Origin of the sequence: Parabacteroides faecis (assembly GCF_014647375.1) — a bacterium.
Classification (GTDB): domain Bacteria; phylum Bacteroidota; class Bacteroidia; order Bacteroidales; family Tannerellaceae; genus Parabacteroides; species Parabacteroides faecis.
This window is the reverse complement of record NZ_BMPB01000003.1, coordinates 288,357-346,027: the sequence shown is the minus strand read 5'-3', so window position 1 is coordinate 346,027 and position 57,671 is coordinate 288,357. Positions and strand designations below refer to the sequence as shown.

The window sequence follows — 57,671 nt, the reverse complement described above, 5'->3', positions numbered from 1 at the left end:
ATTCTTCGTCAGGCACAGAGTAATTCACTGTTAGGTTTGAAGGCTCCGTATGTGAATGCCGGTGAAATGATAAATAAAGGTATCGAAGTATCCTTGGCTTATAACGGATATATTCAGAATGGTATATTTAAAGGTATGAGTTACAACGCCGGAGTATTCTTCGATCGTACGAGAAACGAACTGACGAAATACGGTGCTGATTATATAGATTCTTCTAAAGGTCTGATCTATAAGGAAGGTCTGCCTTATGAGTCATATTATGGCTATGAAGCAATTGGTATTTTCAGAGATGAAGCAGATGTAGCAAATTCACCTAAACAGTTTAATGACAAAACATTGCCGGGTGATATCAAATATGCGGATATCAGTGGCCCGAATGGAGTACCGGATGGTGTCGTTGATGAAAATGACCGTAAAGTATTAGGTGGCCGTTTACCGGATTTTGAATATTCTGTTAATCTGGGTGCCAGCTGGAAAGGATTCGACCTTTCTTTGATGGGACAGGGTGTACAGGGTGCCAAGCACTATGCCAGTGGTTGGGGATTACGTCCTTTCTACCAGGGTTCTCCTATCTCTCAGGATTATATAGACAATATGTGGACGGAAGATCATAGAGATGCCAAATATCCTCGCCTGTATTTTGCAGATTTAGGAGGTGCCAAGAACCAGCGTGAAAGTACTTATTGGTTGTATAATGCTTCTTATTTCCGTTTGAAGAATTTGACATTTGGCTACACATTGCCGAAAGCATTGACGAGTAAAGCGAAGATCGAACGTCTGCGTTTCTATTTCTCCGGTGATAACTTGCTGACAATCACTAAATTCCCGCAGGGAGGCGACCCCGAACGTAACTATAATTCCACAAAAGGTACACGTTTGGTATATTATCCGCAAAACCGTATCATTTCATTTGGTGTAAATCTTGAATTTTAATTTAATCGTAAAATAGTTATGAAAATGAATAAACTATCATATATATCACTATTGGCTGCCGGTATGATGACAATATCTTCCTGTTCTGATATTCTGGATACACCTCCGACAACCACTCCGTCAGAAACTATCTTCTGGCAATCCAAGTCTGATTTTGATTCTGCTTTGACTGGTTGTTATCAGGCCATGCAGGAAAATACATTGTCACATCGATCGATCGTTTTTGACTGTCTGACAGATAATGCTTACGGGAGTTCCGGTTCTTCTTATGTATATTTATCTTATATGATTCAGGCAGACAACATCGATCCGTCGATGACCGGTTTTATACCTGACCTTTACAAAGAAGCTTATTCTGCAATTGCCCGTATGAATATTTTTCTTTATCAGTTGAAAAATTACGAAGGAGCAGATATGAGTAGTATACGTAATCAGTATGAAGGTGAAGTTCTATTTCTTCGTTCTTACTGTTATTATCTGCTTTATTTGTGTTATGGGGAAGTTCCTTATCCAACTGAACCGTTAAATCTTACGACTCAAAACATGCCGAAAGAATCATTGGATACAGTTTATAAAAACCTGATCACTGATTTGCAGGCTGCTATTGACAAAATGGACGATAAAACATTTAAGGGAGCCGGAGGACATGCAACCAAAGGTGCTGCCCAGGGGTTAAAGGCACGTTTGCTGATGTTTCATGCGTATGGTGAAGACGGTAAAATAGCTAACCGTGACGAGGTACAGGAAGCATATAATTTGTTGAATGAAATCAAAGGATATTCATTGACAGAACGTTATGCCGATAATTTTACTTATGATACTCAGGAAGCCAGTACTGAAATTGTTTTCTCTATCAAATATCTGGCTCCCAATAATTATACGGATTTTGACCGTATATATGGCGATTATGCAGCAGTTCGCCCGGTGGCTAATCTAACAAATGATTATGAGGAAGGTGATAATCGTTTAGGACAGATTGTTGCTTTTGATGATAAATATCAATGGCCTGGAGGCGAATTACTGTCATTGCCCAAGAGTGATCTGAAGAAAGCGATGGTAAAATATTTGACACCGTTAATGAAAGAAGGTGATTCGTGGGGGGCAAGTTTCCGTAGTGAAACGGATTTCGTCTATCTGCGTTGGGGTGAACTTCTGCTATTGAAAGCTGAAGCTGCTAATGAATTAGGTCTCGGTGGTGTAGCCGAAATGGTCAATCAAGTACGCACACGTGCCGGTTTGGCCGATTTGCCGACAAATCTTACCCAAGATCAGCTACGTGAGAAAATACGTCATGAACGTCGCGTGGAAACTCCGTTTGAGGTAATTCGCTATTATGATATGAAACGTTGGAAAATCATGGATAAATTGAATGGACTGGAACTTGACCCGGCATTGACAGGACATGTAACAGCTTGGTCGAAGGCACACGAATATTTTCCGTTACCACAAGATCAGATCGACTTCTCCAACGGAGTGTTGATCCAGAATCCGAACTATTAATCGTTCGCTAATAATTTAAGTATGGGTGAGGAGCCTCGCTGTTATTGGCGGGGCTTCCTTCTCTGAATATAGGAGATAGATATCATGGAAAAGAGATTAATTATTTTATCAGCCTGCCTGGCTTTTTCACTTTCTGCCTTTTCCCAAAAGCAGAAAAAGCAAGGGAATGCGCCCGCTTCCTGGTCGGAAAGAATTGCTGTTGCCAAACAGAATGCCTATGAGCAAATGAAAAAGAGCTCTCTTCCGGTCGCATCCAAAGTAATAAAAGCAAAGAAAGCAGCTGAAAAGTTTACCGCCGATGTAACAGGACTGGATGAAATCGTGCTTTATACCTGGGGTACTGTCGACGGTACTGCCGACGACCAGGCTGTATGGGCCAATGCCCGGCTGATCGCAGCCGACGGCTCGTCTGTCTGGCTGAATGACCTGAAGGATACCTTCAAAGATACAGGAACAGGGCGCCTGGTCTTTAATGCCAACGCCAAAAATGTTCCGGTCGTTATGGCTGGAAAAACCTATGAACGGACGATCATGGCGAATGCCAATACACAGATCGTCGTACCTTTGGATAAGAAATATGTCCGCTTTGAAGCTGAGATCGGACTGGAAAACCGTTCCTCTGCGGGAACAGTTATTTTCCGCTTGCAAGGAATAACCGGAAAAGAGTTATCCGAAGATATTATTGCCGGTTTCCCGGCTGAATCGGCACAATTCCTTCCGTTTGCCGGAAGTGATATGAAAGCATTGGTTACGACCTATAATGCCGATATAGAAAAACATATCGCTCAGTCCGTTGTCGACCTGTTGACGGATAAGGCGTATTTTACAACCCGGATCGCTACTGTCGGTCAGGAAAAAGAGTTGGATAAACAGGTGATCGCTTATCTGAATATAGCACAGGATGCTATGCAGGTATACGAATTGCAGGAATCTTTGAGTTGGTTGAATGTACGGGCCGTCGAAGAGGCTTTTAATGATATGAAACGTAACAAATCGTTTGACCAGGATACCAATCAATCCAGGCTTTCCATACTGAAAGCATTGGTAAGTAAAGGTTTCTCCGGTATCTATTCGAACGATGCAACTTCTATAAAAGAGGCAAAGGATGCTTTGCTGTTGAAACATGATATCCTGCTGGCTAATCCGGAACTGGATATGGATAAACTGATTGTCGGCCGTTATCATATAGGGACGAATGCCCGGCAGATCAACCCCCGTTCACTGGGTACGCAAAATAATAACTGGTCGAACCAGACTTCTGCTGCCCGTGGCGGATTCGATGCGGAAATCGTCGAATTGTCAAACCTGCGGGGCGATATTCAGTCGCGTACTATCTTTAAACCGGATAACGGCTCGTCCGTTCCCGATCTGAAACTGCATTGGGATGCCGACCGTATCATGTTCTCTATGGTCGATACCGACAAACGCTGGCAGGTCTTTGAAGTCGGTGTCGATGGAAAAGGATTGAAGAAACTGGTTGAATCGCCGGAAAAAGATCTGGAGTTTTTTGATGCCACCTGGCTGCCTTCCGGTAAGATCATGGCCATATCTAATATCGGTTATAACGGCGTGCCTTGTGTCAACGGTAACGACGAAGTAGGTAATATGTGCCTGTACGATCCGAAGGACGGTTCGTTGCGCCGTCTGACATTCGACCAGGATGCTAACTGGTCGCCGGTGTTGATGAATAACGGCAAGGTGATGTACACCCGTTGGGAATATACCGACCTGACGCATTATTTCTCCCGCTTTGTCATGCACATGAATCCGGACGGAACGGAACAGAAAGCACTTTACGGTAGCGGTTCTTATTTCCCGAACAGTACGTTCGATGCCAAGCCGATCCCCGGACAGGCATCCGGTTTTATCGGAATTATTTCCGGTCATCATGGCGTTGCCCGTTCCGGCCGCCTGATCCTGTTCGATCCGTCCAAAGGACGTAAGGCTGAACTGGGAATGGTGCAGGAGTTGCCTTTCCGTGACCGAAAGATAGAACCGATCGTTAAAGACCGTTTGGTGGATGACGTCTGGCCTCAGTTCATTAAACCTTATCCATTGAATGATAAATATTTCCTGGTAGCTGCCAAATTGAATCCGAATGCTCTGTGGGGTATTTATCTGGTGGATGTATTCGACAATTTAACATTGATTGCAGAATTTGAAGGCGAAGGATTGATCCATCCGATACCGGTCAGAAAGACACCGGTTCCTCCGGTTATCCCTGATCGTACGAAACCCGGAACGAAAGAGGCGACAGTCTTCATTCAGGATATTTACGAAGGAGAAGGATTGAAAGGCGTACCACGCGGTACGGTGAAAGCCTTCCGTGTGCTTTCTTATGAATATGCTTATAACAGAACACCGTCCGATCATTGGGCGCAGGGTGTTCAGAGCGGATGGGATATTAAACGTTTGCTCGGAACTGTTCCGGTAGAAGAAGATGGTTCAGCCTTGTTCACCATACCGGCGAATACGCCTATCTCGCTTCAGCCGCTCGATTCGTGCGGACGTGCGGTACAATGGATGAGGAGCTGGCTGACCGGTATGCCGGGTGAAACCGTTTCCTGTATCGGTTGCCATGAGGATCAGAATCAGATACCTATCCCGAAACGGGTGGTAGCTTCGACAATCAAACCGCATGCCATCACCCTCCCGGAAGGAGGCCAGCGTCCGTTCACCTTTGAACTGGAAGTTCAGCCGATCCTCGACCGGGCTTGTATTGCTTGTCATGACGGTTCCAATAAATTAGCTGACTTTACCGGTGGACGTATCGACAAATTCTCCGGATTTGGTGAAAGTTACCTGAACCTGCATCCATACGTACATCGCCAAGGGCCGGAAGCGGAAATCGAAGTGTTGAACCCTTATGAATATCATGCCTCCACCAGCCAGTTGATCAAGATGCTGAGAACGGGACATCATGGTGTGGAATTAACAGATAAGGAATGGGGTACGCTATATAACTGGATTGACTTTAATGCTCCTTATCATAGTAAGTTTAAGGCAAATATATTTAAAGGCATAGAACAGATCAGCCGTCGTACGGAACTGACCGAAAAATATGCCGGCTCGGGTGTGGACTGGCAGACAGAAATCCGCAACTATGCCGACTATCTGGCTAAACAGCCGAAACCGTCTCCTGTAAAACCTGAACGTCAGGAATATAAAGATAAAGAGGTGAAGGTGAAAGGCTGGCCTTTTGATGCGGATGCAGCCAAAGATATGTTGGCAAAAGAACAGGAGACAAAGAAAAGTATCGAACTGGCTCCGGGCATTGTCATGAATTTTGTCCGTATCCCTGCCGGTCAGTTTGTCATGGGTACAAACCGGAAACATTCCGATTATTCGCCGGCAAACAAGCAGGAAGTGAAAAAAGCCTTCTGGATGGCGGAGATCGAAGTAAGTAACGAACAATTCCGTACGATCTTCCCGGATCATAACAGCCGTTTCGTCAACCAACTTTGGAAAGACCATGTACACGAGGGATATCCGGCTAACAATCCGGAGCAACCTGCTATCCGTGTCAGTTGGGAAGAAGCAATGGCTTTCTGCAAGAAGTTAAGTGAGAAAACAGGCTTGAAAGTGACATTGCCGACAGAGGTGCAATGGGAATGGGCTTGTCGTGCGGGTAGTGGAGACGATTTCTGGTACGGAGCGTTGAATACGGACTTCTCGCAATATGAAAATATGGGTGATAAGCAGTTGAACAAACTGGCGGTAAGAGGTGTGAATCCCCAGCCGATGAGTCCTTCTGATCCCTGGTATAAATATTATACTTTCCAACCGAAAGATAATAATGTAGACGATGGTAACATGCTGATGGTGAAAGGTGGAGGTTATCAGGCAAACCCGTGGGGATTGTATGACATGCAGGGCAATATAGCCGAATGGACACGTTCCGATTATCTGCCTTATCCGTACAGCGAGAAAATGCAGGGTAGCGGATCGGAAAAAGTTGTTCGCGGCGGTTCATGGACCGACCATCCGAAAACGGCAACAGCGTACTATCGCAAATCTTACCTGCCCTGGCAGAAAGTTCATAATGTAGGTTTCCGTGTGATTATAGAAGATTAAGTATAAAGTGAGCGCATTTAAATATGTAATAATTGGATTGGCAGTCGGGGTAACATTCGTTTGTAATGCGCAAACGAAGTTACCTCCGGCATGGCAATCTTCCCTCGTCAGAATCAGTGATGAAGGCACTTTGATGTATGTTCCGGACGAAGACGGAAATACGATCCCGGATTTCAGCCGGGTAGGTTATCATCACGGGGATAAAAGTATTCCTGTATATCCGGCCGTAAAAGAGGTCTTTCCTGCTGAGGAGGGAGATAGCGGTGCATTGATCCAGCAGGCTATCGATGAAGTTGCACGCAGAAGTCCGGATGAGAACGGGCATCGCGGGACTATATTGCTGAAACGGGGTGTGTATAAGATAGCCGGTACGATTGTCATCCATACGAGCGGCATTGTCCTGAAAGGAGAAGGAGACAATATCAATGAAACCCGTTTGATTGCTACCGGAAAAGAAAGACGTTCGTTGATACAGGTGAAAGGTCGTGGGGATATGCAGGAAGTACTGGGTACAAGAGTGAAGATCACAGATGATTTTGTACCGGTCGGCAGTCATTCCTTCTGCGTATCTTCAACCGGAGGATTCAAAGCGGGCGACCGTGTGATCGTTTACCGTCCCGGCACACAGGAGTGGATACATGCCATTAAGATGGACCAGATCGTGGAACGGAAAGGTACGCGCCAATGGACACCGCAGGAATATAACCTGGCGTTTGAACGGGAGATCGTCAAAGTAAAAGGAAACCGTATTTTTATCGACAATCCCGTCGTTATGCAAATGGATAAAAGATTCGGTGGTGGAGAGGTCTATACATATCGTTTTGACGGACGTATCAGCGAAGTCGGTGTATCTGATATCTGCTTTGAGTCTGAATTCGAAGATTACGAGGATCTGGAACATGCTTGGATCGCCGTCAAACTGGATAAAGCGGAGAATTGTTGGGTGAAAAATATTACCGCCCGTTATTTCGCTTACTCGGCTGTCAGTTGTGAACGTTCTGCCAAAAATGTTTCTGTAATAGATTGCCGTTGCCTGGAATCGAAATCTTTGATAACAGGGGGATATCGTTACTCTTTCAACAACTGGGGACAACAAAACCTCTTTATGAACTGCCAGGCTACGGAAGGCCGTCATGATTATGTGACCGGTGCCCAGGTTTGCGGACCGAACGTATTCTATAACTGCACGGCTTCCCAGACATTTGCGGATATAGGTCCGCATCATCGTTGGGCGATCGGTACCTTATATGATAATATCGTAACCGATGGAGAAATAAATGTACAGGATCGCGGACAGATGGGAAGCGGTCATGGCTGGGCAGGTGTGACGCAGGTCGTATGGAACTGCCGGGTAAAACGCGCAGCGGTACAGAGTCCGTGGACTTCCGGAAAGAATTATTGTATCGGCTTGAAAGGGGAGAAGTATCCCGGTCATTTTACAGATCGTCCGGATGGCATCTGGGAAGGACGGAATGAAATCAATATCTTCCCCCGTTCCTTGTATATGGCCCAATTGATGGCCCGGCAGAATAAATGACAACTATCAAAATGACACTACCCTACCGGGTAAATCGGATTAATATACCAGGTAAATGAAAATACCCTGGCGACTAATATTTTTTAACATATCTATGTGTTCGTAAAAGCACTTGGTAGGGAGTCATTTTGTCATTTGTCTTTCAGCAAATCCGGACGCAACCGGGCTGTCCGTTCCTGTGCTTGTTGCAAACGCCATTCGTCTATCTTCCGTTGGTGGCCGGAGAGAAGGACATCGGGTACTTTCCAACCTTTGTATTCGGCAGGACGTGAATAAACGGGCGGGGCGAGCAGGTTATCCTGGAAAGAGTCGGAGAGGGCGCTTTGTTCGTCACCGATGGCTCCGGGGATCAATCGTACGACCGCATCGGTGATAATGGCGGCAGCCAGTTCGCCACCCGTCAACACATAATCGCCTACAGATATCTCTTTGGTGATCAGATGCTCCCGGATGCGGTAGTCTATACCTTTATAATGACCGCACAAAATAATCATATTATCCAGCAACGACATGCTGTTCGCCATCGGCTGGTTGAATGTTTCCCCGTCCGGCGACGTATAGATCACCTCGTCATATTCCCGTTCGCTTTTCAGTGCAGTTATAGCCCGGTCGATCGGTTCGATCTGCATCACCATACCGGCCTCACCCCCGAAAGGATAATCGTCTACACGCCGCCACTTATTGGTCGTGTAGTCACGCAGGTTATGTAAATGAATTTCAGCCAGGCCCTTGTCCTGTGCCCGTTTTACAATGGAACAATTGATCATTCCATCGATCATTTCAGGAAGTACAGTAAGTATGTCGATGCGCATAATAAGAATCTCTCGTTGGATATTTTTATCTGATAAAACGATGCAAAAATACGACATTATTTTGGGATGAGGATGCAAATGCATATAAGATTCGCCGGGAGGACAGAGGATATGCGGAATGAGGACGAATCTTTTCCTGTTATAAATGACAGATATAGCTTGGCTCGTTGTTTCTTTTTACTAAATTTGCGTCACGGTCCGAAACTTTGGAAAATCAAAGGTTTTTGAAGAGTGTGGGTGAGATAATACGAACAAATTGATTCAAATGAATAATAAGCTGAATATAAGATATCTGTATCTGGTCTTGTTGGGGGTAGTCATATTGGGAATATTGGCTGTGTCTGTAGGATATGGGCTTGTCAGGGAGGATAATATTACTTTTATCGATGATGTAAATACCGGGAATCAGGAAATAAATGAAAATTCATCTGCGAACAAACTCGAATTACGTTATTCCAAAGAATACCGAAGCTGGAAAAACACTGCGGATACCAGTTTTGCCAGTCTCTTCAACGGGAACCAGGCCGTAGACCTCTTGGCGGAACGTCCGAACCTCGTTATTCTATGGGCCGGGTATGCTTTCTCTAAAAGTTACTGTACACCGAGAGGACATATGTACGCGATCGATGATATGTACACCAGTTTGAGGACGGGAGCACCCGAAGGAGAAAATGACGGTCCCCAACCGGCTGCCTGCTGGGCCTGCAAAAGTTCGGATGCGTCGCGTTTGATAGATAAGATCGGGCGGGAAGCTTTTTATAAAAGGAAATGGGCTGCCTGGGGAAGTGAGATCATTAATCCGGTAGCTTGTGCGGATTGCCATGATCCGGAGAGTATGGAGTTGCATATCCCCCGTTTGTTTCTGACCGAAGCTTACACGCGGAAAGGCATGAGCATAGATAATGTGTCGGAGCAGGAGATGCGTTCGTTGGTTTGTGCGCAGTGTCATAGTGAATATTATTTTTCAAAAGAAGATAAACGGGTGGTCCTTCCCTGGGACAATGGATATTCGGTGGAAGATATCGAGGCGTATTATGACCGGATCGGTTTTTCCGACTATGTCCATAAACTGAGCAGGACACCTTTGCTGAAAGCCCAGCATCCCGATTATGAAATGGCACAGATGGGGATTCATGCCCGCCGGGGTGTTTCCTGCGGAGAATGCCACATGCCTTATGTGGGTGAAAACCAGGAAGGTTATAACGACCACCATGTACAAAGCCCTCTGGCTATGATCGACCGGACCTGCCAGACTTGCCATCGTGAGACTGAAGAAACCTTGCGTCAGGATGTCTATGACCGTCAGACCAAAGTGGCGGAAATACGTGAGCAATTGGAAACGGAATTAGCGAAAGCGCATATCGAAGCAAAATTTGCCTGGGACCGGGGAGCTACGGAGAAACAAATGGAACAGGTACTGAAACTGATCAGGCAGGCACAATGGCGCTGGGATTTTTGTGTCGCATCGCACGGAGCTTCTTTTCATGCTCCGCAGGAGGTGTTGCGCGTCTTAGGAACCGGGATCGATAAGGTCATGCAGGCACAGATGGATATAATGAAGATTCTTTTTAAGCTCGGATATTCAGGTGATGTTCCCATGCCGGATATTTCTACGAAAGAAAAAGCACAGAAGTATATCGGTCTCGATATACAAACCGAAAATGAAGCCAAAGAAGCTTTTCTGAAGACAGTGATACCTCAATGGCGCGAAGAGGCTAAAGCCAATAAACTGTTAACTGAGTGATGCGGGTTCATAAGGTAGCGATACAGTGAACTTGCTGCCTTTTCCTTCTTCTGACTCCAGCTGTATCGTTCCTTTGAATGTCTTGATAATACTTTGACTGATAGCCAGTCCCAGACCGGTGCCTTTGGCAAACTCATCCAGTTTCTGGAAACGTTCGAATACCTGTTGTATCTTATCCGTAGGGATTCCTTTTCCCGTATCCCTGACAGACAGCAGGATAAACCGGTTGTCGGAACTGTATTCATACTTGATCTCGATATATCCCTGCGTCGTGAATTTAGTCGCATTGTTGATGAAGTTCGTAAGAACCTGTGTTAAGCGGATGCGGTCGGTGTTGATGATAGCGGGTGTTTCCGGTACTTTTTTCCGCAACTCTACCCCTTGAGGCATCAGTAATCGGTGCGTATTGTATACATCATCCATCAATTCATTCATATTGCACATTTCGTAAGCGAATGAAATATGCCCGGATTCTATGCGGGACAGATCCAGAATATCATTGATAAGTTTTAGTAGCTGATCGCTGTTTTTATTGATCAGACCTATAAATTCCAATCTCTCCTCTTCCTCCAGTTCCATGTCTTCGGAAGCTATCAACTGGGAGAAGCCGACGATCGCATTTAACGGCGTACGTATCTCATGGCTCATGTTTGCCAAAAAAACAGACTTCATTTGATCCGACTCTTCCGCTTTCCTGCGGGCATTGATCAGCTCATCCTCCGTGTCTTTTGTATGTTGTATATTCAGGCAAAGCCCGTTTACTTCGATCTCGGTTTCTCCGTTCGAGATATTTATGTTTTGTGCATAACGGAACTCCCACCAAAGATATCCCTTTTGGTTAAAGTTGTAGCGTCTTTTAGTGATTTGCCGGGAGGCGAAGCCATGATCCAGTTTGTAACGGTTTAGCAGAAAGTCCGCTTGTTCGCTGGGATGGATCGCTTTCTGGAAACGGTCTGCACTGATCGGCTCTTCCGGTATATTCAGATAATGGTAGAATTCCTTGTCGAACAGGAAGGTACCGTTCTTGTAACGGAAAGTAAAAATGTTACCGCTTTCCAGGGCAAATGATAGGAACTCTTTTTCCTGTCTCAGGTTTTCCTGTATCTCTTTTTTCCGGATGTTCTCTCTTTTGTAAAGTATACGCTGATAAGTGATAATAATGATGAGGGAGATCCCGACCAGAATAAGCAAGAATATGAAATATATCTTATACTGTATATAAAAAGGCATGTTCACGAACAAAGAACCTGCAGGTAATTTGCTTCTGCTGATGCCCCATTGTTCCAATACCTTGTAATCGAATACGTACGCTTTACTCGTTTCTGTAATTTGTGAGAAATTACTTGTCGGGACGCCTTTCAGTATATCCGCAATACGGTTGGCAGCCAGGATCGTTAATCCCTCGAGAGGGGTGACGAAGCCGCCGGCCACTCCGTTGTTACTTCCGATCATTTCATAAATAACGGAAAAGCCGGGAAATGAACTGAAACGGCCCAGGGAAAGAGTCAGATAATCTCTTTTGGTGGCGAGATAGGCTTTATTGTAGTAGTTTTCGCCCAGCCCTTTTATCAATGATCGGGTCGATTTACCGTTGATTGTACTTACATACATAATATCCGGCTCTATTTTCTTTTCCCCGTTCAGGGAAATACCGTTCTTTCCGGAGATGCGTATCCTGTCGGGCGAGTAAAGGTCATTCATCTTACAGATATCTTTGATCTGCTCGTTCATATCTTCCAGGATCATTTGGTCGATGTACTCCCCATCGGTAACCCTGACTACGATACATTTTCCGATCAGCTGTTCGATCAGTTTTATATTCGTTTTATAATCCGGCTTATCGTGGAATCCGGTGATATTAGGGTATTTCTGAAGAAAGGATGTATTGGGATAATTGACTCCGGTGAAAACGACCGGGATTGTTGTAATACACGGATGATCGCAGGTCAGTAGAATGTTCAATGCCTGATCGTCGAACGTCAGGATAATATCCGGTTCCCAGGAACACAGTTCGTTCAGTTTCTCGAAAAGATTTATTTTTTGCTTTTTCTCCAGGTTCTGTTCACAGTCCAGGTAATAGGAATAAATTTCTGCCTGAATATCTTTTTCTTGTAACTGCTTTGCCAGAATTTTTTTCATTTCCTTATAAGCGGGGAAATTGGATTCGTAAGATTGAATGATCAATATATGTTTTTTCTTTGCAGCATGAGAACAGGAGCTGAAAAGCAGGAGATATAACAGCGGAAGGAAGATCGATTGTACCAATGAAGATTTGCCAGACATATAGTTATTATGATGAATGCTAGTGTTTTAAATCATTTACTTAGGTTTTCCAATCGTCTTGTTAGTACCCTCGCTAATCTCATCGGTTGAAAATACGCATCTAAGTTAGATTGATTTTTTTATTAGGCAAAGAAATTTGGAATGAATTGTCAGGAATAACCGTTGATTTATAAGTTTTTTAAAACAATGCAAGAATAAAGTCTGTGCACGTTTTGAATAATAGTTCTATTATTTGTACTTTTGCCAGTCAAATTGGCGTTAGCGGAAAAACCGCAGATGCAAAGTAGCGTGATTGAATAAATTTTAGAACAATGAATATATCTTACAACTGGCTGAAAGAGTATCTTGATTTCGACTTGCAGCCCGAAGAAGTATCAGCAGCACTAACCTCTATCGGTTTGGAAACCGGGGGAGTAGAAGAAGTTCAAACTATCAAAGGTGGCCTGGAAGGACTGGTTATCGGTGAAGTCCTGACCTGTGTGGAACACCCGAATTCAGATCACCTGCATATTACTACAGTAAATGTAGGCGGTGAAGAACCTTTGCAGATCGTTTGTGGCGCACCTAATGTCGCAGCAGGCCAGAAAGTGGTTGTCGCTGTGAACGGTACGAAACTCTATGACGGTGACGAAGTCTTTACGATCAAACGGTCGAAGATCCGCGGCGTCGAGTCTAACGGAATGATCTGTGCGGAAGACGAGATCGGTATCGGGACAGACCATGCCGGTATTATCGTATTGCCAGCTGATGCAGTTGTAGGAACTCCGGCCAAGGAGTATTATAATGTAAAGAGCGACTACGTGCTGGAAGTGGATATCACTCCGAACCGTGTGGACGGAACTTCTCATTTCGGTGTAGCCCGCGACTTGGCCGCTTACCTGAAACAGAACGGTAAGCCGACAGAACTGAAACGCCCGTCGGTAGACGCTTTCAAGATCGACGATGAAACTCCGGCTATCGAAGTGATCGTTGAAAATACGGAAGCCTGTCCGCGTTACTCCGGTGTGACGATCAAAGGCGTAACGGTAAAAGAAAGTCCGGAATGGTTGAAAAACCGTTTGACTATAATCGGTCTGCGTCCTATTAATAATGTAGTGGACGTGACTAACTTTGTATTGCATGAAATGGGGCAGCCTCTGCACTCGTTCGATGCTGGTAAAGTAAAAGGAAACAAAGTAATCGTGAAAACACAGCCGGAAGGAACGAAGTTCGTTACCCTGGACGGTGTTGAACGTACGTTGACCGATCATGATCTGATGATCTGTAACACGGAAGACGCGATGTGTATCGGTGGTGTGTTCGGTGGCCTGGATTCAGGTGTGACGGAACAGACTACGGATGTGTTCCTGGAATCGGCTTGTTTCCATCCGACATGGATCCGTAAGACGGCTCGTCGTTTCGGTTTGAATACCGATGCTTCTTTCCGTTTCGAACGTGGTCTGGATGCAAACAATACCATTTATGTATTGAAGCGTGCCGCTCTGTTGATCCAGGAAGTAGCCGGCGGTAAGATTACCGGTGCTATCCAGGATGTTTATCCGAGTCCGATGCTGCCTTATACGGTAGAACTGACTTATAACAAGATCAATGCCCTGATCGGTAAGGATATTCCGGTGGAAACGGTTAAAAGTATTCTGGAAAGCCTGGAAATGGAAATCGTTTCAGAGACTGAAGAAGGTCTGACTATCCATGTTCCGGTTTACCGTATCGACGTACAGCGTGATGTCGATGTGATAGAAGATATCCTTCGTATCTACGGATATAATAATATAGAGTTCAGTGAGAATGTAAAATCGAACTTGAGCTACAAGACTGCTACTGACCGTGGTTACCAGTTGCAGAACCTGATATCAGAACAGCTCTGCGGTTCGGGTTTCAATGAAATCATGAATAATTCGCTGACTCGTTCCGCTTATTACGATGAACTGACTACTTATCCGGTTTCTCATTGCGTCATGCTGATGAACCCGTTAAGTGCAGACCTGAACGGTATGCGTCAGACGTTGTTGTTCGGTGGTCTGGAAAGCATCGAGCACAATGCGAAACGTAAGAACGGCAATATCCGTTTCTTCGAATTCGGAAACTGCTACGATTATAATGTTGAAAAGAAACGCGAAGACGCAACTTTAGCTGAATTCTCGGAAGACTATCGCCTGGGATTATGGGTTTGCGGTAACCGTGTAGAGAACAGTTGGGCACATGCCGACGAGAAATCCAGCGTATACGAACTGAAGGCTTACGTTGAAAATATCCTGGCACGCCTGGGTGTCGACAGAAAGAAAGTGATCTTCGGAAACCTGAGCAACGATATCTATTCGTCAGGTATCAGCATCACGACCGGTTCAGGACGTGAGTTGGGTACTTTCGGTATCGTCAGCCGTAAGATATGCAAGTCTATGGATATCGACTTTGACGTATATTTTGCCGAATTATCCTGGACACTGCTGATGAAAGAAACGAAGAAGAGCAAGGTTACTTTCTCTGAGATATCTAAGTTCCCGGCAGTAAAACGTGACCTGGCGTTGTTGCTTGACAAATCGGTACAATTTGCCGAAATCGAGAAGATTGCCCGCGACAGCGAACGCAAGCTTCTGAAGGATATCTCCCTGTTCGACGTTTACGAAGGCAAGAACCTGCCGGCAGGAAAGAAATCGTATGCCGTAAGTTTCTACTTGCAGGATGAGACAAAGACATTGAACGACAAACAAATCGATGCGATCATGCAGAAGATCCGGAAGAATCTGGAAGACAAACTGGGCGCATCATTGAGATAATGATTCATTTATAACAATAAAAACATTCATATAATATGGGAAGAGCGTTTGAGTTCCGTAAAGCAAGAAAATTTAAACGTTGGGGTAATATGGCCCGCGTATTCACGAAACTGGGTAAGGAAATCACTATTGCGGCGAAAGCGGGCGGTCCTGATCCGGAAAACAATCCCCACTTGCGCGCTTTGATGCAAAACGCCAAGAAGGAGAACATGCCGAAGGACAATGTAGAACGTGCCATTAAGCGTGCTGTAGAAAAAGACTTCACTGGTTATAAGGAAATGAACTATGAAGGATACGGCCCGTATGGTATCGCTATCTTTGTGGAAACAGCGACAGACAATACAACCCGTACGGTTGCTAATGTGCGCAGCTACTTCAACAAACACGGTGGTTCGCTGGGTACAAGCGGTAGCCTTGAATTCCTGTTCGACCATAAGTGTGTATTCCATATTGCCAAGAAGGAAGGTATTTCGCTGGAAGACCTGGAACTCGAACTGATCGACTATGGTGTGGATGAAGTGGATGAGGACGAAGAAGAAGTAATTATCTACGGTGAATTTGCACAGAACTCGGCTATCCAGAAATATCTGGAAGAGAACGGTTTTGAGATCACAAGCAGCGAGTTTGTCCGTATCCCGAACGACTTGAAAGAAGTAACGCCTGAGCAGCGTGAAGCTTTGGACAAGCTGATCGAGAAGCTGGAAGAAGACGACGACGTACAGAACGTTTTCCACAATATCAAGGAAGACGATAGCGAAGACGAAGAATAATTCTACCCCCGAAAGGTGAGTCGCCATCGTCTGTATCCGGAGATGCAGAGGGCGCATAACATATGCAGAGTTTCGCAGTATTATTTAATTATTAATTGAATAGTCTGCGAAACTCTGCTTTTTTTATGTATTATACCTCCCCGGATCGTTTTTACACATACTTTTTTTCATATCATTTACTTTTTTTGTACTTTCGCGCCGAACTTATATATATTTTTTCATTAGACTCTGAACTAGTATTTTTATTAAACTCTATCAGTATGAAAAAGGTAATTTTTCTTTGGGCATTCGTATGCCTGAGCGTATTGTGTAACCAGGTTTCCGCTCAGAAGGAACTGGGAATTTTCAACTCTCTTTCAGTAGGTGTAAGTGCTGGTACGACAGGTATCGGTGTTGATGTGGCAACTCCTGTTACACCTCATTTTGCTATTCGCGGTGGTGTTTCTTTCATGCCGGGTATTCATATTAATACAGATGCGGATGTGAACCTGTCGGATCCGGAACTGGGTGAAAAAACATCTACCCTTGACCTGAGAGGTACTACGAAACGTGCTTCCGGCGAATTGCTGGTCAATTATTATCCGTTCCTGAGCTCTTCTTTCTTTGTGACTGCCGGTGCTTATTTCGGTGGTAAGGAGATGATAAAAATCGACGGGCACAGTGATGAACTGGCTGAATACATACAGAATGGCGGTGATGCAAATATCGTTATCGGCGACCAGACGATCGCAGTCGATAAGAACGGTAATGTGTCAGGCGGCCTTAAAGTATCGGGATTCCGTCCTTATATCGGTCTGGGATTCGGACGTGCAGTGCCTAAGAAACGTATCGGCGTGCAGTTTGAATTGGGTGTACAGTTCCATGGCTCACCTAAACTTTACACAAGTTCCGGTGATCTGGGCAGCGCATTGACCGATAGCGACGACAGCTTCTCGAAGATCATGGATAAGCTGACTGTTTATCCGGTCATGAAAGTTCGCTTCTGCGGCAGATTGTTCTAATTAAAAAGTTGTTATTCTTTTATGCTTTCATCCGGACAATGAACAGAACGGGGTTATCCTCTTCTGTACGGTCCGGAAAAGCATTTTTCACTTCCTCCCCCGAACGGCAGTAACAGAAAGAACTGTTGTAAACATCCAATGCCTGCAAGTCGGGAACTCTTCCCGTATGATAGAAATTATCTTCAAAACCTCCTGTTACATTATAAGCATATTCTTCGCGGCGGTCATAACAGAACGTGTAATTCTGTTCCTCGTCGGCAGCATTCGAATAGGTGGAAACCAGGTAACGTCCGGCTATACACAGAGGCAGGATCGAGGAATATTCGTCATGGATATTCAGTTGGTTCCGGCTGATCAGGTAAAGCGTGTCGGCGAGTAGTTCGTCCGGCTGCGTGGAGGGCGAATAGGCATACACATTTCCGTCGGCAACGGACAACTCCGTGGAGAAACAGGCACCGAGATAGAAACGTCCCAGGTCGGCAGCCGTCAGTTTACGGGCATCCTGCAGGTTGAGTGTCGTGTCGAATTTATAGAGCCATTGGTCCATGCACTGTTTATTGGCATCTTCTTTGGAAGGCGACAATGCCTGTGCTGTTATCCAGATATGGCGGTCGTAATACATCAGGCGGGTAGGGGCTTTCAGCGGGTTGATACCGGCAAGGCTTTTCCTTTCCAGTAACGCCCCGTCGTAATCATAATAATAGACGTTTTCCTTGTTATCCATAACAATCAGTTGTTTTTCGAGCGGGTCGATGACATAGTCGGCAACAGGAAAATGCTGGTTGCTGGTGATGCGGTTGATGAATTTGCCGGAGCAGTCGAAATGGTAAAGCTGGCCGTCGCTTACCAGGAACAGTTCATTCCTGTCGCGTTTGATCTGTGTGGCATATTTCAACCGGCAGTCCGATTTCGTTTCTAGGGGAACAGCTATCACCTCCTCGGCAATATCCGACAGGGAACCTTTGTCGGTACTCTTCACCAACATACCTTCGCTAATAATCCGGTAACCTTCATTTATATAGATTATACTAACGAGCAAAAGCAACAGTAAACAGGTCTTTTTCATTTCATAATTCATTTAAAAGAGGAACGTAAATATAACGTTTTTATCTTTCGATTATTGAGTGGAAGGTCGATTTCTTTTGTACTGAAGATAATAATATATAATCCCCTTTAGCTTTGCAGGAAAACCCAGTTGTCTCCATCTGACAAACTTTCATTGTAGGTAAAACCTTCCCAGGAGAAATCTTTGAGAGCTTCGGGGTCGGTGATCCGGTTTTTCAGAATGTACCGGGTCATTTGTCCGCGTGCCATTTTCGTATAGATCACGATGGTCTGTATTTTTCCGTTTTTCCATACCTTGAACTCCGGCGTGATGATGCGGACGGCTTTCTCCACCTCTTTCCAGTTGTATGCTCCCTGGATTTCCTGGCTGGCAAGGTTCATCAGGATATTGCCGTTCTTTTTCACTTCATCGATTAGTAACTCGGTCTGACGTGGACGCCAGTAATTATACATATTCCCTTCACCCAGTTCCGGTAGTTTCACTTCATATTCCATCCGGTAAGGTTTGATCAGGTCGAGCGGGCGCAGCAGTCCGTAGCAGATAGATGCGATCCGCAGATGCTCGTTGGCATACAGGAAATCATCTTCCGAAAAGTCCTTCGGGTTGATATTTTTGAAGACAACTCCGGTATATGCCAGCAATGCTTGCAGGGGATGTACTTCTTCCGTATGGAACTCCTGAAACCGGTTGTAATTTTCCAGTGCCAGCTTAGGATTTAATTTCAATATCTTTTTCAGCTCATCCGACGAGAACTGTGCCATATTCAAGGCTATTTCTTTTGCTTCCTGTGCAAAACGGGGCATTGTCCCTGCGGGGGCCTTTATTTTAGAGGTGCCGGTCATTGTTTTTGCCGACGTGAGGATGATTAGCATATTTCTTTATCTGAATTTATTTTTTACTTAGTTTCTCATTTAATAGGTCACTTAGGGGCTGGTAGATCTCAAAACCTTTATCGTGATATTCCTTATATAGTTCCAGCAGGCGAGGGGATGCCTTTGGTGAGCATGAAAATAACAATGTGAGGCTTAGCATAATGAAGCCCTCTAGTTTCATCTTATGAATATTCTTCATCTCGTATTTTATTATAGCTTTAACAAAGATAATGGTTTTACAGGAAGCACAAACTCCTTAGACTTGAATATTTAGTTTTAGATATTTGATAAACGACTATTGATCTCTGATGTTTTTTGTCTTTTAGCATACACGAAATTAATTTTATGCTTGCGAAAAAGAAAACTTATCACTATATTTCGCATTAAATAACAAGGGCTTAAAACTTAAATCTATTGCTTATGTGTGTTAAATATGCATTCAATAAGAACCCTCTGAACCGTGAGATAGGGGAAACAGGTTCACTGCATGTAAAGACTCCGAAAGACATCACCAACTCTAAACAAATCCGTGCCGAATCGATCCGTTTCAATAATGTTGTCTATTGTGCTTCACCCGAGTTGAAACATAAGCTGAAGGTTATACTGCTTGTTCGCGCCGTACTTCCCAAGCGAAAAGAGATGACGGAGAAGGAACCGTTGGAAAATATCTTTTCCAAATTGAAAGAAGAACGCTTGGTTTCTTCCATCTATTGTATGTTGTTTTAACCATTGCAGCTATTACCAGGTATTGAAGGATTTGAAAAGCTGAACGAGCAGGGGAAAATAATCTGGCTGAGGAGGAGAAAAAAGAAGTGTTATATGCTAAGGGATAATTGGTTGACGGGAATAAGGAATGAAGAAAAGATAAAAGAATAGAGTTTCTGCGTACCGTTTTTGTTAAAGTCGCATTACAACTCAGAAGAAAAATAAACAGCTCACAGGGCGTTTCTGTGTTAAACATTTTATATATTTGTTCCGGCAAAGGATTTATTTCCTGGGCTGACATAAATTTTATAGAAGCGTTTAGCTTATTCCGACGTAAAGAAATCTGGACAATTTCTAATCAAGTAGGAATAGATTGAAACGTTCATCCTTGTTGTATATGTATTTCATATATGATAAAGGTGTGAGCTGTTTTTTTATCTACTTGGCGGGCAGTCCAGAGCCTCTTTACGGGATAAACTAACAGGCTCACACTTCTTTTCTATACTGACACTCCGAGCCTCGGTGTTACGAATACTAGTATTATGAAACACATGTTACACAAGTGGATTATTCCTATCGTTTTGTTTATCGGGTTTATTGTGGCATTTCCTTTGACGGCGTTATCTCAGAAGACGTTGAGGCTGGATTTGAAAAAGGGGATAGAAGATATTCCGTTGAATGCATTAGTTACTAGGGCTGGAGGAAAACTAGTGAGAACTATTGAATGTTATAATTCAGAAGGAGTTAAAAAGATGACGATGAATTTAGAGTATGATGAAAAAGGAAGAATTATAAAAACACAAAATCAAGGAGATTTTAGGATGTTACAGGAAAATAGAGTCTCCTATTATAATTTAAATGATCAAACATTAACGATGACCTCCAAAGATATAAATACTGGAGAGTTAATGGATGAAGTTATTTGTGAATTGAATGACCAAGGGTATATTGTAAAGGAAGAAGTGTTATTAGAGGATGGCGATGCATATGATGAGGTGGATCTGACCTATTATGAATATGATGGAAATAATCAAACGCTTTCATTAAAGGGCATACTAGGTAATTATGAATTTGTCCAAACCTATGATTGGGAAAATGGGAATGTAATGAATGGTTATCCAAATGGTCCAAATAGTAATCAAGAACATTATATATATACAGACATAGAAAATAAAATGAATATTGAGCTAGTTCATTTATTTGCTCAAGTCTATAATGAGGATATTTTTCAATTTGCTGTCTTAGGGTATATAGGTAAAAAGAATAGCAATTTGATAGAAGAGATGGGGGACTATGCTTATGAGTATACATTTGATAGTGATGGTTATGTTTCTGTAATGACTGAATGTTATAAAGGGAAAGAATTAGCAACAGTGGTTGTTTCTTATGATGGAATAATTGATCCCTCTCCCGATCCAACCCCAGACAACAACCCAACCACCGAGGACGAACTTGGAGGTGCTATTGATAACGCTCCGGAAGGTACCGAAGATAGTCCTACTGAAATATTTATCCCCAGCGGCGGTATAACTTTACATAAACCTTTGAACGTTTATAAACATATCCGTTTGAAAGGTGGCTCATTAATAAGAGGGAACGATAACCCGTATGCCATGCTCCGTATCCATTCCGGCTATTCTTTGGAATTGGATGATATAACGATCGATGGTAACGGAGTTTCCTTAAAAGATGGTTCGCTGATTGTGTATGGTAAACTGAAACTAAAAGACGGTGTTACAATAAAGAATTGTAAAAGAATTGAAGCCGATACCCCTTCCGGTGCTGTTTGTATTGCTAAAGGTGGTGAACTGACAATGGATGGAGGAACAATTACCGGTAATATCGGTGCTTATGGAAGTGCTGTTTATAATGAAGGTATATTTACCATGACCGATGGTGAAATTTCATCCAATACCGGTCAGATTGGAGCTGTGGCGAATAATGGCGGTGGTCAGTTCATTATGACTGGCGGCAAAATATCTTCAAACAAAGTGACGGATGGCTGTGGGGGAGTCTTTGTCAGTGAGCATTGCTTTTTCCGTATGACTGGTGGTGAGATTTCTGGAAATGAAGATTGTGCCCTTTACACCTGGGCGAATTTACAAATCGGAGGACAGGCAAAAGTGGATGGATTGGCTTTAATGAATGACGGAAATCGTCTGTTGGTCAATCCTTCTTTACGAAACAACTGGCAGATTAGTTATGTGGAAACACCTCCTGTCGGAACAATTGTTGCTGTCGGTTATAATGGCTATCAGTTGGCTGATAGTGATTTACAAAAAGTGATATATTATAATAATGTGTCTCAGTTAAAACTTGCCGGTAATAGTATAGTTACTTATCAAACAGAAACAGGTGTGGAGGGAATAAATACCGATAAATTCCGTCTCTCAGTTTCTGGTAATCAAGTGAAAGTGGAAGGGCTTCCTGTTTATACCCGTTTTATGATCTATGAAATTGGAGGAAGAGTAGTCATTTCACATATTACTGATGGAAATGGTCGGTATTGCTTCTTGCTGGAGAATGGAATTTATCTGCTGACCTGTAAAGATCAGAAAAGAAAGTTTCTTGTTAAGTAGATCATCTTTAGGGAATATTGATAATAAATTGTAAACTTGTTGTGTACTTGCCTCAAACAGTAGGCAAGTACACAACAAGTTTTTTCTTAAATCTATGTTGAAAACAGATAAACTCTCTTCCCAACTGTAAATCAAGTAGCAAACTTTATTACCTTTGTGTAACCCCTTCTAATTTGATGTAAAATGAAAAATATAGAAATGATTTTACCCGAAGAAAATAGTTTGTATACGGATGTTTGTAAGATAATTGACAACAGGCGTATCCGGGTGGCGACTTATCTGAATACGGAAATATGTTTGATAAACTGGCATGTTGGTAAACGGATTAAAGAGGATGTGCTTTATAATCAACGTGCAGATTATGGAAAACAAATTGTGAAGCAATTAGCTAAACGTCTGACAGAAAAATATGGTAACGGTTGGGGGGATCGTAAACTTTTACATTGTATACGCGCTGCGTATATTTTTTCAGAAGAAGAGATTGTATACGCAACGCGTATACAATTGACATGGACTCATTTGCGTTCATTAATGTTTATTGAAGATAAACTTGCCCGATCTTTTTATATGGAAATGTGTCATATTGAACATTGGGATACTCGAACATTGGATCAAAAGATAGATGGACAGTTGTATGAGCGAACTGCCATCAGCAGAAAACCTGAAAATGTGATAAAGAAAGAATTAGCATATGTAAAAGATACAAACCAACTTCTTCCAGATTTGGTGTTTCGTAGTAGTTATTTTCTTGATATGCTCGGTTTGTCTGATTGCTTTTCTGAGAAAGATTTGGAATCGGCTATTATTACACAAATGCAGCAGTTTATTAATGAGTTAGGTTCTGATTTCGCTTTTTTAAGTCGTCAAAAACGTATCACAGTGGATGCTGTAGATTATTATATCGATCTACTTTTTTTTCATCGTGGGCTTCGTAGATTAGTAGCCATTGACTTGAAACTTGGAAAATTTAAACCAGAGTATGAAGGACAAATGCTGCTCTATCTTCGTTATCTAAACAAAAATGAACGAAAAGAATATGAAGAATCTCCTATAGGTCTTATTCTATGTTCTGAAGGAAATACAGAGCATATTGAGTATTTGATGCTAGATGAAGAAAGTCCAATTAAAGTTGCACAATATTATACTCAACTGCCCGATAAGAATTTGTTGTCTGAAAAATTGCAACGTGCTATTGCTATAGCTAAAGCACATTATACCGAAAGAGAACTTGACAGAAAAGATAAATAATAAAGATATATTCTATGCTCCAATACATCAAAAACGAACAACATTACTCTTTCCTGATTGAAGCTATCCGGCAGGCGAAGCGGACGGTTTGGATCGGGACGGCTGATATAAAAGATCTTTACATCAAAGAAGGAAAAGATGCTGTCCCTTTACTGAAACTGTTGGAGCAAAAGGTCAGGGAAGGTGTTGAAGTACGTTTGATCCATGCAAAGGAACCGGGACAGAACTTCCGTGATGACTTCGATAAATATCCTTTGCTTTGGAGCCGTATGGAACGCGTACTTTGTCCTCGTGTTCATTTTAAGCTATTGATATTCGATTTGAAGCAGGTCTATATCGGATCGGCAAACTTAACGGGAGCCGCCTTAGGAATGAAAGGAAAAGATAACCGTAACTTCGAGGCAGGAGTTTTTACCTCGGTGGAAGAGCTGGTGACGGAAGCCGTCGAACAGTTCGATGAGCTTTGGATGGGGATTCCCTGTAAGACCTGTAAACGGAAGAAATATTGTTCGGACAGGATTATGACATGATTGAAGATACCCATTGCCTATAAACCTATTCAGTCTGTAGGCAATGGCTTTTCTTTATTTTTTTGAATATGTTCTGGTATAACTGTCTCTGGTGAGAATCAGTGAGTTTTCGGTTATCTTGTCGATCTTTAATGTGTCGGCGAATGAGAGCGTTTGTCCGTTACCGATACTTTTCCCCTGAAGGACCAGGGCATCTGCGTTATCCACTTTAATGGTTTCCCACTTCTCATAAACCAGTGTCGCCATATTGATGGAAGAAGCAAGTCCGTCGTCTTTCAGTTCGAAACCTTCCATCTGTTCGGGCATTCCGTTGATCGGGGCTACCCAGGAACCTTTTAATTGGTTTGTAAGATTACTGTTTCCGCTGCAAGCAATAAATACCAGTGTGGTAATAGGCAATAAGAGACCACATAAAATAGTCTTTTTCATATTAAATGCTGTTTTGAATTTGAATAAGTGCACAAATATATCCGAAGGCTTTAAAATTTCGATGATTTGTATAGTTTTTTTAGTATAAGCGAGTCATGTTTGAATATATTTATTATTTTTATGCAACAGAAGAATATTAATTAACATACGATGATAGGTGCAATAGCAGGAGACATTATCGGCTCCGTTTATGAATTCGATAATATAAAGACAATGGATTTTCCGTTGTTTACAGATGAAAGTAATTATACGGACGATACGATCATGACGGTCGCTATAGCTGATTGGTTACTGAATAGGGGAAACCTTGTTGGAATCATGCAGGAGTACGGACGTAAATATCCGTGTCCGATGGGTGGTTATGGTGCTCGTTTCAGCCATTGGCTACAGGAGGAAAAACCGCAACCTTATGACAGTTGGGGGAATGGTTCGGCGATGCGGGTGAGTGCTGTCGGATGGGGATGCATTTCGTTGGTAGAGGCGTTGGTCGTTGCTAAAGGAACTGCTATGGTCTCTCATGACCATCCCGAAGGGATTAAAGGAGCGCAGGCCACTGCTACTGCTGTTTATATGGCACGGGATGGGAATAGTAAGCAGGAGATCAAGCGATCTATTGAATCTCTTTTTTCTTATAATCTGGACCGTACTTGTGACGAGATACGTCCGGACTATCGTTTTGATGTCAGTTGCCAGGGAACGGTTCCCGAAGCAATTATTGCCTTTCTGGAAAGTACGGACTTTGAGAACGCCATCCGCCTGGCCGTCTCATTAGGTGGCGACAGCGATACGCTGGCTTGCATTACCGGAGGAATTGCCGGGGCTTATTATGGTGTACCGGATGATATTCAGCAGGAAGTCATGAAACGAATACCACCAGAGTTTCAGGAAATAGTGAAACGATTAAATGCTAGATCATTAAGTTGTCGGAACAGTTGAAGAATTTTTCTTTAAAGTTATATATCCATTAGCATAATTTCCGATGGTTTTATAATTGCTGTCGAGTATATAACCATTAGAATAATAGCCTAGTGTCTTTTTGTTTTTGTCTAAAATGTAACCATTAGAGCAATAGGCTATTGTTTCTCCTGACTTATTGAGAATGAAACCATTGGCTCCACACACTATTCTCTGCATCTTCAATTGAAAATACATCTTTTTCTTCGTCGTAAGATAAAGTGAATTTATAATATGTATCGGGGGTTGTATAACGGTATGTATCTGGGAACAGATCATTACTCAGATTGGAGCGGTTTATTTTTGGAAGTAATTTAACAATATGGATCTTATCATCCATGGTAATGTAAAGCTCGGCATCTCTTTCTCCACAATATGAAAATACGATCGCTTTATAATGTTGTGGATTCGTTTTATATCTGAATGGTTGGATAGGTACCCGGCTTTTCACCATAACAGTTGTAGACTCGGGAACATTCTTCAATTCAAAATCCAGTAAACAATTGTTATGTACCAAAATATCAGAAAGATGTGTTGATACTTTTCCTGAATATAGGCAAGACAAACAATCGGCAGCTAATAATTTATCTTCGGTTGTTTGGTCAAAAATCTTTGTAGATGTAGTATCTGTGTAAGATATAAAATTAGCATAATAGTTTTGAGAAGCAAAGAGAATAATCGGGCCTAACCCCGGACTGATCCAATCTATGCCATCCTCATTTTCGATTATGTTGGGACCCCAAATATAGCAGGGAGTATCTTTAGGAATGGCTTTGAGCGTATTTTTGTCTATCGCATAATCATATATCGACTCATAATTTACTATCAGTACCCAATTCTTTCGGGCAGACAGGTCGATATTTGAAATAGCTTCGAATACTTCAATGGGAATATCTTCCTTTTCTATCTCCTTATCTTTTTCGCTCAATAGATATTTATTGCACGAGATACATCCTGATATACAAAGAATAGTAAATAATAAGCCGAATATGTTGTTTCTTGTCATGCTGTTAATATGGTATATTAGACCCGATTTTACAAAGTGAAAACCTTGATGCACAAAGATATTCTTTTATTTCAGAAACGAACAGGATTATACATCGCTAATTCGAACACACAAATGGATTTGAGTTTGCCTATTCCTCTTCCATCTTCCGAATCTCTTCCATCTCCTTATTCAACCGTTTGAACTGTGCCGGTAAGACATATTTCAGATTTATGAATATGGAGGCAGCCATGATAGCCATGATAAGTAGTAACATGATAGCCCCTTCGGTAGTAGTAAACAGAGGCGCATTGATCATCAGGAAAATACCGGCTATTCCCACCGGGCTGCAATAGTAATTCCTTTTCGTCACATTCAGTTTATATAACTCCAGTTCCCGTATAGTCTTTTTATTTTCAAGATATGAATCTGTTATATCCAGCTTTCTCAGATTCAGATAATATTTTATCAGTCCCCATGAAGCAAAGCAGGAAAAAGCCAGAAACAACACTATTCCAATATAGAAATTAACCATGTTATGGATATGAATGTGTGAAAATAATATGACAAGGATAACTACCGGGAAAGGGATTCTGAACAATAAGAGTAACAGATTCTTTCTTTTCATCCGGTTTGTTTCTGCCGAGATCTTTTTCATCAGGGCTGTTCTATTCAGATGTACATTCGCTGCAATTTGCTGGTTTTCCTGTTTCCAGCTGTTTTTTATATTATCGAGTTCCATAACGATTCATTTATAGGGGTTCATTTGTTTTCTTAATTGCTCTTTTATCCGGTTCAAACGTGTACTGACGTTCGTCCTGGACAGACCGAGGATTTGAGAGATCTCTTCGTATGATTTATCATCCAGATACAATAGGATAATAGCCTTGTTCTGTTCCGATAAACTTTCGATGCACTGATAGAGTTGGCCGATTTCAGAGGAGTTGTCGGTCGGGACTTCGAGGATATCACTGCCGTCCGCTACCTTCAACTCATCGAAAAACAATACTTTGTTATTGTCCCGCTTTCGTTTGACATTCAACGCCACGTTGAGCGAGACGCGATAGATCCAGGTCGATATTTTGGAGTCGCCTTTAAACTTCGGGTACGACTTCCACAATTCGAGGATGATGTCATTGATCAGGTCTTTCCTGTCGTGCGTGGTATAAGCATACACCCGGGCGATCTTGATCAGTATGCTTATGTTCGATTCCAGCGCAGAAAGAAAGTCTGCTTCACCTTTTATCATATTCATTTCTCTTTTAGTTTGTATTGGATTAGTACCCCGGCGCGTGAAAAAGTCACAGTGCACGATCTTTTTTATTGTATGGCGAATATAATACTATATCTTTGTATGTATGATTGATTTGAAAGAGTTTGTGTCCCGCCTGAATATTTCTGAAGAGCTATCCGGTGTATTTATGGAAATGGGGGAGATCGTGAACCTTAAACGCAAGGAGTACTTTGTCCGTCAGGGAGAACCATGCCGTTACCTGGGTGCCGTATTGGATGGGCAATTTCGTTTCAGTCATTGTGATGCAGAGGGTGAGGAACGGACGATCGGCTTCAATACTAACGGCTTTGTAACGGAATATTATGCCTTGCTGAACCATGTTCCGGCCAGATATTCCATACAGACGATTTCTGAAGCTGTCGTTTACAGGTTGACTTATCAGCAGGTTATCGACTTTTACGAATATAGTATGGAAGGTCAGCGTTTCGGACGGCATATAGCCGAGCAACTATTCTTTCGTCGTGACGAACTGATCTTTTCCTTTCGTTGTGACACGCCGGAAGAACGTTACAAGAAATTACTGAAAGTTGCGGATCATTCCATGAATAAATTAACCCTGAAAGATGTAGCTTCATTGATCGGTGTAACTCCCGAAACTGTGAGCCGTATCCGAAGAAAACTATCGGATGAGGATGAGTCTTGACAATTGTCAAGAACTTTCAAACGGAGACCATCTACCTTTGTCGCGGATTAATTAACGCGATAAACAAAGATGAACTATTTAAGACACCTTCTATTTGCAGGAGTTTTACTCCTGCTTTTACCCCTTGGCATTCAGGCACAACTTACTCAAACCGTCCGTGGACAAATCGTAGATATGGAAACCAAAGTACCGTTGATCGGGGCTACCGTTATGTTAGCAGGTAGCAGTACAGGCGTTACAACCGATGCAGCAGGTAATTTCTCTCTCGGCAGTGTACCTGTCGGTCGAATCAATCTTCAACTCTCTTATCTGGGATATGAACCATTACAACTTACCGAACTGCAACTGACCAGCGGAAAAGAACTGGTCCTTGCTATCGAAATGAAAGAAAGCCGGCAGGCACTGAACGAAGTGGTAGTCATTGCCCACCGGCGTAAAGACCTTCCCCAGAACGATATGGCTTCTGTCAGTGCACGTACCTTCTCGGTTGAAGAGGCAAGGCGTTATGCCGGAGCAGTGGATGATCCGGCGCGTATGGCAGCTAATTTTGCCGGAGTCACGACCGGGTCGGCGGAAACAAATGTTATTATTATCCGTGGAAACGCTCCTTCCGGGGTTTTGTGGAGGATGGAAGGGGTGGATATTCCTGTCCCGAGTCATTTCAATGGTGGTGATGACGTGCCGGGCGGAGGTCTGTTTACGATGTTCAGTAGTTCCATGCTTGCTAATTCGGATTTCTATACCGGAGCATTTCCTGCAGAATATGGGAATGCCGTTGCTGGTGTGTTCGATATGAAGTTCCGCAATGGGAATGACAGGAAGCACGAATTTACGGCACAGTTGGGGATACAAGGTGCGGAGTTTGCGGCCGAAGGTCCTTTCAAGAAAGACTATGACGGGTCTTATCTATTTAATGTACGTGTATCCACGTTGGGTATTATCAAGTCTTTCATCTCGGAAATGTCCAGCAAGCAATCGATCCATTATGAAGATGTAGCTTTCAAGATCATCTTGCCCACACGACGCATGGGGACATTTTCCCTATGGGGCATCGGAGGAAACTCGCAGTCGGAAAGAGAAGCGGAGGACGATCCGGCTGAATGGACGGACGTCTCCCTAAGTTCGGATATGAAGATAGCCTACCGGGCCGGTGCAGCCGGTATTTCCCATAAGCAGTCGTTCAACTCTTCCCTGTATCTGTCCACCACGCTTGCGGCTACTTTGTCGGATGCGGATTTCGAATTCGGTAGGCGCAGGGTAGAGCAACCGACTACTTCCATTCCCGATATCGATAATTTGAACCGGAGTTATAAACTATCGTTGTCCTCCCGGCTCAATCATCGTCATTCCTCCCGTTGGCACAGTCGTTACGGCATCCGTTGGGATCAATTATTCGATAAGATCGATTACCGGAAATCGGATGATGAAAGGAGTATGCAAACTGTTGCAAATAAACACAGTAATACCCAGTTGTTGCAAGCCTATGCACAGACCAAATATGCTTTCAACCGCTCTTTCTCGCTGACCGGCGGTCTCAATACAACCTTATTTGCACTGAACGGAGATTTTGCTATTGAACCGCGTCTTTCCGTTGAATGGACTCTCAACAGCCATCATTCTCTTATGCTGGGTACGGGACTTCATTCGCAGATAGCACCTCTCTATTTCTATTTTATGGAAGTCCCTGCGGCAAACGGAGGTATTACTACGCCCAATACAGACCTGAAGATGACACGTTCCTTACATAATGTATTGAGTTATAACTGGGCTATCTCTCCGCTTCTAAGGCTCAAAGTCGAACCTTATTTTCAATATTTGTATAATGTTCCGGTATTGCAGGGCGGAACATTTTCTACCATTAACCTCACCGTGCAGCCTCCTTTGTTCTACCAACCTTTCGTGAACACGGGTAAAGGCATGAATGTCGGTATCGATTTTACCCTGGAGCGCTTCCTGCAATCGGGATACTATTACATGGTGACCTTCTCGCTTTTCGACTCCCGTTATAAAGATGATAAGGGCGACTGGCATAATACGCTGTTCAATACGCGGTATGTAGCAAATATCCTGGGAGGAAAAGAATTTACTTTCCGCCGGAAGAATGGCTTAAATAGAGTCTTGGGACTGAATGCCCGTATCGCCCTTTCGGGTCACCGTCCGACTTCTCCGGTCGATCTGAAAGCGACATTGGAGCAGCAAGATATTGTGTATGACGAGTCTACGCCGTTTATCCATCGTCGCAAAGGTATCAGCCCCGTATCGGATATCTCCCTGACTTACCGGGTGAATTATCGAAGATGTTCCGGAACCGTTGCTATCCAGGTGAAAAACCTGATAGGAAAACAATATATGGGGCAGTCATACAACCAGGCAACACAGCAGATAGAGGATTTTTATTTCAACAGTATGATTCCTTTTATCAGTTATAAGATGGAATTCTGAATGGGCTAATCCGGAGTAATCCTGCTTTTGCGCAAACCTTTTTTGCTTTCTTGTTGTTTTCTTACCGAAAGTGCAAAATGTGTAGTAATAATACTGACAAAATGACTTATTTTTGTTATGGTATTTATTTTGTAGAGTTATCAGTGAAAGTTAAAAATAAAGAAGATAACAAGAAAGTAATATAAGGTATGAATTTAAACAATTTTACAATTAAATCACAAGAGGCTGTTCAGCAGGCGGTGCAGTTGGTTCAGAAGAATAACCAACAGGTGATCGAACCTGTTCATTTGCTGAAGGCTGTCATTATGACGGGTGAAAGTATCACGAACTTCCTCTTCCAGAAACTGGGTGTGAATATCCAGAATCTGAACATGGTGCTGGATCGTCAGATAGAATCCTATCCGAAAGTATCCGGTGGCGAACCTTATCTGTCGAGCGAATCGAATGCCGTTTTGCAGAAAGCAATCGATTATTCCGGTAAGATGGGTGACCAGTATGTTTCTCTGGAACATATCATTCTCGCTTTGTTCACCGTAAAAAGTACGGCTTCGCAGATATTGAAAGATGCCGGTGTTACGGAAAAAGAACTGGAGAAAGCGATCGAGGAATTGCGTAAGGGAAATAAAGTAACGAGCCAGTCGGCAGAAGACACGTACGACTCTCTGAATAAATACGCCATCAACCTGAACGAACGTGCCCGTAGCGGCAAGCTCGACCCGGTGATCGGCCGTGATGACGAGATCCGTCGTGTACTTCAGATCCTGAGCCGTCGTACAAAGAACAACCCGATCCTGATCGGTGAACCGGGTGTCGGTAAAACAGCTATCGCTGAAGGCTTAGCACACCGTATCGTTCGTGGCGATGTTCCGGAGAATCTGAAATCAAAACAGATCTTCTCCCTGGATATGGGTGCATTGATTGCCGGTGCCAAATATAAAGGAGAATTTGAGGAACGGTTGAAATCCGTAGTCAACGAGGTGACCAAGTCGGAAGGCGAGATCATCCTTTTCATCGATGAGATCCATACATTGGTAGGAGCCGGTAAGAGTGATGGGGCTATGGATGCCGCCAATATCCTGAAACCTGCGTTGGCACGTGGTGAATTACGTTCTATCGGTGCAACGACACTGGATGAATATCAGAAATATTTTGAAAAAGATAAAGCGTTGGAACGTCGTTTCCAGGTTGTGATGGTCGAAGAACCGGATGAACTGGATACTATTTCTATCCTGCGTGGTCTGAAAGAGAAGTACGAAAACCATCATAAGGTACGTATTAAAGACGATGCCATTATCGCTGCCGTCCAGCTTTCGACACGGTATATTACCGACCGTTTTCTGCCGGATAAGGCGATCGACCTGATGGATGAGGCTGCTGCCCGTCTGCGTTTGCAGGTGGATTCGGTACCCGAATCATTGGACGAAGTTTCCCGCCGTATTAAACAGTTGGAGATCGAACGCGAAGCCATCAAACGTGAAAACGATAAGACGAAACTGGAACAGTTGAACAAGGAAATCGCCAACCTCAAAGAAGAAGAAAAGAAACAGAAAGCCCAGTGGGAAAGCGAAAAGGAACAGATCAACAAGATCCAGCAAAATAAGATCGACATCGAGAACCTGAAGTTTGAAGCTGATAAGGCAGAACGTGAAGGCGATTACGGCAAAGTAGCTGAGATCCGTTACGGTAAACTGCAGGCGAAAGAAGAAGAGATCAAGGAAATACAGGCCAAGCTGCACACCATGCAGGGGGCTGCCGCCATGATCAAAGAGGAAGTCGACAGCGAAGACATTGCCGATGTGGTATCCCGTTGGACCGGTATTCCCGTCAACAAGATGATGCAGAGCGAACGCGACAAACTACTCCGCCTGGAAGACGAATTGCATACCCGTGTGATCGGTCAGGAAGAGGCTATTACAGCCATTGCGGATGCGGTGCGTCGTAGCCGTGCCGGATTGCAGGATCCGAAACGTCCGATCGGTTCGTTCATCTTCCTCGGTACGACCGGTGTGGGTAAGACAGAACTTGCCAAAGCGTTGGCTGAATACCTGTTTGACGATGAGAACAGCATGACCCGTATCGATATGAGCGAGTATCAGGAGAAATTCAGTGCGACCCGTCTGATCGGTGCACCTCCGGGATATGTCGGTTACGATGAAGGTGGCCAGTTGACGGAAGCAATTCGCCGTAAACCTTATTCTGTCGTCCTGTTCGACGAGATCGAAAAGGCGCATCCGGACGTATTCAATATCCTGTTGCAGGTATTGGACGACGGTCGTTTGACGGATAACAAGGGACGCGTCGTGAACTTCAAGAACTCGATCATCATCATGACCAGCAATATGGGTTCATCCCTGATTCGTGAAAGCTTCGAGAAGATCACGCCCGACAACCGCGAAAAAGTGATCGATGAAACCCGTATCCAGGTACTGGAATTACTGAAGAAATCCATTCGTCCGGAATTTCTGAACCGTATTGACGAGATCATCATGTTCACTCCGCTGAATGAGGAAGAGATCCGTAAGATCGTTACCTTGCAGTTGAACAGCGTGAAGAAGATGCTGGCTAACAATGGTGTTGCCTTGAATTTTACGGATGCTGCCGTCGATTTTATCTCGGATGCAGGTTACGATTCCCAGTTCGGTGCCCGTCCGGTGAAACGTGCTATCCAAAAATATGTCCTTAACGAACTGTCGAAGGAGATACTGGGTATGAAGATCGATAAGAACCGTCCGATCATTATCGATCGGGAAGGGGATGGACTGGTATTTAAGAATTAAATATAATTCTATTTGAATATGAAAAGGCTCTGGTTCTTTATAGAACTGGAGCCTTTGTGTTTATTAACATATACGATTTAGGATATCGGGTATGTTAATTACTTAGCTTTACAGTCAAAAGAAAACGCAATGAGATTTAAAATAGTATTACAAGTTGACAAGAAATACGGGAATCGTTTGCCTTTTAATTATCAGTATGAGCAGATGGCGGTTATCTACAAAATTCTTTCGTTGTCGAATGAATCTTATGCAAACTGGTTACATGATAATGGGTTTGAACTGGAGGGAAAACAATTCAAGCTATTCACATATTCATCTTTGATTATACCGTCTCTAGGGTTGGATAAGGAGCATGGGTGTCTGTATATAAACAGCGATACAGTAGAATGGTATATATCTTTCCTTCCCGAAAAATCAACACGGCAATTTATTCAAGGTATTTTTATGGAACAAACATTTCAATTGGGTAATAGGCAGAACGTTGTTCAATTCAAGGTACAGAGTGTAGAGATGTTACCTGCTTTGAACTGCGAAGAGGAAGCTGAGTTTAAGACATTATCACCCATGTGCATTTCCCGTCGAGAGGAAAATGGTAAAACGGTATATCTTTCTCCTGCAGATCCTTATGCGAAAGGTGCTATTCTAGTGAGTTTGCTTAATCGGTATGTGGCTTATTATGGAAAACCTTATCAAGGTGTACTGAATTATGATTTTATTGTAACAAATGAGCCTAAACCTAAATTAATAACAATTAAAGCGGATACTTCTCAACAAACAAGGGTCAAAGGTTTTCTTTGTAAATTCAGAATGAAGGGACCAAAAGAATTAATGAATATAATGTATGAATCAGGAATTGCAGAAAAAGGTAGTAGTGGCTTTGGAATGGTAGAGAAAATAAATCATCCTTAAAATGATATATTATGAGCTTAGATACAGTAATAAAAATAGGTCAATTCTATCGTAAAACCAAAAAAGCGTGGAAATACCATGATCAGATAAATTGGGCGATAAATGACGTAAAAGCGTTAGAAAAGAAGAAAGATAAAGAAGGAAATACCATTACTACCACATTCTATGAAGTGAATGTTGTTGATGATGGGGATCGTTTTTCTTTTGACTTCGATTCTATGTCACGTATTATAGACGAAGATAAGATCAAGTCTATTTATTATCTAAATTTCAAGACATCGAAAAAAGATTCTTCCAAGCGTTACTTGTTAGGAGATTTGGTATATTCTTGTTATGAAGATAAAAAGGGGATGCTGGTAGAAGGCGGAAATTATAGGATGTATGGAACATGGGCTGATAAAGAAAAAAATGGAATTGTAGAAAAGAAATCTTCTTTTTGGTTGAGCGAAGATGCTGCAAGCCGTATGGATAATCCATTTATTCAAAAGTTTCGTTCCGAATTCAGGAGAAAGGCTGAATATATTGAGCAATTTCTTAAAAATCAGACCTCTGTTGTGCTACACTTTAACTTCGAAGGGAAAAGCTGGCAAGATATGGATGGTATAGTTGATAATATAGATGTTATTCTGACGGAAAGTCTTGTAAAACGCCTTCCGGATACTGATAAGGTTATGTTGGATAAGTATCTATATAAAACATTGGGTGGTGTTACTCCCGGATTTGGAGAAACAGGATATAAGAATCGTTTGTTTACGCGTGATGATATCATCAGTTTAATGTATGCGGGAAATGCAGCAGAGAAGCCACTGATGCGTATAGGAGGAATAGGTATAATAGCTTTGCCTCATTCAGAGCAGCTGACATCAGATATGGTTGTTTGTTTTTTTGAACGGGATAAAAACACATTGGAGCAGGAAGATAAGCAAGAAGCCGATATGACATTTGTGGATGAGGAAGATTCATGTGATTCATCCTTTGGAGGTTTATTGAGAAACGATTTTGATGACTCTGTTAAATTTGATATCATTTTTACAAATGTTCCGGCTTCTCCGGCTGGTGTTTTTTCAGACTTGATAGAATTTTCAGATGTACAGAAATCTCTATTAAGAAGGGTTCATAAACGGATTGTTGAATGTAGACTGGAAGTTGAGGAAATGGCTTATGCTGAATTTCCTAATGCTAAGGGTTTTAAATATCATATCCGTAACTCTTTTCAGAATTTATTGGGTGATGTGACGAAAGATAAGAAAAAGTTCCAGTCCCATATCTTGAAAGCTTTGCCTCAAATTTATACGGATACTTATTATGAAGATCCTATTTTGCTACCTGCATTTTTGGAAAAGGTAGAATATAATATCCGAAACGATAATACAAATTTTAATCTACTGAAATATGATTTTTATTTTCTAATGAAAATACAAAAAAAGAATACGCTTATGACGATTAAAGATTCAAAAAGTTATGCTTTAGGTAAACAACTAGGTATAATGGCTCAACAGTTTGCGTCATGGAAGAAAGATTGTCCGATTAAATCATTTGAGAAATCTTATGTAGGGAATCTTTCCCGGAGAACAGCTTCGTTGGACGAGTTGGTAAAGTTTGCTGCTTTTCTTAATGAAAAGTTGGTTATGCATGGTTTGACTAAAAAGTGGGTAAAAGAAGCCTATATGGAGTTTGCTGATATCGTTAAAGATTTTGGCGGAGAGAAGTATAGCAAATATAATTGCTCACTTGGTTTTTTTGAAAGTTATTACGATTCGAGAAAACCTATTGAGGAAAAAGAAGAAATAACGGATGCTAATTAAATTATGAATATAAATGGAAAATCAACAGGAAAAATCAGAAATTCTTTTTTGGTACGATAGTACTTATTCAATACCTAATGGTGACCCTTTTACAGGGGAACAACGTTATGATGATGAAACAAAACGTATTTTAGTAAGTGACGTTCGTATTAAGCGTTTTATCCGGGATTATTTTATTCAACAGAATGAAATAGAGAAAGATAAATATGATATATATGTTTTCAATGATAAGTCACAGATTGCAGAAGGTAGTAAAGAATCAGGTTCTTCTGCCAGGATGAAATCTCTGAGAGTAAAATATAAATGTGAAAAATTAGATAAGAAGAAACCGGAAGAGGAAGCACTGAATTTAATAAAACATTGTATCGATGTTCGTTTATTCGGTGGGATCTCCACTGAAAAAGATGCAGCTGTAAATATTACAGGCCCGGTACAATTTGCTCTTCTTAATCCATCTATGAATAAGATCGATTTGCGTATTCATCAAAATACGTCAGTTTTTTCATCCAGTGCAGATAAATCGGGGGGAGCAATTGGTACGACAACAGTAGTGCCTTATGCTCTTAATCAGATTCACGGTTGGATTAATCCTTATTCGGCAAAGAATAGTGGACTGACTACTGAAGATGTGCAGGAAATGTTTAAAGCACTTTGGAACAGTATAAATAATGCAAATACCCGAAGTAAATCCAATCAGAATTCAGTGCTGTTGCTTCAGATTGTTTATCATACTCCGAATGATAAATTGTATGGTGTCGATAAATTAGTAACGATAACATCCGAGAAAGAAGAAGAGCAAATACGTGGAATGGCTGATTTTCAGTTTGATTTTAATGGGTTAAAAGCCGTGGTAGATTCCCCAAAAGTGAAAGAAGTACGCTTCTATACGGAAATAGAGTCTATAAAAAATGCACTTCTTGCTTTGGGAAATGAGAAAATCAAGTCAATCGATATATTTACAAAATAATCTGGGGTATGAAAGGTGTTCGATTAAATATAAAAGGAAATTGGGCACAGTTTCGACGATCTGAGACCAATAATAATCCGCTCTCTCATGATTTGATAACAAAGACGGCACTCGTTGGTATGATCGGAGCTGTGCTTGGTAAGAATCGGGAGGAAATGAGATGCCTGTTCCCTATTTTGTGTGATGACTTGAAATATGGGGTACAGGTAAAGAATGAGGTAAAGAAGCAATCATGGGGGTTTACTTTTCGAAGTGCAACAAATGATTGGGATAAAGTACCGAAGCAGATGGAGTTTCTTCGTAATCCTGAGTATGAAGTTATACTTTGCCTTGTTAATCAGCGTTCGGAAGCTTTATTTACATCATTTGTCGATTATTGCAAGGAGGGAAAAGCTTGTTATAATCCTGTGTTAGGATTACACAATTGTCCTGCAGAAATCCGATGGGAGGAAGACGGTGAAATTGAATGTGTGGCCGATGGTGTGTTTTCTACAAAAGGGTTTGTTACAAGCAAACATATTCCGGAGGGATTGGAAACGAATACGTTACGTATAGGTTTTGACCGGATACCCTGTTTTCAGAATAATGATTTCTGGAACTTACCTGAAGGTTATGTCTCAATCGTTTATCCATCTGCCGGTCATTCGATTAAGGTTCGAGGTGAACATTATTTGTTTAATGGAGAAACACAGTGGTGTCTGATATGAATTATTGGTCGCATATAGACAAGCTATTAGAAGTTCATATTTGCGGAGTTATTGAAAAATCCCGCAAATATACTTCTTTATCGATCACTGAAGCGGCTGCTCTTTTTCATGATTTTGGAAAGATAAATCCTAATTTTCAGAAAAAACTAGCAGGTGTTAATGGCGGGAGATATTCAAATCATTCTTATTTATCTGTATTTGCATTTGTTTATTTTGCGAAGACAAATGGGGAAGCCTGCCGACAGTTGCTTAAGGCTGAAAATACTTCTGACTATAAGATTAAGTTTCGGCAGGTAATCGCATTGATAGCCCATCATCATGGAGATTTACCTAATTTTGTAGATTTATTGAATTGGGAAGAAATAACTAATGCGGCTATGTTTGTCGAAAAGAATGAGTTGCCGTTTTCTTCCTTTCTGTCCAAGCAATTGTCAATCAAACATAACCTGTTTTCAATAAATTATGATGAATTTGACTTTCAAAATTCTAGTAGGTTTGTAAAACATCTACACTTGAAATTTTGGCGTGTAAATGCTTTGCAGTATTTTATGGATACCCAATTCGGATTTGCATCGTTAATACATGCAGATAAAAGAGATGCCGGAAATAATGTTTGGTATCAATTTGAGGATCGGATTCCACAGGCTATCGAAGATATGGATTTGGCGTTAGCTCGGAAATTTCAACTGTTTGATCAAGGGCCAGTTTCATCTGATTTAAATCGTTTGAGAACGGCCATTCGGGTAGAGGCTACAAAGAATATTTCTCGCCATTTATTATCATCCGGGAGAGTATTCACTATAACAGCTCCAACTGGTGCGGGAAAAACTTATACGTTATTATCTGTTGCTAAAGAAATACAACGTCAAAAAGGACCGTTGGGTATCATATATGCTTTACCTTTCCTCTCTATCACCGAACAAGTTCAACGGATATTGGATGAAGATGGTATTGATTATTTGCCAGTGAATTCGAAAGTAAATAATCAAGAATTGGTTACAGCCTTGGAGCTGTATGAGGTAAATCCGACTTTAGAAAATTTGCAAAAGATACTTCAACAAGATTTTGCTGAACATTCATTTGACCATCCTTTTATTATAACAACCTTTGTTCAATTTTTTGAAACCCTGGTAAGTAATAAGAATGCAACGCTATTGAAATTACCTAATTTCTCAAATCGAATATTCCTCATAGATGAGTTGCAAGCATTGCCTCCACGTCTATATATCTTTTTTTCTGCATGGCTGGAAGCTTTTTGCCGTAAAAATAATTCGTATGTTATATTGTCTACCGCGACTATGCCCAAATTAGATTTTCCGGTAAAGGATTATACCGATGAATCGGTTGACCCATATCTGTTGTTTAAAGAATATTCTGATAATCAGCCAATAGAATTGATAACTCCTGAAAGATATTTCTCGGATAAAACGTTTAATCGGTATAAAATACATTTGGTAGATAATGACAAATTTATGCTACAGGATTTGGTTGACCATGTTTTGAGTCAGACTAAATCTTGTCTGGTGATTTTGAATACTATCGGTGATACAAAGGAGCTATATGAGAAACTGGAAGAATTATCTCATGTCATCCTACTAAATACTCACTTTACCCCTTCTGATCGGAGTGAAAAAATAAAAATGGCAAAAGCCTTTTTGAATGCGAATGAAAAGGTTATTTTGATATCTACTCAATTGATCGAGGCTGGTGTTGATATTGATTTTCCTGTAGTATATCGGGATTTATGTCCGTTGCCAAGTCTTATTCAAAGTGCCGGAAGATGTAATAGGAATAATACTTTTCCGGAAATGGGAGATGTTTATTTCTTCCAATTAAAAAAGGAACAAGGAAAAGCTAGTTCAGAAGTAATCTACAAAGGAGAGGCTGCAGAGTTTCTTCGTTTTTGTAAGGAATATATTACTGATGGGATAGAAGAAAATAAATTATATGCTGTCCAGTCTGATTTCTTTTCTTCTATTCGGGATTCTCTTTCTATAGGTGATTTTAAGAAGGGAAACAAATCAATAAATATGATTGAATGTGTCAATAATGCTGAGTTTGAACGTTTGGGAGAGTTTCAATTAATAGATAATGATCTGTTTGGTGAACAGTATAAATATTATATTCCAAAAGATGAAAATGATTTTAGTTGTGAAGAGTTGGCCGACTTAGTGATACAGTCTTTAAGTACAACAGGATTTGAAGAGAGTAGAAAAGTTCGGATAGAAATTAATAATAGACTTAAGGAGTTAAGTGATAGGATAATAAATGTGCGTTTGAATTTGAAGAAAGATCAAGTGGCTCCTGCTTATCGAAATGAAAAAACTTATTTTGATATACGCGTCTTATCTGATTTGAATAATTATTCATTTGAAAAAGGTTTAGAGTTAGGAACAAATAACTTATTACTATAATGCGGCATGTAACAGGTACATTGATTTCTTATTATTTCTATTGTAAACGTAGAATGTGGCTTCATGCCAATGATATTCGTTTTGAAGATACTTCGGATGATGTGGCTATGGGGCGTCTTATTGAAGATTCTACTTATTTACAACGTGACAGTAACTATGAACAAGTAGAATTGGATGGCATTAAGATTGATTTTTATGATCATAAGAATCGGGTTATACATGAAACTAAAAAATCTCCTAAATTTGAGCAAACACATATTTGGCAGTTGAAATACTATATGTATGTTTTACTGAAAAATGGAATGGAGGGTGTGACAGGTATTTTGGAATATCCGACAGAGCGTAAGACACATAAAATAGAACTTAGTTCAGATGATGTGGTTGAAATAGATCGGATGGTATCAGAAATCAAGAGAATTATTCAGTCTGAGGATTGTCCGTCACTTATAAAAAGTGTTCGATGTAAAAATTGTAGTTATTATGAATTTTGTTATATTACGGAGGAGGATGAAATATGAAGAAAACTTATTATTTATTTAATCCTGGTAAACTCAGTAGAAAAGATAATACTTTGAAGTTTGTTCCTGTAACAGAAGATGAAAATGGTCTTGAACACGATGGGCAACCTAGATTTATACCTATAGAAGGTGTCAGTGAATTTTTTGTTTTCGGATCATTGGTCGCAAATAGTGCTTTGTTTAATTTTTTAGGACAAAATGATATCGCTGTACACTTTTTTGATTATTATGAAAATTATACCGGATCTTTTATGCCTAAAGATTATATGCTGTCCGGTAAAATGTTATTAGCTCAAACGTCTAATTATGAAAATTGTCCTAAACGTTTGGTTGTGGCACAAAAATTCATTGAGGGAGCATCATATAATATGATAAAGAATCTTCAATATTATAATCGTAGGGGGAAGGATATGGAGCCCATGATTGAACAAATGAAAAGTTATGCTTCTAAATTGGACCAAGCTCAGAGTGTGCAGGAGGTGATGGGATTAGAGGGTAATATCCGTCAGGTTTATTATGAGTCGTTTAATTTGATATTGAATGATTTTCAAATGAACGGGAGAAGCAAACAGCCACCTCAGAATGAGGTTAATGCTTTGATTTCATTTGGGAATATGATGTGTTATAGTTTTTGTCTGCGAGCTATTCATCAGACGCAACTGAATCCTACGATTAGTTATTTGCATACTCCGGGAGAGCGTCGTTATTCACTTGCCTTAGATTTAGCAGAGATATTTAAACCGATTATTGTAGATCGTACAATTTTTAAAGTTTTAAATAGAAAGGAACTTCAAAGCAAACATTTTAATACCTCATTAAATAAATGTATTTTAAATGAGGCAGGAAAAAAAGTTTTTGTTAAAGCGATTGAAGATCGTATGTCTGAAACAATTCAGCATCGTAGTCTTAAACGTAATGTCAGCTATAGGCATTTTGTAAAATTGGAATGTTATAAGCTTAGTAAGCATTTATTGGGAATGGAAGAATATAAACCTTTTAAAATGTGGTGGTAGATGTATATTATTCTTGTATATGATATGGGAGAGAAAAGAGTTGCAAAAATGCTTCGTCTTTGTCGAAAATATTTAAATTGGATTCAGAATTCTGTATTTGAAGGAGAATTGAGCGATGTTAAATTGAAAGAACTGAAGATTCAGGCTGGAGAAATAATGGATAAGAATGAGGATAGCTTAATTATTTTTTCAAATCGCTGGGATAAGTGGATGGATCGGGAAGTGATTGGAAAAGAGCGATCTAGTATTGATCAGTTTTTATGAAAGTTGTCGATGTCAGTTTTTATGAGTAAAAAGTGAGTATATAAAACTTCTCTGTGTTTCAAGACGTTCTTTGACATGCTGAAAATCAGATCAATAATATAAGTTGTCGATTCCCTGTTATTTTTATATAATTGGGGGTCGACAACTTTATTTACAAAAAAATGCCAGGTGAGTATCGTGAAAAGCCTTGTATTTTCGTTGATAATAGCTATTTTTGTAACGACTATAAATAGAACCTGACGGAATTGAAATCCAGTTCCCCTTCGTCGATCTGAAACTGTACAAGGCTATAAATAGAACCTGACGGAATTGAAATTTCCCACGCTGATGATATCCGCTATCCCGGTGTCGCTATAAATAGAACCTGACGGAATTGAAATAAATTCAAAGCATACTTTCTGCCGACCGGGTCCGGCTATAAATAGAACCTGACGGAATTGAAATTCTGGAATGTGAATTTCGGGTGCTTCGCTATTTTTCTATAAATAGAACCTGACGGAATTGAAATTATGGATGATGTTGCCTGATATGTTTAACATGTATCTATAAATAGAACCTGACGGAATTGAAATGCCGGAAATAAGTCCGCTGGCAAGTCTACTAATATCTATAAATAGAACCTGACGGAATTGAAATAATTGCAGCAAAATGTCCCTTTATGGCTGCTTCTTCTATAAATAGAACCTGACGGAATTGAAATCCACATCAAAGGGAAGCCCATCATTTCCTCGACGCTATAAATAGAACCTGACGGAATTGAAATTTGTTGCCGGCATGAGTCGAGTTGAAAATGGTAGAGCTATAAATAGAACCTGACGGAATTGAAATAAGCCTTGAACTCTTCTATGTCTGCGCGGGCATCTTCTATAAATAGAACCTGACGGAATTGAAATCAGTTTATCCGGTAACAAGCGCCAATATGGTGCAACTATAAATAGAACCTGACGGAATTGAAATTTGGATGCTTTCAATAAAATGGGAGTATTGCTGGTCTATAAATAGAACCTGACGGAATTGAAATAGGGGAGTACACACGCGCCGCATGTTTGGAGGGACTCTATAAATAGAACCTGACGGAATTGAAATGAGGGTCTTTGCCCCCGGCTGTGCGTTGCGTCGCATCTATAAATAGAACCTGACGGAATTGAAATAAAAATTGGGAAAGATAGTTCCCGATGGGGACACCCTATAAATAGAACCTGACGGAATTGAAATTAATAAATACGCGCAACTTCCTTTTCTGACAAGTCTATAAATAGAACCTGACGGAATTGAAATTGTTGTAAAAATATGCGAAATGCACGAGGCTACCTTACTATAAATAGAACCTGACGGAATTGAAATTCCAAGACCGGCCACAGACATTCAAAGAGTGAAATACTATAAATAGAACCTGACGGAATTGAAACAAGTATAGGGGAGCCGAGACATTCGCATTCGAAGCTATAAATAGAACCTGACGGAATTGAAACTCAACAAACTTTTCTTTATTACACGAAAACATCATGACTATAAATAGAACCTGACGGAATTGAAACCTATTCCTGGAGTTCCATCTACGGTCGGATATAATGCTATAAATAGAACCTGACGGAATTGAAACGACGTAATCTGCTTTATATCCGAAATTTTCTCGGCGCTATAAATAGAACCTGACGGAATTGAAACAACATTGTTCGCTTAACCTTATCAGCCTTTACACAACTATAAATAGAACCTGACGGAATTGAAACTAACCAGGATGAGCCATTGTGGGTTACTTCATCATAATCTATAAATAGAACCTAACGGAATTGAAACACTATTACCGGTGCCTCTGCCACTATTGATGCTAATATCTATAAATAGAACCTAACGGAATACAGGGTATGGATTGATGTGTCAAAACGTCTATCTTCTATAAATTGTCTAGTCCTAAATAACCGTTACAGTTATTGGACAAAAATAATACATTTGGCAGGGGCTATCCGACTTTGGACAGCCCCTTTTTTTGTTTAGCCACGAGGTTATATGACTGGTAGCCGATAAAATCTGACAATGTGGATTTTTAGTTTTAGAGATAAAAATTATTTTAAATCTAATTTTCTTTAGTCTTCTTAGAACTATGGTGAGTTAATACTTGTTATATATATAGCAAGGGTATGCTTTTGACAATATGTCAGCACTTATGTGTTAAAACGAATGCATGGAGTATATTTTGTTGGAAATTTGTTTGGTATTAATGTTATAATCTCTATATTTGCATTTAACAAGTGTAAAAAACAGCATAGTTCTAAGAAGACTAAGTCGTTTCCTTTATGCAAAAACACAATACTTAACGCAAAATGAGTATGAGAAATGTCGAATTTATTAACTTTCCTAAACAATCTGGCTTTATGAAGAAGGGCTTATTATTATTTGTACTGTTTTGTATAGGGACATGTACAAATGTGCTATGGGCACAGAAGAAAGTAAGTGGTGTTGTGATGGACCAAAGTGCCAATCTGCCGCTTATAGGGTGTAATGTCGTAGAAAAAGGAACCACAAATGGAACCGTTACCGATTTGGATGGTAACTATACATTGGAAGTTCCGGAGAATGCAATCTTACAATTCTCTTTTTTAGGTATGACAACGGTCGAAGAACCGGTTAACGATCGTACCGTAATTAATGTAGATATGTTTTCAGATACCCAGAAGATTGAAGAAGTCGTTGTCACAGCCATGGGTATCCAACGTAAGGCAAAGTCATTGACCTATGCTACTCAACAGGTTGCAGGACAGGAATTGACCCGTGCAAAAGATGCCAACCTGATCAATGCTTTGCAAGGTAAAGCAGCCGGTATGCTTATTTCTCCGAATGCAACCGGTGCAGGAGGCTCGTCCAAGATTATTTTGCGTGGTAATAAATCCGCTTATGGGAATAACCAGCCGCTTATTGTTATCGATGGTGTTCCGATGAATAGTCCGGAAACAACTCAGTTGGCGGGTGAATATGAGGGACGCGACGGTGGTGACGCATTGGGTAACCTGAACCCGGATGACATTGCCAGCATGAATGTCCTGAAAGGTGCATCAGCAGCGGCTTTATATGGTAGTATGGCTGCGAATGGTGTGATCATGATCACTACAAAAAAGGGCCGTGAGGGTGCCGCAAGAGTAGATTTCTCTTCCAATATAACACTTGAAAGTCCTATGTCTCTTCCTAAATTACAAGGACGTTATGGGGCTGTCAAAGTAGGTGATCAGTTAAATAACATGAGTTGGGGTGACAAGGTGGCCGACAACGATAACCATGCGATGGATAATGTGAACGATTTTTACCGTACAGGTTCTACTTTTATTAATTCCGTAACGATCAATGGCGGTACTGAAAAAGTACAAAGCTTTATGTCGTACGCTAATACGACGGCTTTTGGTATTATGCCGACAAATGACTTTCAGCGTCATAACATGTCGACCCGCGAAACTTTCAACTTGTTTGGCAACCGACTGACCATCGATGCTTCTTTGTCGTATATCAGCCAGAAAGGAACCAATCGTCCTCACGGAGGTACTTATATCAACCCGTTGACAGGTCTGTATACATTCCCGGTAAACGGTGATTTCGGTTATTATAAGGATAACTTCGAAAAATTCAATGAAGATCGTAACCTGATGGCTCACAACTGGTATCTTCCGGATGACGATTTTTCAGCCAATCCTTATTGGATATTAAACCGGATTAAATCGACTGAGAGACGTGACCGTGTAATGGCTTCCGCCAGTGCAAAATTTAAGATCACCGACTGGTTGAATGTGCAGGGACGTTTAAGCGTGGATAATACTTTCGACCGTTTTGAACGTAAATGGCATGCAACAACAACTGCTACATGGGCTCCCGGCGGGAACGGACGTTATCGTCAGGAACGTTTCGATGCAAAGCAGTTCTATGGTGACTTGATGTTGAATTTTAACAAGACCTGGAATGAAAAATGGGAATTGAATGCCTCTTTAGGTACCAGCTTCCAGGACAATAAGGTACAAAATGTCATTCTGGATAGCGACAAGCTGGGATTGATGGAAGCAAACTTCTTCGTTCCTGAAAATATCAACGGCAATGGAAACCAACGTACTTCCAACCCTCGTAAACGTTTGAATTCCGTATTCGGAACAGTTCAGTTCGGTTATAACGGGATGATCTATCTGGATGTGACGGGACGTAACGACTGGTCGTCTGCTTTGGCTTTCACCGACAACTTCTCCTATTTCTATCCTTCCTTCGGTCTGACAGCTCTGTTGAATGAGATGATCCCGATGACAGATAAGATCAATTTATTGAAGATCAGAGGTTCTTACTCAATCGTGGGTAACGACGTTCCTGCTTATATCACTCATCCGATGGATGGTATCAACCTGGGAGGCCTGGAACCGAATACCAAGGAACCGTTTACCGAAATGAAACCAGAAAAGATGCATTCAATGGAATTTGGTCTGGATCTGACTATGCTGGATAACCGTTTGAATTTTGATATCACTTATTATAAGACAAACAACAAGAACCAGTATTTCTCTATTTCATCTCCGCTGGCTTCCGGTTACGATAGCTATTATATCAATGCCGGTAATATCCAGAATCAGGGCTTTGAGGCTTCCATCAATTATCGTTGGGATTTTGCAGAAGACTGGAGCTGGAAACCCGAATTCAACATTTCCTACAACCAGAATAAGATCAAGGAACTTACCGATCAATTGAAGAACGGTGTATCTTTAGGTTCGGGTGCAGGTCTTAACTTCAAGCTGGTTGAAGGTGGTTCATACGGCGATATTTACGGTAAAGTGGCAGAACGCGATGAGAACGGAGCTTTCATGTTGGATAAAGACGGTAAACTGGTCATCTCTACAGACGAACGTCATTTAGGGAATGTAAACCCGAACTGGCAGTTGGGATGGGGTAATACTTTTACCTATAAAGATTTCAGCTTATACTTCCTGATCGACGGAAAGATCGGTGGCAATGTAGCCAGCCAGACACAAAGTTATCTGGATGCTTACGGTGTAACGGAAGCAACAGCCGATGCACGCGATAACGGTGGTGTAGACCTTGGTAACGGACAGAAAATGGATGCACAGACATTCTATACTTCAACAGCCGGTAAGGAAGGTGCAAAAGACCTCTATGTATATTCTGCAACGAACTTCCGTTTACGTGAACTTTCTTTAGGATATACATTCCGCAACCTGTTAGGAGCTTCCAAGAACCTGAATCTGTCTTTCGTTGCTCGTAACCTGTTCTTCATTTATAAAGATGCTCCGACCGATCCGGATATGTCTGTTTCAACGAATAACGGTTGGAAAGGCTTCGATTCGTTTGGTTTGCCTGCAACACGCAGCTATGGTATCAACTTGAAAGTAACATTCTAATAACGCGATCAATCATGAAAAAGAATATAATTAAACAAGTAAAAAATACATTACCATTGTGGGCTGTAGCTTTCATGGTAGGAGTGACGGCTTGTACGGATAATTTTGAAAATATCAATACCAATCCGAACGGGATGGATGTTTCTCAGGTGAAAGTAACTTCCCGTTTCAACCAGCCGATAGTAGGTGTCTATAATAACTATCAGAACAAGAATTACGAGTTCCAGTTGCAACAGAATCTGAATGCGGATATGTTTTCCGGTTATATGGCGACCGGTACGGCATTCAACGGTAACTCTAACAATGCGATGTATGCAATGATGGACGGCTGGAATGGCGAGGCATTCCGTGACGGTATGTTATATGTAATGAAACCGATCAGTGAAATCCTGAAATCGACGGATGCGAAAGACTATACAGCGATTGCCAAGATCATCCGTGTACAGGGTATGCATCGTGTAGCTGATATTTACGGGGCTATTCCTTATTCAAAAGCTATGCAGGGAGGTTCGTCCGTTCCTTACGATGATTTGGAAACTCTATATACCACTTTCCTTTCCGAGCTGGAAGAAGCTGTGAACGACCTGACCTCTTTGGTGGATGCAGGTGAAGCAGAAGCAAACCGTTTGAATAGTTTCGATATTGTCTGCGGTTCGGACTTTAAACAATGGATCCGTTTTGCCAATACATTGCGTTTGCGTTTAGCCGTGCGTCTGTCTGTTGTAAAACCGGAATTGGCCAAGTCTACTGCTGAAGCTGCCGTGAACCATAAATATGGTGTCCTGGTTGCCGGTAACCCGAATGTACAGGTCATCGATGCTTCTTTACAGAATCCGTTGAATGAAATTGTAGTCAACTACAATGATATGCGTGCCAGCGCTTCTATGGTCTGTATGTTGAAAGGGTACGACGATCCCCGCTTGCCGGTTTATGTAACTCCGGTCGGTTGGTTTAAAATCGACGGTAAACAACAGGATATTGTCGATAAGAATGGTAATGCATTGAATAAGATCGGTCAATATATAGGTATCCGCCAGGGAACTATTGTCGATAAGAATGTGTATCAGGTATATTCTTCTGTCAATCTTTCAACAGAAACCAAGATGGCAGATTATACAGGAAACAAAACTCAGATATCGAACCATTTACCCTGGATGAAAGTTGCCGAGGCTTACTTCCTGCGTGCAGAAGGTGCACTCCGCGGTTGGAATATGGGTGGTTCTGCCAAAGACCTGTACGAGCAAGGTATCAAAGTCTCTTTCGACGAATATGCTATCCCGGCATCTGAATATGAAAAATATATTGCAAACGAAACCGGTGTCTGTGCAGATTTCGAAGATCCTCATAATGCAGCCAATAGCATAAAAGGTATTGATAAATGTACGGTTAAATGGAATGACGGTGCAACGAATGAAGAAAAACTTCATAAGATCATTAACCAGAAATGGATCGCGATGTATCCGGAAGGACAGGAAGCCTGGTCGGAATTCCGCCGTACAGGTTATCCGAATATCTTCCCTGTGGCTAATAACCTGAGTGCCGATACATGGAAAATTCCTGATGGTGAATTTATCAAACGTTTACCATATCCGAAGAACGATAAAGATTCGAATGCGGAAGAGGTGGAAAAAGCAGTCAGTTTGCTGAATGGCCCGGATAGCCCGGCAACACGTATATGGTGGGATACCGGAAGAAACTTCTAACCGGATAGTAACGGACTATATTAATAATGTATAAAGAGAAAGGCTTCTTCCGCTTCCGGAGGAAGCCTTTTGTTTTTTTATTGTATATTACGGCTATTAAATAGAATACATTATGAATCATAAATCTCTATCTTTCATATTCTTGTTGTTTTTGGTTAACAACATGTTATCCCTCTTTGCACAGGAAAATACACTGACGATCCCTGAACCCGGGGAAAAGACTTTGCTTACTTCCGGCTGGATGGCACGGAGAGCCAGTGAGATAAAGACAGACGGAAACCTGTTAAGCTCCACACCTCTGGAAACAACGGGCTGGATGCCTGCCCGTGTGCCCGGGACAGTGCTGACCACTTTATTGGGAAACGGCCTGTATCCTGCACCGGAGTTTGGAATGAACAATAACCTGATCCCCGATATTTATGAAGTCGGCAATGACTTTTACACCTATTGGTTTGTTTGCCGGTTTGAAACGCCGGAGGTACCGGATGACCGGATTGTCTGGCTGAACTTCCGGGGAATAAACTATAAAGCCGAACTGTTCATGAACGGCAAACGGCTTAATAATACCACCCATGAAGGAATGTTCCTGCGGAAATCTTTTAATATAACGGAACTTCTTCGGAAAGAAGATGCAAATGTGCTGGCTGTCCTGGTGTATCCTCCTGACTATCCGGGAAATCCGAACGGCGGACAAGGCGGTGACGGACAGATCGCCCGTAATAATACCATGCAATATACGCCCGGATGGGACTGGGTTCAGCCGATCAGGGATCGTAATACCGGTATCTGGGATGAGGTATCCGTAACTACCTCCGGTGCAGTGACTGTCCGGTCGCCTTATGTTGTGACGAAAGTACCGGGTGTCCGTTCTCCGGAAAAGAAAATGCAGGAGGATGCTTTTGTAAAGACTTCGGTTGAGGTGGAGAATATAACCGATACTCCGCGTAAAGGCGTATTGGTCTGTGAGACAAACGGAATCCGTTTAACGCAACCACTTACCTTATCTCCGAACGAAAAGAGGGAAGTCCGTTTCGATCCTTTGAAAATAAAAAATCCGCGTCTGTGGTGGCCCAACGGAGTAGGGGAGCAACCTTTATACGATATGCATATCTATTTTGAGGCAGATAACCGGATCAGCGATAGCAAGCAATTCAAATACGGTATCCGTGAGATCACGACAGATAAATGTCCCGACAACGGGGGACGCCGTTTCTTTGTGAACGGGCAGAAGATCTATATGACTGGTGGTAACTATATCTCTTCCGACTGGTTACTGCGTCTTTCCCCTGAACGTTACCGCGATGAAGTCCGTTTCCATGCCGAAATGAATTTGCGTATGATCCGCGTATGGGGAGGCGCTTTGCTCGAACGTCCGGAGTTTTATAATGCCTGTGATGAATACGGAATACTCGTTTTCCAGGATTTATGGGGCAGCGGCGATTGTAACGGCGCCTGGGAAGACCCGATGAAGATGGACTCTCGTGAACGGCGATGGGAATACCCCGACAACCACGATCTTTTTATCGCTTCGGTAAAAGACCAGGTAAAGATGATACGTAACCACCCGAGCCTGTGTCTTTGGTGCGGGGCCAACGAATGGCCGTTGGCAAAAAACATCGACAAGCAACTGAAAGAAAAAGTCTTCCCGGAGCTTGATCCCGAACGCCTGTTCGTCAGTTATTCTACCGACTCCCTTTTTACCCGCAACCTGCTGGGCGATAACGGCGACGGTCCTTACGGTATTCAGGAGCCGGAATGGTTCTTTACTTTCCGTTCACATCCGTTTAATCCGGAGGCAGGCTCCGTCGGTTCGCCGGAGGTGGAAAGTATGCGGGAAATGATGACGGAGAAAGATCTGAATGGATTCCCGAGAAAAGGTTTTACCCGTAATGCGACCTGGCGATATCATCGGGATCTGGGATATCAGGATCATTTGGAACGTTACGGCGAGGTAAAGGATATCGAAACCTATTGTAAATATGCTCAGGTTGTGAATTACGATCAATACCGTAGCTTTATGGAAGGCTGGGGTTCCCACCTTTGGGACTGGTACACAGGCATACTGATCTGGAAAACACAGAACCCGTGGACTTCCCTGCGCGGACAGATGTACGATTGGTTCCTCGATGTAAATGCTTCCCTGTACGGTACACGTAAAGGATGCGAACCCCTGCATCCGTTTTACAACCCCGTCACCCGGCAGGTAGAACTGTTGAATACATCCTTGTCCGATTACCCGGATCTGATCGTAAATGCACGTATCTACGACACCAGCGGTAAGATCCGTTGGGAAAAAGAAATAAAGTCGGATGCCAAAGCCAATACCGTAGCACCCTTGTTTGATGTTCCCGTCCCGGAAGAAATACAAGGAGTCTACTTCCTCCGCCTGTCTGTGCAACCGGCTGATCCTGCCCGGCCTTTCAACGTAGCTGTCGCATTACCGGATGCCCCGAATATCTATTGGCTGACCACGCTTCCGAAAGATTATTCCGGCTTATCCCGTTTGCCTGAAGCAAAGCCGGAGGTGAAAGTATCTCTTCAACGGGAAGGAACAACCTATTCCGGTATGGTATCGCTCCATTCGAAAACGAATATTTCTTTTTTCAATCGCATCAAGGTATTGGATAAGGAAACCGGCAAGCGTATCCTCCCCGTACATTATTCGGATAATTATATCACGCTTATGCCGGGTGACTACTGTACTTTGACGATCAGTTTTACCTCTTCTTTACCCGCAGACCGGATACAGATAGTAGCTGATAGTTGGACGGCAGACCGGATCGTAGCTACAGCCGATTAATACCTGTCCGGCAGTTTCATTCTGCCGGACAGTGCAGATCCTCTTTTTTTGTTTACTTTTGTTGCAATTAATCTAAAAAGGAAAAGATATGAAAAGGTTTTTAATGATGATGTTTGCAGTGATGGCTCTTTTTGTCATGAGTAGTTGTGGAGAATCGAAAGATTCGTATATAAAAGACTTCACAAAGTTTGTAGAAAAAGTACAGGCTGGTGCCGATAAGTATTCGAAAGAAGACTGGAAAGAGGTGGAAAAGAAATACATCGAATTTGCCGAAACGAAATATGACAAGTATAGTTCCGAACTTTCTACAGACGAGATGATCGGTCTTACCAAATTGAAAGCCACTTATCTGACGATCCAGACCAAGCACGGCATCATCGACAACATACTGAAAGATGGAAATAATGCTTTGGACTTATTGATCAAATAGCCTGCAATTATTTTAAAATATCAATTAAAGCAATATCTTTGCATGAGTATGTAACCAATTAAACTGAAAAAGTTATGAGCGACAAAGACGATTTAATTTACGACGAAGACGAATCTGTAAAATTTATTCAGAACTATCTTCCCCAGGAATTGAAAGGCAAATTCAGTAATGACGATATTAACTACATTGTAGACCTGATCTACGATTTCTATGAATCACGCGGCTATCTGAACGACGATGCAGACGATGATGCCGATGTCGAAATAGATGAAGATGAATTGATTGAATATGTAGTGAAGAATGCGCAGAAGGATGGTGTCGGTAAATTCGATCCCGAAGCAATCGGTTTTATTGTGCAGGGAGAACTTGAATATTGCGATTCTATCAACATGTTCGATTGATAAACTGTTATATTCATATAAAGTTTATAAAAGAGCAAAAAGATGAAACATTTTAAGTTATTATCCATACTGTTATGTATGGCGGTGGTATTTACGAGTTGTGGAACATGGAATAACACAGCAAAAGGAACTGCAATCGGTGTAGGTGGTGGTGCCGCTGCAGGTGCCGGTATCGGTGCTTTGGCAGGTAATACGGCTTTAGGTGCTGTTATCGGTGCTGCTGTAGGAGGAACTGCCGGTGCATTGATCGGAAAGAAGATGGACAAACAGAAAAAAGAGCTGGAAGCTACTTTACCGCCCGAAACCACTGTTGAAACGATCAATAATGGTGAGGCTCTGAAAGTCACTTTCGATTCAGGTATTTTGTTTGCTACCAACTCCAGTACGTTGAGCGACGCTTCACGCAGTGCATTGCGTAAACTGGCTGTCAGCCTGAATGAAAACCCGGATACCGATATCAAGATCGTTGGTTATACCGACAATACCGGTAAGGTCGATTACAACCAGACATTGTCTGAAAAACGTGCCAAAAGCGTTTACGACTATATGATGGTCGACCAGGGCGTAAGCGGACGTCGTATGGAATACGAAGGCAAAGGCGTTCATGACCCTGTTGCCAGCAACGACACGCCGGAAGGACGTGCATTGAACCGCCGTGTAGAGATTCTGATCCTTGCCAACGAAAAGATGATACAGGATGCACAGCAGGGAACATTAAAATAATGTATACGTATTCTGTGATAAATTAGAAAAAGATCATGCAGATAAACCCGGTAAGGGTGCAATCGATAGCCTCAGGTTTTTTACCTGGGGCTTTTTTTATATCTGGTATTGTGTAAAGACTGAAACTGGCTGTCTCCCTTCTCTTTAGCGAATAAAAGAACTTCCTTCCGGCATATCAGAGTTCTGGTAGGACTCAGGTAAATTATGCCTTATCTGACCCTCCGGGGCAAAAATCGGAATATAAATTTGATCGATAGTTATAAAAATGATATTTATTCTGATAAAAATGACACTTTGGCCAAATAGTTCCGTATACCTTTTTTATCTAAATATAATTAATCGGTGAATAAACCATAATAACCAGAATAAAAGCCTTTTACGGATGAATGGATTAATGATTGGGATAACCTGAGTCCTACCAGAACGAAGTTATTAACCTTAAAAAAGATGGCCTATGGTTTAAAAAATGATTTAATCTCAAAATGTAAGTAGAAAGAGTTAATCCATTCTGAATTGTTAAACTAAATTTTAATATTATGAACAAATCTGGATACAGTAATCTATGTATTAAAACTGTATTGTTATCTGTATTTTTAAGTTCGGGATATGCTATATCCGACGTCCGTGCAGAAGCTCATACCACCACTGACATAGGGGATATTTCTGCAGAAGTAAAGAAAAAGATCACAGGAACAGTTCTCGACAAAGACGGGGAGCCGGTCATTGGAGCCAACGTCGTAGAAAAAGGAACAACGAACGGGACAATAACAGGTATCGACGGTACCTTCTCTCTGTCCGTACCGGAAAACAGTACGCTGAATATCTCTTATATCGGTTATCTGCCCGAAGAAGTAAAGGTCGGTTCTCAAAGCCAGTTGTTTATCCGGTTGAAAGAAGATACCCAGGCTTTGGATGAAGTGATCGTTATCGGTTACGGTACGGCAAAAAGGAAAGATTTTACAGGCTCTGTAGCCTCGGTCAAACTGGAAAACTCTCCGATAGCGCTGGCAACCAACCTGAATGCTCTCGAATCGCTGAAAGGAAATGTATCCGGCCTGGATATCGGTTTTACCAATTCTGCCGGAGGAACACCTTCCATGCAGGTGCGCGGTCAGAACTCTATTTCAGGATCGAACGATCCGCTGATCGTAGTGGACGGAGTTATTTTTATGGGAAATATCAACGATATTAATCCCAACGACATTGCTTCTTATGATGTATTGAAAGATGCGACATCGGCAGCAGCCTACGGTTCCCGCTCTGCTAATGGTGTGATCATCATCACGACCAAGAAAGGGAAAACAGGCAAACCGGTCATTCATTTTAATGCGAGTGGCAGCATGCAGACATGGCATCTTAAACCGAGCCTGATGAATGGAGAGCAATGGCTGAACGCCGTGGCTGCTGCCAATGGATATTCGGATTACAGTTTCCTGACTCCCCAGGAAGAACTGAATATGAAGTCAGGCAATGAGATAAACTGGCTGGACGAAATCTCACGTACCGGATGGATACAGGATTACCAGGCCGCTATCTCCGGAGCCGGCGAGAAAATGAATTATTATCTGTCTGCCGCTTACACAAAGAACGAAGGAGTTATCAAAGGCGATGATTTCAACCGTGTCTCTGTATTGGCAAAGGTGAATACGGATATCACGAGCTGGTTGCAGATCGGTCTGGATGCCGCCTATACGAGATCCGATTATTCCGGTCTGGCGGCAAGTGTGGGAAGTGCGACGATATTGTCTCCCTACGGCATGATGTACAGGCCCAACGGTCTGCTGGAAGCAACTCCTGACGGTACTCGCGGGCATGGAAACCCGTTATGGGGTATCTATGACGAAGCCAAGAAAGAAAATGTCGATTACCGCGATAACCTTCGTGCCAATGCGTACGCCGTAGTAAAATGTCCCTGGATTTCCGGGTTGAGCTACCGTTTCAATTTCGCAGGCAACCTGAACTACAGGAAAGCCGGAGACTTTACCCATGAATCGGCCTTTGTCCCGAACGGTACATATGATGACGACAACCGTTATTCGGTCGCCACCCAGAACAGTTATTTAAGCAGTGCGGGTGGTAACATCACGAATGAAAGGACAACCAGCCACGTGATCGATAATATTCTGAATTATAATCAGACATTCGGAAAACATAACATCGATTTGACTGCCGTAGCCACTCGTGACTATAAGAAATATGAATACCAGAATTTATCCGGTTCCGATTTCGCAGCAAACGGAAATACAGTACTGGGATTGAACGGCATTCATTACGCTACCACCCAAAAGATATCGCTGAATAACTGGAAGCAGACCAACATCGGCTATTTCGGACGTGCATCCTATTCGTTCAGTGATACCTACTATCTTACAGCCTCTTACCGTCGTGACGGTTCTTCCGTTTTCGGTGTCAATAACAAATGGGGTAACTTCGGGGCTGTAGGAGCTGCATGGCGTATCACCAATGAAACGTTCATGAAGAAAGCCGATTTTCTGAATGATATTAAACTCAAACTTTCCTGGGGTAAAAACGGTAACCAGGGGCTGAGTCAGTACTCCACGCTTTCAAAAGTAAGTAACGGCCAGTCGGGAGGCATATATTATCCTTTCGATAACTCCGGAAAACCTTCCTACGGGATCAACCAGAGTTCGATCGGTAATGCAGACCTGGGTTGGGAGACAACGGAAGCATGGAATGTCGGTTTCGAATCGGCATGGCTCGACAGCCGTCTGTTTGTAGACCTCGATGTCTATTTCTCCAAAACATACGACCAGATCTTTTCCCGTACGATCCCTGTTATGACAGGTTTCAGCAGTATGTATTCCTCTATGGGCGAAGTGAAGAACAGGGGCGTTGAGGCGACTATCCGCAGCATTAATATTCAGAATAAAGAGTGGACCTGGAGTTCCTCCCTGACCTTCTGGCTGAACCGTAACAAATTGATCCACCTCTATGGTGAAGATCTGGATGGCGACGGAAAGGAAGATGACGATATCGGAAATGGCTTGTTTATCGGTGAGTCCATCCATTCTATCTTCGGCTATGAACAGAATGGCATCGTTCAGACCGGTGATACGGAATACATGGAAGCGAACGGCGTTTCTGCCGGTACCCCTAAATATGTCGACAGGAACGGTGACGGAGAGATCAATGCCAAGGACCGTACCATTTTAGGAAATACAGATCCTAATTTCAAGCTCAACCTGAGTAATACCGTACAATATAAAAATTGGGAATTGTATGTGATGATTGCCGGAGTCTTTGGTGGTAACGGATATTTCCGGAAAGGAAATACGAATGCCTATATCACTTCCGGCGACAGAAGCCAGTTTGCTTCGAATGGCCTATACGTCCCTTACTGGAGCGAAGCGAATCCCAGCAATGAATATCCGTCGGCCTCCTTTACCGGCGACGGTTATTTCCTGGGGCTGCAGAGCCGTGCTTATGTACGCTTGCAGGATGTGACGCTGTCCTACACATTTGATCAGCCTTGGGTGAAAAATGCCGGAATAAATAATTTCAAATTATTCCTTACGGGGAAAAACCTGGCAACTATCACCGGCTGGAAAGGGGGAGATCCTGAATCAGGTAGTACGGCTCTGAGCGGAACCTATCCGATCATGACCAGTGTATCTTTAGGATTAAATCTTAGTTTCTAATAATTAAATTGTAAGGCAATGAAAA

General features: G+C 42.0%; 40 protein-coding genes and 1 CRISPR repeat array (2 of these 41 cut by a window edge). Of the genes, 32 read left to right on the top strand and 8 right to left on the bottom strand.

The features are described from left to right. The 4 genes from IEY67_RS05770 to IEY67_RS05755 all read left to right on the top strand — a co-directional run. Positions 1–933 carry the 3' end of a SusC/RagA family TonB-linked outer membrane protein gene (locus IEY67_RS05770; RefSeq protein WP_183669230.1) on the top strand. Its footprint begins 2,205 nt before the window's first position, so only the last 933 of its 3,138 coding nucleotides appear in the window; the start codon falls outside the window, past its left edge; the stop codon is at positions 931–933. Positions 934–957: 24 nt separating this feature from the next. Beyond that, on the top strand, positions 958–2,433 hold the full coding sequence (locus IEY67_RS05765) for a RagB/SusD family nutrient uptake outer membrane protein (protein ID WP_122375750.1): 1,476 nt from the start codon (positions 958–960) through the stop codon (positions 2,431–2,433). 84 nt (positions 2,434–2,517) lie between these two features. Continuing rightward, positions 2,518–6,507, top strand: a complete 3,990-nt coding sequence (locus IEY67_RS05760) for an SUMF1/EgtB/PvdO family nonheme iron enzyme (RefSeq protein WP_183669231.1) — start codon at positions 2,518–2,520, stop codon at positions 6,505–6,507. Between the two features lie 7 nt (positions 6,508–6,514). Then, complete coding sequence (locus tag IEY67_RS05755) at positions 6,515–8,044, top strand: hypothetical protein (RefSeq protein ID WP_183669234.1); 1,530 nt, start codon at positions 6,515–6,517, stop codon at positions 8,042–8,044. A 131-nt stretch (positions 8,045–8,175) separates the two neighbouring features. On the opposite strand, the gene trmD is transcribed toward IEY67_RS05755, so the two are convergent. Beyond that, positions 8,176–8,856 carry a tRNA (guanosine(37)-N1)-methyltransferase TrmD gene (gene trmD / locus IEY67_RS05750; RefSeq protein ID WP_122356190.1) on the bottom strand — a complete coding sequence of 227 codons (681 nt, stop codon included), beginning with the start codon at positions 8,854–8,856 and terminating at the stop codon, positions 8,176–8,178. A 265-nt stretch (positions 8,857–9,121) separates the two neighbouring features. On the opposite strand from trmD, the gene nrfA reads away from it, so the two are divergent. Further along, a complete protein-coding gene (gene nrfA, locus IEY67_RS05745; protein WP_183669236.1) occupies positions 9,122–10,600 on the top strand; it encodes an ammonia-forming cytochrome c nitrite reductase in 1,479 nt (492 codons plus the stop codon). On the opposite strand, the gene IEY67_RS05740 is transcribed toward nrfA, so the two are convergent. Further along, complete coding sequence (locus IEY67_RS05740; RefSeq protein WP_183669238.1) at positions 10,589–12,883, bottom strand: ATP-binding protein; 2,295 nt, start codon at positions 12,881–12,883, stop codon at positions 10,589–10,591. The two genes, nrfA and IEY67_RS05740, sit on opposite strands and share 12 nt — an antisense overlap. A 311-nt stretch (positions 12,884–13,194) precedes the next feature. Here IEY67_RS05740 and pheT point away from each other — a divergent pair, with 311 nt between their 5' ends. From pheT to IEY67_RS05725, 3 genes are all read left to right on the top strand, one after another. Further along, entirely contained in the window at positions 13,195–15,657 is a 2,463-nt protein-coding gene (pheT, locus tag IEY67_RS05735; protein WP_122356196.1) for a phenylalanine--tRNA ligase subunit beta, read from the top strand. A 35-nt stretch (positions 15,658–15,692) separates the two neighbouring features. Continuing rightward, positions 15,693–16,427, top strand: coding sequence for a YebC/PmpR family DNA-binding transcriptional regulator (locus IEY67_RS05730; RefSeq protein ID WP_122356198.1), 735 nt, complete (start codon positions 15,693–15,695; stop codon positions 16,425–16,427). A 260-nt stretch (positions 16,428–16,687) separates the two neighbouring features. Next, entirely contained in the window at positions 16,688–17,428 is a 741-nt protein-coding gene (locus tag IEY67_RS05725) for a hypothetical protein (protein ID WP_122356200.1), read from the top strand. Positions 17,429–17,447: 19 nt separating this feature from the next. On the opposite strand, the gene IEY67_RS05720 is transcribed toward IEY67_RS05725, so the two are convergent. After that, the gene (locus tag IEY67_RS05720; protein WP_183669240.1) at positions 17,448–18,494 is read right to left on the bottom strand and encodes a 6-bladed beta-propeller; all 1,047 of its coding nucleotides are present in this window, start codon (positions 18,492–18,494) and stop codon (positions 17,448–17,450) included. Between the two features lie 107 nt (positions 18,495–18,601). Continuing rightward, entirely contained in the window at positions 18,602–19,366 is a 765-nt protein-coding gene (gene yaaA / locus IEY67_RS05715) for a peroxide stress protein YaaA (protein WP_183669242.1), read from the bottom strand. 420 nt (positions 19,367–19,786) lie between these two features. Between yaaA and IEY67_RS05710 the strand changes: the two genes are divergently transcribed. The 4 genes from IEY67_RS05710 (at position 19,787) to IEY67_RS05695 (ending at position 24,428) form a co-directional block, all read left to right on the top strand. Then, complete coding sequence (locus tag IEY67_RS05710) at positions 19,787–20,092, top strand: hypothetical protein (RefSeq protein WP_183669243.1); 306 nt, start codon at positions 19,787–19,789, stop codon at positions 20,090–20,092. Positions 20,093–20,613: 521 nt separating this feature from the next. Beyond that, on the top strand, positions 20,614–22,650 hold the full coding sequence (locus IEY67_RS05705; protein WP_183669245.1) for a hypothetical protein: 2,037 nt from the start codon (positions 20,614–20,616) through the stop codon (positions 22,648–22,650). A 183-nt stretch (positions 22,651–22,833) separates the two neighbouring features. After that, a complete protein-coding gene (locus IEY67_RS05700) occupies positions 22,834–23,898 on the top strand; it encodes a PDDEXK nuclease domain-containing protein (protein ID WP_221267766.1) in 1,065 nt (354 codons plus the stop codon). Positions 23,899–23,912: 14 nt separating this feature from the next. Continuing rightward, on the top strand, positions 23,913–24,428 hold the full coding sequence (locus IEY67_RS05695; protein WP_183669247.1) for a phospholipase D-like domain-containing protein: 516 nt from the start codon (positions 23,913–23,915) through the stop codon (positions 24,426–24,428). A 54-nt stretch (positions 24,429–24,482) separates the two neighbouring features. Here the strand turns inward: IEY67_RS05695 and IEY67_RS05690 are convergent, their stop codons facing one another. Next, positions 24,483–24,857 (bottom strand): lipocalin-like domain-containing protein, encoded by a 375-nt coding sequence (locus tag IEY67_RS05690; RefSeq protein WP_183669249.1) that lies wholly within the window; start codon positions 24,855–24,857, stop codon positions 24,483–24,485. A gap of 150 nt (positions 24,858–25,007) precedes the next feature. Between IEY67_RS05690 and IEY67_RS05685 the strand changes: the two genes are divergently transcribed. Beyond that, the gene (locus IEY67_RS05685) at positions 25,008–25,793 is read left to right on the top strand and encodes an ADP-ribosylglycohydrolase family protein (protein WP_183669252.1); all 786 of its coding nucleotides are present in this window, start codon (positions 25,008–25,010) and stop codon (positions 25,791–25,793) included. Between the two features lie 154 nt (positions 25,794–25,947). Here the strand turns inward: IEY67_RS05685 and IEY67_RS05680 are convergent, their stop codons facing one another. The 3 genes from IEY67_RS05680 to IEY67_RS05670 all read right to left on the bottom strand — a co-directional run bounded on the left by IEY67_RS05680 (position 25,948) and on the right by IEY67_RS05670 (position 28,051). Beyond that, the gene (locus tag IEY67_RS05680) at positions 25,948–26,817 is read right to left on the bottom strand and encodes a hypothetical protein (RefSeq protein ID WP_183669254.1); all 870 of its coding nucleotides are present in this window, start codon (positions 26,815–26,817) and stop codon (positions 25,948–25,950) included. 130 nt (positions 26,818–26,947) lie between these two features. After that, positions 26,948–27,538, bottom strand: a complete 591-nt coding sequence (locus IEY67_RS05675) for a hypothetical protein (RefSeq protein WP_183669256.1) — start codon at positions 27,536–27,538, stop codon at positions 26,948–26,950. A gap of 6 nt (positions 27,539–27,544) precedes the next feature. Then, positions 27,545–28,051 (bottom strand): RNA polymerase sigma factor, encoded by a 507-nt coding sequence (locus IEY67_RS05670; RefSeq protein ID WP_183669258.1) that lies wholly within the window; start codon positions 28,049–28,051, stop codon positions 27,545–27,547. Between the two features lie 103 nt (positions 28,052–28,154). On the opposite strand from IEY67_RS05670, the gene IEY67_RS05665 reads away from it, so the two are divergent. From IEY67_RS05665 to IEY67_RS05575, 19 genes are all read left to right on the top strand, one after another. Continuing rightward, entirely contained in the window at positions 28,155–28,733 is a 579-nt protein-coding gene (locus tag IEY67_RS05665) for a Crp/Fnr family transcriptional regulator (RefSeq protein WP_122375712.1), read from the top strand. A 69-nt stretch (positions 28,734–28,802) separates the two neighbouring features. Further along, a complete protein-coding gene (locus IEY67_RS05660; protein ID WP_183669260.1) occupies positions 28,803–31,175 on the top strand; it encodes a TonB-dependent receptor in 2,373 nt (790 codons plus the stop codon). A gap of 188 nt (positions 31,176–31,363) precedes the next feature. Next, on the top strand, positions 31,364–33,952 hold the full coding sequence (gene clpB, locus IEY67_RS05655) for an ATP-dependent chaperone ClpB (RefSeq protein ID WP_122375710.1): 2,589 nt from the start codon (positions 31,364–31,366) through the stop codon (positions 33,950–33,952). A gap of 129 nt (positions 33,953–34,081) precedes the next feature. Next, a complete protein-coding gene (gene cas6, locus IEY67_RS05650) occupies positions 34,082–34,861 on the top strand; it encodes a CRISPR-associated endoribonuclease Cas6 (RefSeq protein ID WP_183669262.1) in 780 nt (259 codons plus the stop codon). Positions 34,862–34,872: 11 nt separating this feature from the next. Beyond that, positions 34,873–36,666, top strand: coding sequence for a hypothetical protein (locus IEY67_RS05645; protein ID WP_147382556.1), 1,794 nt, complete (start codon positions 34,873–34,875; stop codon positions 36,664–36,666). Positions 36,667–36,679: 13 nt separating this feature from the next. Further along, the gene (cas7b, locus tag IEY67_RS05640; RefSeq protein ID WP_122375708.1) at positions 36,680–37,633 is read left to right on the top strand and encodes a type I-B CRISPR-associated protein Cas7/Csh2; all 954 of its coding nucleotides are present in this window, start codon (positions 36,680–36,682) and stop codon (positions 37,631–37,633) included. Between the two features lie 8 nt (positions 37,634–37,641). Continuing rightward, positions 37,642–38,340 carry a CRISPR-associated protein Cas5 gene (cas5, locus tag IEY67_RS05635; protein ID WP_122375707.1) on the top strand — a complete coding sequence of 233 codons (699 nt, stop codon included), beginning with the start codon at positions 37,642–37,644 and terminating at the stop codon, positions 38,338–38,340. After that, entirely contained in the window at positions 38,337–40,754 is a 2,418-nt protein-coding gene (gene cas3, locus IEY67_RS05630) for a CRISPR-associated helicase Cas3' (protein WP_183669264.1), read from the top strand. The genes cas5 and cas3 overlap by 4 nt, the downstream gene beginning before the upstream one ends. Next, complete coding sequence (gene cas4 / locus IEY67_RS05625) at positions 40,754–41,272, top strand: CRISPR-associated protein Cas4 (RefSeq protein WP_183669266.1); 519 nt, start codon at positions 40,754–40,756, stop codon at positions 41,270–41,272. The genes cas3 and cas4 overlap by 1 nt, the downstream gene beginning before the upstream one ends. Then, positions 41,269–42,285, top strand: coding sequence for a type I-B CRISPR-associated endonuclease Cas1b (cas1b, locus tag IEY67_RS05620; protein ID WP_183669268.1), 1,017 nt, complete (start codon positions 41,269–41,271; stop codon positions 42,283–42,285). Before cas4 ends, cas1b begins: the two co-directional genes overlap by 4 nt. Further along, on the top strand, positions 42,286–42,549 hold the full coding sequence (cas2, locus tag IEY67_RS05615) for a CRISPR-associated endonuclease Cas2 (RefSeq protein ID WP_122375703.1): 264 nt from the start codon (positions 42,286–42,288) through the stop codon (positions 42,547–42,549). Between the two features lie 223 nt (positions 42,550–42,772). Beyond that, positions 42,773–44,349: a CRISPR direct-repeat array (repeat unit 29 nt; unit sequence CTATAAATAGAACCTGACGGAATTGAAAT). A gap of 575 nt (positions 44,350–44,924) precedes the next feature. After that, the gene (locus tag IEY67_RS05610; RefSeq protein WP_158607102.1) at positions 44,925–47,930 is read left to right on the top strand and encodes a SusC/RagA family TonB-linked outer membrane protein; all 3,006 of its coding nucleotides are present in this window, start codon (positions 44,925–44,927) and stop codon (positions 47,928–47,930) included. A 14-nt stretch (positions 47,931–47,944) separates the two neighbouring features. Then, positions 47,945–49,633 (top strand): SusD/RagB family nutrient-binding outer membrane lipoprotein, encoded by a 1,689-nt coding sequence (locus IEY67_RS05605; protein WP_122375701.1) that lies wholly within the window; start codon positions 47,945–47,947, stop codon positions 49,631–49,633. Between the two features lie 163 nt (positions 49,634–49,796). Then, positions 49,797–52,433 (top strand): glycoside hydrolase family 2 protein, encoded by a 2,637-nt coding sequence (locus IEY67_RS05600; RefSeq protein WP_229800967.1) that lies wholly within the window; start codon positions 49,797–49,799, stop codon positions 52,431–52,433. 88 nt (positions 52,434–52,521) lie between these two features. Next, positions 52,522–52,863 (top strand): DUF6565 domain-containing protein, encoded by a 342-nt coding sequence (locus IEY67_RS05595; RefSeq protein WP_122356238.1) that lies wholly within the window; start codon positions 52,522–52,524, stop codon positions 52,861–52,863. A gap of 74 nt (positions 52,864–52,937) precedes the next feature. Further along, complete coding sequence (locus tag IEY67_RS05590) at positions 52,938–53,264, top strand: hypothetical protein (RefSeq protein ID WP_122356240.1); 327 nt, start codon at positions 52,938–52,940, stop codon at positions 53,262–53,264. 42 nt (positions 53,265–53,306) lie between these two features. Beyond that, positions 53,307–53,987 (top strand): YiaD family glycine zipper/OmpA-like lipoprotein, encoded by a 681-nt coding sequence (locus IEY67_RS05585; protein WP_122375697.1) that lies wholly within the window; start codon positions 53,307–53,309, stop codon positions 53,985–53,987. Between the two features lie 536 nt (positions 53,988–54,523). After that, positions 54,524–57,646 carry a SusC/RagA family TonB-linked outer membrane protein gene (locus IEY67_RS05580; protein WP_229800966.1) on the top strand — a complete coding sequence of 1,041 codons (3,123 nt, stop codon included), beginning with the start codon at positions 54,524–54,526 and terminating at the stop codon, positions 57,644–57,646. 18 nt (positions 57,647–57,664) lie between these two features. After that, on the top strand, positions 57,665–57,671 hold the 5' portion of the coding sequence (locus tag IEY67_RS05575; protein ID WP_122375696.1) for a RagB/SusD family nutrient uptake outer membrane protein. Its footprint extends 1,781 nt past the window's final position; the window shows 7 of its 1,788 coding nt (coding positions 1–7); the start codon lies at positions 57,665–57,667; its stop codon lies beyond the right edge, outside the window.

Bases quoted from the DNA above. Each gene is read 5' to 3' on its own strand.
- IEY67_RS05765 (WP_122375750.1), top strand. From the start codon at position 958: ATGAATAAACTATCATATATATCACTATTGGCTGCCGGTATGATGACA.
- IEY67_RS05760 (WP_183669231.1), top strand. From the start codon at position 2,518: ATGGAAAAGAGATTAATTATTTTATCAGCCTGCCTGGCTTTTTCACTT.
- trmD (WP_122356190.1), bottom strand. From the start codon at position 8,856: ATGCGCATCGACATACTTACTGTACTTCCTGAAATGATCGATGGAATG.
- nrfA (WP_183669236.1), top strand. From the start codon at position 9,122: ATGAATAATAAGCTGAATATAAGATATCTGTATCTGGTCTTGTTGGGG.
- IEY67_RS05740 (WP_183669238.1), bottom strand. From the start codon at position 12,883: ATGTCTGGCAAATCTTCATTGGTACAATCGATCTTCCTTCCGCTGTTA.
- pheT (WP_122356196.1), top strand. From the start codon at position 13,195: ATGAATATATCTTACAACTGGCTGAAAGAGTATCTTGATTTCGACTTG.
- IEY67_RS05730 (WP_122356198.1), top strand. From the start codon at position 15,693: ATGGGAAGAGCGTTTGAGTTCCGTAAAGCAAGAAAATTTAAACGTTGG.
- IEY67_RS05725 (WP_122356200.1), top strand. From the start codon at position 16,688: ATGAAAAAGGTAATTTTTCTTTGGGCATTCGTATGCCTGAGCGTATTG.
- IEY67_RS05720 (WP_183669240.1), bottom strand. From the start codon at position 18,494: ATGAAAAAGACCTGTTTACTGTTGCTTTTGCTCGTTAGTATAATCTAT.
- yaaA (WP_183669242.1), bottom strand. From the start codon at position 19,366: ATGCTAATCATCCTCACGTCGGCAAAAACAATGACCGGCACCTCTAAA.
- IEY67_RS05710 (WP_183669243.1), top strand. From the start codon at position 19,787: ATGTGTGTTAAATATGCATTCAATAAGAACCCTCTGAACCGTGAGATA.
- IEY67_RS05705 (WP_183669245.1), top strand. From the start codon at position 20,614: ATGAAACACATGTTACACAAGTGGATTATTCCTATCGTTTTGTTTATC.
- IEY67_RS05700 (WP_221267766.1), top strand. From the start codon at position 22,834: ATGAAAAATATAGAAATGATTTTACCCGAAGAAAATAGTTTGTATACG.
- IEY67_RS05695 (WP_183669247.1), top strand. From the start codon at position 23,913: ATGCTCCAATACATCAAAAACGAACAACATTACTCTTTCCTGATTGAA.
- IEY67_RS05690 (WP_183669249.1), bottom strand. From the start codon at position 24,857: ATGAAAAAGACTATTTTATGTGGTCTCTTATTGCCTATTACCACACTG.
- IEY67_RS05685 (WP_183669252.1), top strand. From the start codon at position 25,008: ATGATAGGTGCAATAGCAGGAGACATTATCGGCTCCGTTTATGAATTC.
- IEY67_RS05680 (WP_183669254.1), bottom strand. From the start codon at position 26,817: ATGACAAGAAACAACATATTCGGCTTATTATTTACTATTCTTTGTATA.
- IEY67_RS05675 (WP_183669256.1), bottom strand. From the start codon at position 27,538: ATGGAACTCGATAATATAAAAAACAGCTGGAAACAGGAAAACCAGCAA.
- IEY67_RS05670 (WP_183669258.1), bottom strand. From the start codon at position 28,051: ATGAATATGATAAAAGGTGAAGCAGACTTTCTTTCTGCGCTGGAATCG.
- IEY67_RS05665 (WP_122375712.1), top strand. From the start codon at position 28,155: ATGATTGATTTGAAAGAGTTTGTGTCCCGCCTGAATATTTCTGAAGAG.
- IEY67_RS05660 (WP_183669260.1), top strand. From the start codon at position 28,803: ATGAACTATTTAAGACACCTTCTATTTGCAGGAGTTTTACTCCTGCTT.
- clpB (WP_122375710.1), top strand. From the start codon at position 31,364: ATGAATTTAAACAATTTTACAATTAAATCACAAGAGGCTGTTCAGCAG.
- cas6 (WP_183669262.1), top strand. From the start codon at position 34,082: ATGAGATTTAAAATAGTATTACAAGTTGACAAGAAATACGGGAATCGT.
- IEY67_RS05645 (WP_147382556.1), top strand. From the start codon at position 34,873: ATGAGCTTAGATACAGTAATAAAAATAGGTCAATTCTATCGTAAAACC.
- cas7b (WP_122375708.1), top strand. From the start codon at position 36,680: ATGGAAAATCAACAGGAAAAATCAGAAATTCTTTTTTGGTACGATAGT.
- cas5 (WP_122375707.1), top strand. From the start codon at position 37,642: ATGAAAGGTGTTCGATTAAATATAAAAGGAAATTGGGCACAGTTTCGA.
- cas3 (WP_183669264.1), top strand. From the start codon at position 38,337: ATGAATTATTGGTCGCATATAGACAAGCTATTAGAAGTTCATATTTGC.
- cas4 (WP_183669266.1), top strand. From the start codon at position 40,754: ATGCGGCATGTAACAGGTACATTGATTTCTTATTATTTCTATTGTAAA.
- cas1b (WP_183669268.1), top strand. From the start codon at position 41,269: ATGAAGAAAACTTATTATTTATTTAATCCTGGTAAACTCAGTAGAAAA.
- cas2 (WP_122375703.1), top strand. From the start codon at position 42,286: ATGTATATTATTCTTGTATATGATATGGGAGAGAAAAGAGTTGCAAAA.
- IEY67_RS05610 (WP_158607102.1), top strand. From the start codon at position 44,925: ATGAAGAAGGGCTTATTATTATTTGTACTGTTTTGTATAGGGACATGT.
- IEY67_RS05605 (WP_122375701.1), top strand. From the start codon at position 47,945: ATGAAAAAGAATATAATTAAACAAGTAAAAAATACATTACCATTGTGG.
- IEY67_RS05600 (WP_229800967.1), top strand. From the start codon at position 49,797: ATGTTATCCCTCTTTGCACAGGAAAATACACTGACGATCCCTGAACCC.
- IEY67_RS05595 (WP_122356238.1), top strand. From the start codon at position 52,522: ATGAAAAGGTTTTTAATGATGATGTTTGCAGTGATGGCTCTTTTTGTC.
- IEY67_RS05590 (WP_122356240.1), top strand. From the start codon at position 52,938: ATGAGCGACAAAGACGATTTAATTTACGACGAAGACGAATCTGTAAAA.
- IEY67_RS05585 (WP_122375697.1), top strand. From the start codon at position 53,307: ATGAAACATTTTAAGTTATTATCCATACTGTTATGTATGGCGGTGGTA.
- IEY67_RS05580 (WP_229800966.1), top strand. From the start codon at position 54,524: ATGAACAAATCTGGATACAGTAATCTATGTATTAAAACTGTATTGTTA.